The 54,272-nt window shown below is 69.2% G+C and carries 64 protein-coding genes and 1 pseudogene (1 of these 65 running past the window's edge); 55 read left to right on the top strand and 10 right to left on the bottom strand.

The window, feature by feature from the left end; translation table 11 throughout:
* The 16 genes from AMK31_RS12725 to AMK31_RS12655 all read left to right on the top strand — a co-directional run.
* Positions 1-1,038 carry the 3' portion of a sugar transferase gene (locus AMK31_RS12725; RefSeq protein WP_073940556.1) on the top strand. 288 nt of this gene lie to the left of the window's left edge, so 1,038 of the gene's 1,326 nt are visible here — the last part of the coding sequence; the start codon falls outside the window, past its left edge; the stop codon is at positions 1,036-1,038.
* 174 nt (positions 1,039-1,212) lie between these two features.
* Positions 1,213-1,800, top strand: coding sequence for a putative colanic acid biosynthesis acetyltransferase (locus AMK31_RS12720; protein WP_073940555.1), 588 nt, complete (start codon positions 1,213-1,215; stop codon positions 1,798-1,800).
* A complete protein-coding gene (locus tag AMK31_RS12715; protein WP_073940554.1) occupies positions 1,797-2,942 on the top strand; it encodes a glycosyltransferase in 1,146 nt (381 codons plus the stop codon). Before AMK31_RS12720 ends, AMK31_RS12715 begins: the two co-directional genes overlap by 4 nt.
* A 4-nt stretch (positions 2,943-2,946) precedes the next feature.
* Positions 2,947-3,651 (top strand): CDP-alcohol phosphatidyltransferase family protein, encoded by a 705-nt coding sequence (locus tag AMK31_RS12710; protein ID WP_073940553.1) that lies wholly within the window; start codon positions 2,947-2,949, stop codon positions 3,649-3,651.
* A gap of 125 nt (positions 3,652-3,776) precedes the next feature.
* On the top strand, positions 3,777-4,757 hold the full coding sequence (locus AMK31_RS12705; RefSeq protein ID WP_073940552.1) for an NAD-dependent epimerase/dehydratase family protein: 981 nt from the start codon (positions 3,777-3,779) through the stop codon (positions 4,755-4,757).
* Between the two features lie 27 nt (positions 4,758-4,784).
* Positions 4,785-5,993 (top strand): glycosyltransferase family 4 protein, encoded by a 1,209-nt coding sequence (locus AMK31_RS12700; protein WP_073940551.1) that lies wholly within the window; start codon positions 4,785-4,787, stop codon positions 5,991-5,993.
* The gene (locus AMK31_RS12695; RefSeq protein WP_073940550.1) at positions 5,980-7,443 is read left to right on the top strand and encodes a hypothetical protein; all 1,464 of its coding nucleotides are present in this window, start codon (positions 5,980-5,982) and stop codon (positions 7,441-7,443) included. Before AMK31_RS12700 ends, AMK31_RS12695 begins: the two co-directional genes overlap by 14 nt.
* Positions 7,430-9,007, top strand: coding sequence for a hypothetical protein (locus AMK31_RS12690; protein WP_073940549.1), 1,578 nt, complete (start codon positions 7,430-7,432; stop codon positions 9,005-9,007). Before AMK31_RS12695 ends, AMK31_RS12690 begins: the two co-directional genes overlap by 14 nt.
* Positions 9,004-10,542, top strand: a complete 1,539-nt coding sequence (locus AMK31_RS12685; RefSeq protein WP_073940548.1) for an oligosaccharide flippase family protein — start codon at positions 9,004-9,006, stop codon at positions 10,540-10,542. Before AMK31_RS12690 ends, AMK31_RS12685 begins: the two co-directional genes overlap by 4 nt.
* A gap of 80 nt (positions 10,543-10,622) precedes the next feature.
* Positions 10,623-12,161, top strand: coding sequence for a fibronectin type III domain-containing protein (locus tag AMK31_RS12680; RefSeq protein ID WP_241842627.1), 1,539 nt, complete (start codon positions 10,623-10,625; stop codon positions 12,159-12,161).
* Positions 12,161-12,628, top strand: a complete 468-nt coding sequence (locus AMK31_RS12675; protein WP_073940546.1) for an adenylyltransferase/cytidyltransferase family protein — start codon at positions 12,161-12,163, stop codon at positions 12,626-12,628. Before AMK31_RS12680 ends, AMK31_RS12675 begins: the two co-directional genes overlap by 1 nt.
* A 487-nt stretch (positions 12,629-13,115) precedes the next feature.
* The gene (locus AMK31_RS12670) at positions 13,116-14,234 is read left to right on the top strand and encodes a hypothetical protein (protein WP_073940545.1); all 1,119 of its coding nucleotides are present in this window, start codon (positions 13,116-13,118) and stop codon (positions 14,232-14,234) included.
* Positions 14,235-14,353: 119 nt separating this feature from the next.
* A complete protein-coding gene (locus tag AMK31_RS12665; RefSeq protein WP_073940544.1) occupies positions 14,354-14,767 on the top strand; it encodes a hypothetical protein in 414 nt (137 codons plus the stop codon).
* Positions 14,768-14,770: 3 nt separating this feature from the next.
* Positions 14,771-16,843, top strand: a complete 2,073-nt coding sequence (locus AMK31_RS12660) for a hypothetical protein (protein WP_073940543.1) — start codon at positions 14,771-14,773, stop codon at positions 16,841-16,843.
* Positions 16,844-16,869: 26 nt separating this feature from the next.
* Positions 16,870-17,388: a hypothetical protein gene (locus tag AMK31_RS40395; protein WP_143204232.1), complete on the top strand. Its 519-nt coding sequence runs from the start codon at positions 16,870-16,872 to the stop codon at positions 17,386-17,388.
* A gap of 139 nt (positions 17,389-17,527) precedes the next feature.
* Complete coding sequence (locus tag AMK31_RS12655) at positions 17,528-18,190, top strand: hypothetical protein (RefSeq protein ID WP_073940542.1); 663 nt, start codon at positions 17,528-17,530, stop codon at positions 18,188-18,190.
* Here the strand turns inward: AMK31_RS12655 and AMK31_RS12650 are convergent.
* Together AMK31_RS12650 and AMK31_RS12645 are read right to left on the bottom strand one after the other, a co-directional pair.
* Positions 18,179-19,044: pseudogene (locus tag AMK31_RS12650) on the bottom strand (helix-turn-helix domain-containing protein). The gene AMK31_RS12655 and the pseudogene AMK31_RS12650 sit on opposite strands and share 12 nt — an antisense overlap.
* Positions 19,045-19,305: 261 nt before the next feature.
* Complete coding sequence (locus tag AMK31_RS12645) at positions 19,306-19,734, bottom strand: ATP-binding protein (protein ID WP_365506692.1); 429 nt, start codon at positions 19,732-19,734, stop codon at positions 19,306-19,308.
* 155 nt (positions 19,735-19,889) lie between these two features.
* Between AMK31_RS12645 and AMK31_RS12640 the strand changes: the two genes are divergently transcribed.
* The 3 genes from AMK31_RS12640 to AMK31_RS12630 are packed head-to-tail and all read left to right on the top strand — an operon-like array spanning position 19,890 to position 21,171.
* Complete coding sequence (locus AMK31_RS12640) at positions 19,890-20,774, top strand: helix-turn-helix domain-containing protein (protein ID WP_073940540.1); 885 nt, start codon at positions 19,890-19,892, stop codon at positions 20,772-20,774.
* Positions 20,771-20,962 carry a DUF397 domain-containing protein gene (locus AMK31_RS12635; protein WP_073940539.1) on the top strand — a complete coding sequence of 64 codons (192 nt, stop codon included), beginning with the start codon at positions 20,771-20,773 and terminating at the stop codon, positions 20,960-20,962. The genes AMK31_RS12640 and AMK31_RS12635 overlap by 4 nt, the downstream gene beginning before the upstream one ends.
* On the top strand, positions 20,959-21,171 hold the full coding sequence (locus AMK31_RS12630; protein WP_073940538.1) for a DUF397 domain-containing protein: 213 nt from the start codon (positions 20,959-20,961) through the stop codon (positions 21,169-21,171). The genes AMK31_RS12635 and AMK31_RS12630 overlap by 4 nt, the downstream gene beginning before the upstream one ends.
* On the opposite strand, the gene AMK31_RS12625 is transcribed toward AMK31_RS12630, so the two are convergent.
* Positions 21,159-22,361, bottom strand: a complete 1,203-nt coding sequence (locus AMK31_RS12625; protein ID WP_073940537.1) for a hypothetical protein — start codon at positions 22,359-22,361, stop codon at positions 21,159-21,161. The two genes, AMK31_RS12630 and AMK31_RS12625, sit on opposite strands and share 13 nt — an antisense overlap.
* A gap of 416 nt (positions 22,362-22,777) precedes the next feature.
* Between AMK31_RS12625 and rpsJ the strand changes: the two genes are divergently transcribed.
* From rpsJ to rplO, 21 genes are all read left to right on the top strand, one after another.
* On the top strand, positions 22,778-23,086 hold the full coding sequence (rpsJ, locus tag AMK31_RS12620; RefSeq protein ID WP_003948644.1) for a 30S ribosomal protein S10: 309 nt from the start codon (positions 22,778-22,780) through the stop codon (positions 23,084-23,086).
* 17 nt (positions 23,087-23,103) lie between these two features.
* On the top strand, positions 23,104-23,748 hold the full coding sequence (rplC, locus tag AMK31_RS12615; RefSeq protein WP_073940536.1) for a 50S ribosomal protein L3: 645 nt from the start codon (positions 23,104-23,106) through the stop codon (positions 23,746-23,748).
* An 8-nt stretch (positions 23,749-23,756) separates the two neighbouring features.
* Positions 23,757-24,413, top strand: coding sequence for a 50S ribosomal protein L4 (rplD, locus tag AMK31_RS12610; protein ID WP_073940535.1), 657 nt, complete (start codon positions 23,757-23,759; stop codon positions 24,411-24,413).
* Positions 24,413-24,832: a 50S ribosomal protein L23 gene (gene rplW / locus AMK31_RS12605; RefSeq protein WP_073940534.1), complete on the top strand. Its 420-nt coding sequence runs from the start codon at positions 24,413-24,415 to the stop codon at positions 24,830-24,832. The genes rplD and rplW overlap by 1 nt, the downstream gene beginning before the upstream one ends.
* Before the next feature lie 40 nt (positions 24,833-24,872).
* Positions 24,873-25,709, top strand: a complete 837-nt coding sequence (gene rplB, locus AMK31_RS12600) for a 50S ribosomal protein L2 (RefSeq protein WP_073940533.1) — start codon at positions 24,873-24,875, stop codon at positions 25,707-25,709.
* Positions 25,710-25,721: 12 nt separating this feature from the next.
* A complete protein-coding gene (rpsS, locus tag AMK31_RS12595) occupies positions 25,722-26,003 on the top strand; it encodes a 30S ribosomal protein S19 (RefSeq protein ID WP_030233885.1) in 282 nt (93 codons plus the stop codon).
* A 43-nt stretch (positions 26,004-26,046) separates the two neighbouring features.
* Positions 26,047-26,394 (top strand): 50S ribosomal protein L22, encoded by a 348-nt coding sequence (rplV, locus tag AMK31_RS12590; protein ID WP_073940532.1) that lies wholly within the window; start codon positions 26,047-26,049, stop codon positions 26,392-26,394.
* Complete coding sequence (gene rpsC / locus AMK31_RS12585) at positions 26,394-27,218, top strand: 30S ribosomal protein S3 (protein WP_010036723.1); 825 nt, start codon at positions 26,394-26,396, stop codon at positions 27,216-27,218. The genes rplV and rpsC overlap by 1 nt, the downstream gene beginning before the upstream one ends.
* 5 nt (positions 27,219-27,223) lie before the next feature.
* Positions 27,224-27,643, top strand: coding sequence for a 50S ribosomal protein L16 (gene rplP / locus AMK31_RS12580; RefSeq protein WP_009190136.1), 420 nt, complete (start codon positions 27,224-27,226; stop codon positions 27,641-27,643).
* Complete coding sequence (gene rpmC / locus AMK31_RS12575; protein ID WP_007494763.1) at positions 27,643-27,867, top strand: 50S ribosomal protein L29; 225 nt, start codon at positions 27,643-27,645, stop codon at positions 27,865-27,867. The genes rplP and rpmC overlap by 1 nt, the downstream gene beginning before the upstream one ends.
* A complete protein-coding gene (rpsQ, locus tag AMK31_RS12570) occupies positions 27,864-28,175 on the top strand; it encodes a 30S ribosomal protein S17 (RefSeq protein WP_073940531.1) in 312 nt (103 codons plus the stop codon). The genes rpmC and rpsQ overlap by 4 nt, the downstream gene beginning before the upstream one ends.
* A gap of 99 nt (positions 28,176-28,274) precedes the next feature.
* A complete protein-coding gene (rplN, locus tag AMK31_RS12565; RefSeq protein WP_003998823.1) occupies positions 28,275-28,643 on the top strand; it encodes a 50S ribosomal protein L14 in 369 nt (122 codons plus the stop codon).
* A 2-nt stretch (positions 28,644-28,645) separates the two neighbouring features.
* Positions 28,646-28,969 (top strand): 50S ribosomal protein L24, encoded by a 324-nt coding sequence (rplX, locus tag AMK31_RS12560; protein ID WP_073940530.1) that lies wholly within the window; start codon positions 28,646-28,648, stop codon positions 28,967-28,969.
* Positions 28,969-29,526, top strand: a complete 558-nt coding sequence (gene rplE, locus AMK31_RS12555; protein ID WP_019753095.1) for a 50S ribosomal protein L5 — start codon at positions 28,969-28,971, stop codon at positions 29,524-29,526. The genes rplX and rplE overlap by 1 nt, the downstream gene beginning before the upstream one ends.
* A 5-nt stretch (positions 29,527-29,531) precedes the next feature.
* A complete protein-coding gene (locus tag AMK31_RS12550) occupies positions 29,532-29,717 on the top strand; it encodes a type Z 30S ribosomal protein S14 (protein WP_003948630.1) in 186 nt (61 codons plus the stop codon).
* Between the two features lie 217 nt (positions 29,718-29,934).
* On the top strand, positions 29,935-30,333 hold the full coding sequence (rpsH, locus tag AMK31_RS12540; protein ID WP_014674378.1) for a 30S ribosomal protein S8: 399 nt from the start codon (positions 29,935-29,937) through the stop codon (positions 30,331-30,333).
* Positions 30,334-30,357: 24 nt separating this feature from the next.
* The gene (rplF, locus tag AMK31_RS12535; protein ID WP_073940529.1) at positions 30,358-30,897 is read left to right on the top strand and encodes a 50S ribosomal protein L6; all 540 of its coding nucleotides are present in this window, start codon (positions 30,358-30,360) and stop codon (positions 30,895-30,897) included.
* Between the two features lie 3 nt (positions 30,898-30,900).
* The gene (rplR, locus tag AMK31_RS12530; RefSeq protein WP_073940528.1) at positions 30,901-31,281 is read left to right on the top strand and encodes a 50S ribosomal protein L18; all 381 of its coding nucleotides are present in this window, start codon (positions 30,901-30,903) and stop codon (positions 31,279-31,281) included.
* A 43-nt stretch (positions 31,282-31,324) separates the two neighbouring features.
* Entirely contained in the window at positions 31,325-31,930 is a 606-nt protein-coding gene (gene rpsE / locus AMK31_RS12525; protein WP_009190144.1) for a 30S ribosomal protein S5, read from the top strand.
* 2 nt (positions 31,931-31,932) lie between these two features.
* Positions 31,933-32,115 carry a 50S ribosomal protein L30 gene (rpmD, locus tag AMK31_RS12520; protein WP_003998814.1) on the top strand — a complete coding sequence of 61 codons (183 nt, stop codon included), beginning with the start codon at positions 31,933-31,935 and terminating at the stop codon, positions 32,113-32,115.
* Positions 32,116-32,117: 2 nt separating this feature from the next.
* The gene (gene rplO / locus AMK31_RS12515; RefSeq protein WP_014674382.1) at positions 32,118-32,573 is read left to right on the top strand and encodes a 50S ribosomal protein L15; all 456 of its coding nucleotides are present in this window, start codon (positions 32,118-32,120) and stop codon (positions 32,571-32,573) included.
* Between the two features lie 77 nt (positions 32,574-32,650).
* Here the strand turns inward: rplO and AMK31_RS40390 are convergent, their stop codons facing one another.
* Together AMK31_RS40390 and AMK31_RS12510 are read right to left on the bottom strand one after the other, a co-directional pair.
* Positions 32,651-33,571, bottom strand: coding sequence for a hypothetical protein (locus AMK31_RS40390; protein ID WP_143204231.1), 921 nt, complete (start codon positions 33,569-33,571; stop codon positions 32,651-32,653).
* A gap of 119 nt (positions 33,572-33,690) precedes the next feature.
* A complete protein-coding gene (locus AMK31_RS12510) occupies positions 33,691-34,134 on the bottom strand; it encodes a hypothetical protein (protein WP_073940527.1) in 444 nt (147 codons plus the stop codon).
* Between the two features lie 808 nt (positions 34,135-34,942).
* On the opposite strand from AMK31_RS12510, the gene secY reads away from it, so the two are divergent.
* From secY to truA, 10 genes are all read left to right on the top strand, one after another.
* The gene (gene secY / locus AMK31_RS12505) at positions 34,943-36,256 is read left to right on the top strand and encodes a preprotein translocase subunit SecY (RefSeq protein WP_073940526.1); all 1,314 of its coding nucleotides are present in this window, start codon (positions 34,943-34,945) and stop codon (positions 36,254-36,256) included.
* Positions 36,256-36,918: an adenylate kinase gene (locus tag AMK31_RS12500; protein ID WP_073940525.1), complete on the top strand. Its 663-nt coding sequence runs from the start codon at positions 36,256-36,258 to the stop codon at positions 36,916-36,918. Before secY ends, AMK31_RS12500 begins: the two co-directional genes overlap by 1 nt.
* A 100-nt stretch (positions 36,919-37,018) precedes the next feature.
* A complete protein-coding gene (gene map, locus AMK31_RS12495) occupies positions 37,019-37,855 on the top strand; it encodes a type I methionyl aminopeptidase (RefSeq protein ID WP_073940524.1) in 837 nt (278 codons plus the stop codon).
* A gap of 171 nt (positions 37,856-38,026) precedes the next feature.
* The gene (gene infA, locus AMK31_RS12490; RefSeq protein ID WP_003948620.1) at positions 38,027-38,248 is read left to right on the top strand and encodes a translation initiation factor IF-1; all 222 of its coding nucleotides are present in this window, start codon (positions 38,027-38,029) and stop codon (positions 38,246-38,248) included.
* Between the two features lie 71 nt (positions 38,249-38,319).
* Entirely contained in the window at positions 38,320-38,433 is a 114-nt protein-coding gene (gene rpmJ / locus AMK31_RS12485; RefSeq protein WP_004984509.1) for a 50S ribosomal protein L36, read from the top strand.
* A gap of 194 nt (positions 38,434-38,627) precedes the next feature.
* A complete protein-coding gene (rpsM, locus tag AMK31_RS12480) occupies positions 38,628-39,008 on the top strand; it encodes a 30S ribosomal protein S13 (RefSeq protein ID WP_004984507.1) in 381 nt (126 codons plus the stop codon).
* A gap of 64 nt (positions 39,009-39,072) precedes the next feature.
* A complete protein-coding gene (gene rpsK, locus AMK31_RS12475; RefSeq protein WP_003956432.1) occupies positions 39,073-39,477 on the top strand; it encodes a 30S ribosomal protein S11 in 405 nt (134 codons plus the stop codon).
* Between the two features lie 156 nt (positions 39,478-39,633).
* Positions 39,634-40,656 carry a DNA-directed RNA polymerase subunit alpha gene (locus AMK31_RS12470; RefSeq protein WP_003966937.1) on the top strand — a complete coding sequence of 341 codons (1,023 nt, stop codon included), beginning with the start codon at positions 39,634-39,636 and terminating at the stop codon, positions 40,654-40,656.
* A gap of 181 nt (positions 40,657-40,837) precedes the next feature.
* Positions 40,838-41,338: a 50S ribosomal protein L17 gene (gene rplQ / locus AMK31_RS12465; RefSeq protein ID WP_073940523.1), complete on the top strand. Its 501-nt coding sequence runs from the start codon at positions 40,838-40,840 to the stop codon at positions 41,336-41,338.
* An 85-nt stretch (positions 41,339-41,423) separates the two neighbouring features.
* The gene (gene truA / locus AMK31_RS12460) at positions 41,424-42,281 is read left to right on the top strand and encodes a tRNA pseudouridine(38-40) synthase TruA (RefSeq protein ID WP_073940522.1); all 858 of its coding nucleotides are present in this window, start codon (positions 41,424-41,426) and stop codon (positions 42,279-42,281) included.
* A 61-nt stretch (positions 42,282-42,342) separates the two neighbouring features.
* Here the strand turns inward: truA and AMK31_RS12455 are convergent, their stop codons facing one another.
* Positions 42,343-43,227: a hypothetical protein gene (locus AMK31_RS12455; RefSeq protein WP_073940521.1), complete on the bottom strand. Its 885-nt coding sequence runs from the start codon at positions 43,225-43,227 to the stop codon at positions 42,343-42,345.
* A gap of 74 nt (positions 43,228-43,301) precedes the next feature.
* On the opposite strand from AMK31_RS12455, the gene AMK31_RS12450 reads away from it, so the two are divergent.
* The 4 genes from AMK31_RS12450 to glmM all read left to right on the top strand — a co-directional run bounded on the left by AMK31_RS12450 (position 43,302) and on the right by glmM (position 47,346).
* Entirely contained in the window at positions 43,302-44,519 is a 1,218-nt protein-coding gene (locus tag AMK31_RS12450; protein WP_073940520.1) for a glycosyltransferase family 87 protein, read from the top strand.
* Between the two features lie 247 nt (positions 44,520-44,766).
* Positions 44,767-45,210 (top strand): 50S ribosomal protein L13, encoded by a 444-nt coding sequence (gene rplM / locus AMK31_RS12445; protein ID WP_031118775.1) that lies wholly within the window; start codon positions 44,767-44,769, stop codon positions 45,208-45,210.
* A 42-nt stretch (positions 45,211-45,252) separates the two neighbouring features.
* Positions 45,253-45,765: a 30S ribosomal protein S9 gene (gene rpsI / locus AMK31_RS12440; RefSeq protein ID WP_003998795.1), complete on the top strand. Its 513-nt coding sequence runs from the start codon at positions 45,253-45,255 to the stop codon at positions 45,763-45,765.
* A 222-nt stretch (positions 45,766-45,987) separates the two neighbouring features.
* Positions 45,988-47,346: a phosphoglucosamine mutase gene (gene glmM, locus AMK31_RS12435; protein WP_073940519.1), complete on the top strand. Its 1,359-nt coding sequence runs from the start codon at positions 45,988-45,990 to the stop codon at positions 47,344-47,346.
* A 52-nt stretch (positions 47,347-47,398) separates the two neighbouring features.
* Here the strand turns inward: glmM and AMK31_RS12430 are convergent, their stop codons facing one another.
* Complete coding sequence (locus AMK31_RS12430) at positions 47,399-48,370, bottom strand: DUF389 domain-containing protein (protein ID WP_073940518.1); 972 nt, start codon at positions 48,368-48,370, stop codon at positions 47,399-47,401.
* A 32-nt stretch (positions 48,371-48,402) separates the two neighbouring features.
* Positions 48,403-49,371, bottom strand: a complete 969-nt coding sequence (coaA, locus tag AMK31_RS12425) for a type I pantothenate kinase (protein ID WP_073940517.1) — start codon at positions 49,369-49,371, stop codon at positions 48,403-48,405.
* A 175-nt stretch (positions 49,372-49,546) separates the two neighbouring features.
* Here coaA and glmS point away from each other — a divergent pair, with 175 nt between their 5' ends.
* Positions 49,547-51,394: a glutamine--fructose-6-phosphate transaminase (isomerizing) gene (gene glmS, locus AMK31_RS12420; RefSeq protein ID WP_073940516.1), complete on the top strand. Its 1,848-nt coding sequence runs from the start codon at positions 49,547-49,549 to the stop codon at positions 51,392-51,394.
* Positions 51,395-51,414: 20 nt separating this feature from the next.
* On the opposite strand, the gene AMK31_RS12415 is transcribed toward glmS, so the two are convergent.
* Positions 51,415-53,157, bottom strand: a complete 1,743-nt coding sequence (locus tag AMK31_RS12415; RefSeq protein ID WP_073940515.1) for a M16 family metallopeptidase — start codon at positions 53,155-53,157, stop codon at positions 51,415-51,417.
* A 13-nt stretch (positions 53,158-53,170) separates the two neighbouring features.
* Positions 53,171-54,139: a hypothetical protein gene (locus AMK31_RS12410; RefSeq protein WP_073940514.1), complete on the bottom strand. Its 969-nt coding sequence runs from the start codon at positions 54,137-54,139 to the stop codon at positions 53,171-53,173.
* Positions 54,140-54,272: the final 133 nt, after the last annotated feature.

Here is a 54,272-nt window from a genome sequence, read left to right as displayed (position 1 = left end):
GTCCGCCGACGCGCGCAGGCGCTGCGCCGGGTGCTGGTCGTCGGTGAGGCCGCGACCGTCGACGCCGTGGTCGGGCGGCTCGCCGAGCGCACCGACCACGGGTACGTGGCGGTCGGCGCCTGTGTGGTCGGCGAGGGCCCGGTGCTGTCCGGCGTACGCGTGTGTTCCCGGCTGGAGGCGGACGCGTCGGCCGGCCCCGAGGGCGACGCCGCGTCGGTGGGCGAGGCGGTCGAGGTGCTCGGCGCCGACATGGTCTTCGTGGCGGCGAGCGGACACCTGTCCGGGGACCGGCTGCGGCGGCTGTCCTGGTCGTTGCACGACCGGGGCCGCCCGCTGATGGTCCTGCCGGGCATCGTCGAGGTGACCCGGCGCCGGGTCCGGCTCACCTCAGCGGCCGGGCTCACCCTGCTGCACGTGAAACCGCCGACGCGGCGCGGCCTGTCCACGGTCCTGAAGGCCGTGACGGATCAGGTTGGCGCGCTTCTCCTGCTCGTCGCGCTGGCTCCGCTGTTCGCGCTCCTCGCGGTCGCCGTGCGCGTCACCTCGCCCGGCCCCGTCATCTACCGCCAGACGCGAGTGGGGCGGAACAACACCCACTTCTCCATGTGGAAGTTCCGGACCATGGTCGTGGGGGCCGACCGGATGAAGGGTGAGCTGGAGGGGGTGAACGAGCACGACGGCCACATGTTCAAGCTCCGCCAGGACCCGCGTACCACCCCTGTCGGCCGCTTCCTGCGCCGCTATTCGCTGGACGAGCTTCCCCAGCTGGTCAACGTCCTGCTCGGACACATGTCCCTGGTGGGGCCCCGGCCCCCGCTCCCCGAGGAAGTCGCCCGGTACGACCAGGTGGAGATGCGCCGGCTGAGCGTGAAGCCCGGCCTCACGGGACTGTGGCAGGTGAGCGGACGGTCCGACCTGTCCTGGCACGAGACCGTCTCGCTCGACCTGCGCTACGTCGACAACTGGTCGTGGACATGGGACATGTCCGTCATGGCCCGCACGGTCCGCGCCGTGCTGGACGGACGCGGGGCCTACTGAACGCCCGCCATCGGAGCCGCCCCGCCACCGGGAGCCGCCCCGCCGCCGATCGGGCGGCGCTGATCCGTGCGGTCGAGTCTGTCCGCGACACACCGGTATGTGGTGGCTCGGATCACCGGTTCATAGCACCTTGTGCCGATAGGCATACCGTCCAGTCGGGGAAGGGCCATCGCCATGGCAGAGACCGCAGTGCCACCAGAGACCGGAATCCGCCCGGCCGTGCCGGAGCACCGGGCGGTCGCGCGGCGTTCCCTGCGGGGCTTCACCGGAGCCGGCTACGACAAGGGGCGCCCGCTGCTCGTCCAGGCGGCCTGGTTCGCCGTACTCCATCTCGTCTTCGTCAAATGGTGGTTCCCGGCCCGCTGGCGGCCCTCGGTGCTGCGGGCGTTCGGCGCGCAGGTCGGACAGCGGGTGCTCATCCGTCACGGGGTCCGCGTGCACTGGCCGTGGCGGCTGCGTGTCGGTGACGACGTCTGGATCGGCGAGGGCGCCTGGCTGCTGAACCTGGAGCAGATCACGATCGGCAGCGACGTGTGCGTCTCCCAGGAGGCGCTGCTGTGCACGGGCAGCCACCAACGCCACAGTCACACCTTCGAGTTCGACAACGGGCCCATCCGCCTGGAGCCGGGCTCCTGGGTGGCGGCGCGTGCGGTCGTGCTGCGCGGTGTCACCGTCGGCCGCGGTGCGGTGGTGGGCGCCTCGGCGGTCGCCCGCCGCGACGTCGGCCGGGGCGAGGTCATCGGTTCCGGAGCCGCCGTATGAGGATCGTGCACGTGGTGACGCTGGTCAGCGACGACGGGGCGTACGGCGGACCCACCAGCGTGGCCGCCGGGCAGTTGGAGGAGTGCGCGGCGCGCGGCCACGACGTCACCTTGGTGTCCTTGTGGCGGGGCAGGTCCCTGGCGCCGCGCCGCGTCGGCTCCGTGCCGCTGCGGACGCGCCCCGCGCGATCCCTGCTCCCGGGGCGGTTCACCGGGCTCATGCACCCGCTGCTTCTCGGGGACATGTGGCGTGCCATGGGCAGGGCCGACGTGGTGCACATCCACGCGGGGCGTGACCTGGTGTCCCTCGCGGCGCTGGCCGTGGCGGCGTTGCGGCGCCGGGGGTTCGTCGCGCAGACGCACGGAATGGTGCAGCCCCGGCGCGGCGCCGCCGTCCGGCTCTTCGACCGTCTGTACGTACCTCTGCTGCGACGGGCGCGCGGCTGCCTGGTCCTCACGGAGCAGGAGCGCCGGCACGTGGCCGAGGTCATCGGCGCCGGCGGTCCGCCGCTGCTGACCCTGCCCAACGGGGTGCGGCCGGAGCGGGCGGGGGACGGTGCGAGGCGGCCGAGGGAGCGGGAGGTGCTCTTCCTCGCCCGGCTCCACCCGCGCAAGCGCCCGGACGCGTTCGTCGAGATGGCCGCGCTGGTGCACCGGAGGGTGCCCGACGTCCGGTTCACCCTGTACGGGGCGGACGAGGGCGTGCTGCCCGCGGTGCGCCGGCTCATCGTCGCCCACGGGCTGCAGGGCGTCGTCTCCTACGGCGGGGCGCTGGAGCACGCGGAGGCGGTACGGGCCTACGGGAGGGCGGCCGTCTACGTGCTGCCCAGCGTCGACGAGCCGTTCGGGATGACCGTGATCGAGGCGCTCTCCGCGGGCACCCCCGTGGTGTGCACCGACACCTGCGGCATCGCCGACGAGCTGGCTCGCCGGGGGGCGGCGGTGGTCACCGACGGCAGCCCCCGGGATCTGGCCGACGCGGTGTGCGACCTGCTGGCCGACGAGGACAAGCGGGTCGCGCTCGCCGCGGCGGGACGGCGCGCCGTAGCGGAGGCGTTCTCCGTCCACGCGGTGACGGACCGGCTGGAGGACATCTACCGGCGGTCGTGCAGCGCCCGCCCGCCCGCGATGACACGAGGTTGAGAGCATGGACTTCTCCAGTGCCCTGCGGCAGCTCTCAGAGGTGCAGAAACCCGGCCGGGGCGTCCCCGGTTACGCACGGTTCGTCAACCGGCCGGCGGGCAGGCTGCTCGCGGCGGCGGCGCACCGTGTCGGGCTGTCGCCCAACCAGGTGACCGCCGCCAGCGCCCTGGTCACCTTCACGGCCATCGCGGCGATCGCCCTGTGCCGGCCCTCGCACGCGCTCGGCCAGTGGGTCTGCCTCGCCCTGCTGCTCGGCTTCGCGCTCGACTCGGCGGACGGCCAGCTGGCCCGGCTGCACCGGTCGGCCAGCGTGGCCGGTGAATGGGTGGACCACGTGGTCGACTGCGCGAAGCTGCTGGGCGTCCACGCGGCTGTCCTGGTCTCGTTCCACCGCTTCTTCGACCTGCCGGCTCCTGTGTGGCTGCTGGCCCCGCTCGTCTTTCAGTTCGCGGCCGTGGTGTTGTTCTTCGCGGGCATTCTGGTGGAGCAGCTGATGAGGCGGTCCGCCGGGGCACGGGCTGCCGCGGCGGACCGGCCCTCGGTGCTGCGCGGCATGGCACTGCTACCGGTGGACTACGGCCTGCTGTGCCTGCTCTTCCTGTTCGTGGGGAACCAGGAGCTCTTCCTCGCGCTGTACGTCACCCTGCTCGCGGCGCACGTCGTCATGCTGCCGGCGTTTCTCGCCAAGTGGTTCCGGGAGCTGTCGTGACGGGACGGGCACTCGGATGGGGGCATCGTGCGCAACGGGACACGAGGGCGCGCGCCAATTGGCAATAAACCGGACAAACAGTGACTAACCTGCCTGGCAGATCCCGGGTCTCTCAAGGAGCTGCCATGAGCAAGCAGGTGGATGTCGTCGTCGCCGGAGGCGGAGGATTCATCGGTGGCCACCTCGCGGCCGACCTCCTGGCCCGGGGGCTGACCGTCCGCTGCGTCGACATCAAGCCCCGGCATGCGTGGCAGCAGGTGCACGAGGCCGCCGAGAACGTCGTCGCCGACCTGTCGCTGCTCGACGAGGCCCGCGCCGCCGTCCGTGACGCCCGCCAGGTGTACATGCTCGCCGCCGACATGGGCGGCATGGGCTTCATCGAGAACCACAAGGCCGCCTGCATGATGTCGGTGCTGACCAGCACCCACATGCTGAAGGCGGCGCACGAGGCCGGCGTGGAGCGCTACTTCTACTCCTCCTCCGCCTGCGTGTACGCAGCCGGCAAGCAGAACGACCCCGACGTCACCGCGTTGAAGGAGGAGGACGCGTACCCGGCCCAGCCCGAGGACGGCTACGGCTGGGAGAAGCTGTTCTCCGAGCGCATGTGCCGGCACTTCGAGGAGGACTTCGGGTTCACCTGCCGCGTCGCGCGCTACCACAACGTCTACGGCCCCGAGGGCACCTGGACCGGAGGCCGCGAGAAGGCCCCGGCAGCCGTGTGCCGCAAGATCGCCGAGGCCGCTGTCTCCGGTGATCACCGGATCGAGATCTGGGGCGACGGCCGGCAGACCCGCTCCTTCATGTACATCGACGACTGCCTGCGGGGCACGCGGCTGGTCATGGACGGAGACAGCGGCGTCCCGGTCAACGTCGGCTCCTCGGAGCTCGTCACCATCAACCAACTGGTCGACATCGTCGAGGAGATCGCGGGCATCCGCTGCGAGCGCTCGTACCGGCTGGACGCCCCCCAGGGCGTGCGGGGCCGCAACTCCGACAACAGCCTGATCCGGGAACTCTACGGCTGGGAGCCGTCGATCCCGCTGGCCGAAGGGCTGGAGAGGACGTACGCCTGGGTGTACGACCAGGTGAAGCTCGCCCAGCACTGATCGACGGCCAGGCCGGGAGAGCAGCCGATGAGGATCCTCGTCCACGACTACAGCGGACACCCGTTCCAGGCGCAGCTCAGCCGCGAGCTGGCACGCCGCGGCCACGACGTGGTGCATTCCACCTGCGCCGCCTACGTCTCCGGGAAGGGCGACCTCGCCGCAGACGCGGTCGACGGCCTGCGCTTCGTCACCATCGGAGACACCGTCGTGCTGGACAAGGAGGCGTACGTCCGGCGCCTCTTCCAGGAGACCCGGCTCGGCTTCGAACTCGCCCGGCAGGTACGGCGCGAGAGACCGCGGGTGGCGCTGCTCGGCAACCTGCCGATCCCGACGCTGTCCGTGGCCGCGCTGATGCTCGGGGCGCTGCGCATCCCGTGGGTGCTGTGGCACCAGGACGTCACCGCCATCGCGCTCAAGAGCTTCGCCGCCGCCGGAGTCTCCAGGCTGATGGGCGTCGCCGCCAAGGTCTTCGAACGGGCCGAGAAGTGGGCGGCGCGACGGGCGGCGGCGATCGTGGTGATCGCCGGCTCCTTCCTGCGGGTGCACAGGGAGTGGGGCACCGACGGCAAGGTCACCGTCATCCCCAACTGGGCCCCGCTGGACGAGATCCTGCCCGCCCCCCGCGACAACGCGTGGTCGGCGGAGCACGGCCTCACCGGCGTCCGGACCGTGCTGTACTCGGGCACCCTCGGCCTCAAGCACAACCCCGTCCTGCTGGTGGGGCTGGTCGAGCGGCTGCGGGAGCAGGGCGAGCAGGTCCGCCTGGTCGTGGTCAACGACGGCCCGGCCGTCCCCGTGCTGAAGGAGGCGGCCGCCGCCCGGGGCGTCCCCCTGACCCTGCTGCCCTTCCAGCCCTACGAGCGGCTGCCCGAGGTGCTCGGCACGGGTGACGTGCTGGTCGTGCTGCTGGCGGAGGACGCCGGAGAGTTCTCGGTGCCGTCCAAGACGCTGTCCTACTTGTGCGCCGGGCGCCCGGTGCTGGGGCTGATGCCGGCGGGCAACCCGGCGGCCAAACTGCTCCGCCAGGCCAGCTCGGCGGTGTTCCCGCCGGAGGAGTCCGCGCTGGACGGCGCGGCCCGCTGGGTTCGCGAGGTGTTCGACGACCCGGCGCACGCCGAGGCACTGGGGAAGGAAAGCCGGTCGCTGGCCGAGCGGGAGTTCGCTCTGGAGAACTGCGCCTCGCGGTTCGAGGAGATCCTGAGAACGGCGATCGGGGCGTCCGGTGCGGGACGGTAAGGAGCGTTCGGTCGCAGCGGTGTGCTGCTGGACCGTCGTGCTCGTCGGGCTGCTGCCCGGGCTGGTCCTGCTGACCCCTCATGTCCGGTTCGGGGCGGCTGTCGCCGTGCAGTGCGTCGTCGTGGTGCACACGGGTGCGGCGCTGGCCCGGGTGCTCACCGCCACGTCGGTGCGACTCGTCGCCTTCGGGTTCTGGCTCTTCACCTATGTGTGGCTCGGCCTGGCGCCGCTCGCCATGCTCGCGACCGACACCTATCCCCTCGGCTACCGCACCAGCGATTCCACCGCCCTGGCCGCCGTGGTCCTGACCGAACTCGGGCTCGTCGCCTACAGCGCGGGATCCGCGCTCGCCGCCAGGGCCGCGGGTGACGGGGCGACCGCTCTCGGATCCCTGCTGTCCCGCAAGCTGGCTCCCCGGCCCGTGCTCCTCCTCAGCGGTCTGTCGCTCGTTCTCGCGGTCGTGCTGATCCCCCGGCAGGGCGGGCTGGACGCGTTCTTCACCAGCAGGCAGGCCGTACGGGAGGCCGACGTGGCGACGGACTCCGTGCGGGCGCTGCTGGCCTGGGCCCTCGCCGTGCCCGCCTTCTGGTCGCTGCTGGCGCTGCTGCACCTGCCCCGCCCGTCGGGCGGCGACCGCTTGCTGCGGGGCGTCCGCTGGATGCTGCTCCCGCTGCTCATCGCGGTCAACGTCGTGGTCAACAACCCGATCAGCAAGCCGCGGTTCTGGGCCGGGACCGTCCTTCTGGTCCTGCTCTTCTCCTGGCGCCGGTTCCGCCGCCCCAAGGCCTTCCGCGCCGCCGCCGCGGCACTCACGGCCGTGATCCTCTTCGCGTTCCCCTACAGCGACTACTTCCGCTACGACGAACGCGAAGAGCTCAGCGTCATGAGCCTGGCGGAACAGCTGAGCACGACCATGGACTACGACGCGTTCCAGCAGATGCAGACCGGCATCGACTACGTGGAGGACGACGGATTCTCGCCGTCGTCCGCGCTGGGCGTGGCCCTCTTCATGGTGCCCCGCGCCGTGTGGCCCGAGAAGCCGCAGGCCAGCGGTGTAGCGATCGCCCAGTACGCGGGTCACGAATTCCACAATCTGTCGGCCCCGCTGTGGATCGAGAGTTACCTCTGGGCCGGGGTGCCCGCCGTGGTCGTCGTCTTCTGCCTGATGGGCGCGCTGGGCCGTCGTATGGACGACCTCTGGGAGCTGCTGCGGGACCGGCGGGCCGCGTTCGCGGTTCTCCTGGTCCCCGCTTTCGCCTTCTACCAGATGATCCTTCTGCGCGGCAGCCTCATGGGCATCGCGGGACCGATGCTGCTGCTGCTGACCGTTCCGCTGTTCATCACCGTTCCCGCCGCCCGGCGTTCCCGGGCCCCCTCGTCGGCGCTGCCGCCCGCGACCGCCGGCCACGCACCGACCCCCGGAACAGGAGGCATTCGTGTCCAGCCCTAGCTTCGACGACCGGTACGAGGAGACGGACCGGCTTCGCGACCAACTGCGCCAGCTGCTGAGGTACCGCACGACGATCGTCCTCGGCGTGGTGCTCGGGCTGCTCGGCGGATTGCTGCTGGTGCTGTTCCGCGCGGGCAGCTACACGTCCACGAGTGAGGTCCTCGTCCGGGCGACCACCGACCCGTTCAGCACCTTCGGCGTGTCCGTCGAGAACCAGGTGAGCATGGGCACGGAGCGGCAGATCGCGCTCAGCGCCACCGTCGCGTCCCGCGCGGCGGAGGCACTGGGGCAGCCGTCCCGGGCCGGGGCGCTGCAGGAGGATCTGCGCGTCACCAACCCGCCCCACACCCAGATCCTCAGGTTCGAGTACACCGCGGGCGCCCCGCGGCGGGCGGCCCGGGTGGCCAACGCCTTCGCCGACGCCTACCTCGCCGACCGAAAGAGCCGAACCGACGCCACGGTGCAGCGGATGACGAGTGCTCTGCAACAGGAGATCACGGCGCTGACCGAGCAGAACACCGCGAAGGACGACTCCGGCGCGGCCGCGGGCCGGCGGGACCGCGTCAACGCGCTGCAGAAGCGTCTGTCGGACATCAGGTCGTACGACACCAGCGGCGGCGACGTCGTGCGCACCGCCGAGCCTCCGGCGCGGCCCGCGGGACCGGGCCCCGTCTGGCTCATCGGCATCGGCCTGCTGGGCGGCCTCTTCGGAGGTGTCGTGCTCGCCTGGCTGCGTTCCGCCCTCGAACCGCGGGTGCGCTCGGTCGGCGAGGTCCAGGCGGCGCTCGGCGCTCCCGTACTGGGGATCCTTCCGCAGCCCGAGGTGGAGGGCGACCTCCTCGCGGTCGGCCGGGACGGCAGCAGCCGCGCCGAGGCGTATCGGACTCTCGCCTTCCGCCTCAGGCACGGAGAGGGCTGCCCGCCCGGCACCAAGCTCATGATCGTGGCGCCGAAGGAGGACCACGACGCCGAGGCCACCGCGGTGAACCTCGCCGCCGCGTTCGCCGAGTTCGGCGACGAGGTGCTGCTGGTGGACGCCGCCGCGACCGGCCCCGGCGTCTCGGCACGACTGCCGCTCGCGACCGACGCGGCCGGCGTCCTCGAAGGCGGAGCCGTCGTCGAGGCGGGCACGGCCGGACGCTTCACGCTCTACCCCGACCGGCGCGGCGCCACCGTGACCGACGGCGTGCCGGCGTCCGCCATGCTGTCCCGCACCCTGCAGGTCGCCGAGTCCGGCGTCTCCGCGCTCGTCCTCACCCGGCCGCTGCTCCGGAACGCCGACGGCCTCGCGGCCGCCCAGCGAGTGGACGGCGTCCTGGTGGTGGGCGGATACGACACCACGCGCGACGAGCTCAGGCGGGTGCGCGAGCTGATCGGCTGCTCGGGCGGACGCGTCCTGGGCGCGGTGCTCGACGCCGACGCCGACGCGGGGCGGCGCCGGCTCCGGCTCCGGCCGGAGCGGGAGCCCGCCGCCCCGGCACCGGCCGCGCCGGTGGACGGCACGGGGGAACTGCTCGCGCCCGCGCGTGACACCGACGGCGACGCGCTCAGCGCGTCACGATGAACGCCCCGCGAACAGCCGTGTCCGGCACCGGCGGTTCGGCCGCGCGCAGCGATGTCGCCGCCACCGCGCGGGGCGGATGGTGGGGCTTCCTGGGTTCGCTGGTCAGCGCCGTCTGCGCGTACGTCCTCGTCGCCCTGGTCACCCGCGCGCTGGGAGCGCACGGCTCGGGAGTGGTGTACACCGGGGTCGCCGTCCTGACCATCCTCAGCCACTGCTGCAAGCTCGGCGCCGACACCGGGCTGGTCCGCTTCGTGTCCCGCGACGTGGCCACCGGGGGAGGCCGCCGGGTCGGCGCGCTGCTGCGCACCGCCCTCGTCCCCGGAGCGGTGGTGAGCACGGTGGTCGGCGCGCTGCTGTTCGTCACCCCGTCGGTTGCCACGTCACTGCTGCCGAACGTGGCGCCGGGGGACGCCGTCACCCTGATCCGGCTCGTCGCGGTGTTCCTCCCCGCCGCCACCGTGAGCCTGATCCTGCTCGGCGCCAGCCAGGGGTACGGCACCGTGCTCCCCTTCATCGGGGTCGAGCAGATCGGCAAACCGGTCCTGCGGGTACTGATCGCGGTACCGGTCGTGCTGATCGCTCCGGGAGTGCTGAGCCTGGCCGCGGCGTGGGTGATCCCCTCGCTCGCCGGGGCCCTCGCGGCGTGGACGTGGCTGCGCCGGTACCGGGGCGGCGCCAAGGGGGCCGCGGGAGGCGAGACGGCCGTTCCGTGGCGGGGATTCTGGGCCTTCTCCGCGCCACGCGCCATCTCCTCGGTCTTCGACATCAGCGCGCTGTGGATCGGGGTCATCCTGCTGTCCAGCCTCGCCACGAGCGAGGAGGCCGGCATCTACACGGCCATCACCCGGGTCATCGTCGCGGGCATGCTGGTCCAGCAGGCCATCCGGAGAGCCGTGGCTCCGCAGATCAGCCGGCTGCTCGCCCTCGGCGAGATGCAGCAGGCGGGTCACCTGCACCGCATCTCGACGCGCTGGACCGTGCTGTTCTCCTGGCCGTTCTTCGTGCTGCTGGCCGGTTTCCCCGGCACGGTCCTCGCCCTCTTCGGCCCGGAGTTCGTACAGGGGGCGCAGGCCCTGGCCGTCCTCTGCATCGCCTCGGCCGTCAACATCGGGTCCGGAAACGCCCAGACGGTGCTGCTCATGGCCGGCCAGAGCTCACGGCACCTGGCGGCCACCGGGGCCGCCTTCGCCGTACAGCTGTCCGTCGGCCTCTTCGCCGTGCCCCGCCTGGGAATCCTCGGAGCGGCCCTGTCCTGGGGAGCGGCGATCGTCGTGGAGAACCTCCTCGCGGTCGCCCTGGTGCGGCGGGCCGGCTTCACGACCATCGACCGCGGGTACCTCGCCGCGACCGCCGCCGGGCTCTGCCTCACCGTGGCCCTCGCCCTCCCCGCCAGGCTCTGGGCAGGCGACACACCCCTCGGCCTCACCGTCGGAATGGTCTTGGGAATGTGTGTATTCGGTATAAGTTTGTGGCGTTTTCGCACCCCGCTGGGCGTGCGTGAGCTCGTAGGTGTGCTGCGCGAACGAGCCACCTAGGCCGTCCCGGAGCGGGACCGCCGCACCCCTCCCCCTTCTCACCACCCGTAACCCCTCGCACCCCGGGATGTTCCATGCGCATGCGAAAAAGCACGACCAGGGGCGTCACCACCGCCACCGCCGTGGTCCTCCTCGCGACCGCCTCGCTCACGTCGGCTGCCGGCGCGGAGGCACGCGGCGAAAGCACCCTGACCGCCGACCCGCTGGCGACCTGGCAGACGGACGGCATCGTCTGGGCGCTCGAGTACGTCGACGGCGTCGTGTACGTCGGCGGCACCTTCGGCAACGTCCGCCCGCCGGGGGCCGCGGCCGGTGAGAAGGAGGTCGCCCGGAGGAACTTCGCCGCGTTCGACGCCGTCACCGGCGAACTGCTGCCCTGCACCCACTCCTTCACGGGCGCCGGCGACACCGTACGGGCGCTCAAGGCGTCACGCGACGGCCGGGTGCTGTACGTCGGCGGATCGTTCGGCCGGGTCGACGGCACCGCCGTGTCCAGCGCGGCCGCACTCGACACGGCCGGCTGCACACTGCGCAGGGACTTCCGTCCCGCCATGTCGGCGACGGTACGCGCCATCGAGACCACCGACGACGGGGTGTACCTCGGCGGCGACTTCACCGCCGTCAGCGGCAAGACCCGCAGGCACCTCGCCAAGCTGGACCCCAAGGGCGCGCTGCTGCCGTTCAAGGCGGACATCGACAAGCCGGTCCGGGCCGTCGTGGCCGCACCCGAGCACGGAAAGCTCATCGTCGGCGGTGACTTCGACATCGTCAACGGCGCCGAGGAGCGGGCACTGATCGCCCTGCACCCCTCGACCGGCGCGATCGTGGGCTCCTACCCGGAGTGGCTGCCGTTCCGGTCGGTGGTGAAGTCACTGGCACGCGACGAGAACAACTTCTACGTCGGCGCCGAAGGCTTCGGAACAGGCATCTTCGACGGCCGCATCGCCGGCCGCCTGTCCGACGACAAGATGCTCTGGAAGGACACCTGCTGGGGCGCCACCCAGGCGGTGGTCCCCTACAAGGGCGTCCTCTACAGCGGATCCCACGCCCACGACTGCAGCATGACCCCGGGCGGCTTCCCCGAGCACGACAACCGGCAGCACTTCCTGGCCCAGTCGGTCACGGACAAGCACATCCTGCACTGGTTCCCCGACACCAACGGGGGCACGGGCGAGGGGCAGGGGCCCCGCACGCTGGAGATGGCCGGGGAAATCCTCTGGGCCGGCGGCGAGTTCACCAAGGTCAACGACAAGGCGCAGCAGAGCCTGACGCGCTTCACGGCCGGAACCGACACCGGGGCACCGGAAGCGGCACCCCGCCTCAAGGCCGCGCAGGCCGGCTCCGGCCGGGTCACGCTCACCTGGCGGGCCGCATGGGACCGGGACGACGCGGAACTGACGTACCTGATCTACCGGGACGGTGAGCTGGTGGCCTCGCCGAAGCAGCGGTCCGCCCTGTGGGACCGCCCCGAGATGACCTACACGGACACCGTCGCCCCCGGCTCCCGGCACCGCTACACGATCGCCGTCACCGACGGCGACAACACGTCACCGAAGTCGGCACCGCTCGCCGTGACCGCGGGCGCGGTCACGGGCGGGCCGCTCAGGGAAGAGCATTGATGGGCGAACGTGTCGGTTACGCGCCGGGGGTCTTCGACCTCTTCCACGTGGGGCACCTCAACATCCTGCGCCGGGCTCGGGCACACTGTGACCGCCTCGTCGCGGGCGTCTGCTCCGACGACCTGGTCACGCACCTGAAGGGCAGACCGCCCGTGGTGCCGCTCGCCGAGCGACTGGAGATCGTCCGAAGTGTGCGCTACGTCGACGACACCTTCGTGGCCACGGTGGACGACAAGATCGAGATCTGGAACGAGGTCCGCTTCGACGTCATTTTCAAAGGCGACGACTGGCTCGGAACAGAAATCTGGAAGGCCCTCGAAGCCGAATTCGCGAAAGTCGGCGTGGAAGTCGTCTACTTCCCGTACACCGCGCACACGTCGAGCACTCTGCTGCGCCAGGCGCTGGACATCCTGACCGCGCGGAGTTCCCCGAGCCCGTCGAGTTCTCTGGACCTCCTGGGGCGGTAGCCGCCGGGGCGCCTGGGTGGGCAGTCGGCCGACCCAGGCGGGGGCACCCGCCCCCGACGATCAGTGGGCCAGCTCGCCCCACGACTTCAGTCCGGTGAGCTTGCGGAACTCCACGCCGTCGAGCTCCGGCTTCGCCACCCACGCCGGCGGCTTCAGGGCGACCATCGACCACGTGTCCCTGGTCGACGAATCATCCGGCTGACCGCCAGATGGGCACGCAGGAACCGGCGCGGAACCTTGCCGAGGATGTGATAGGTGCCCTGCATCTCGCGCAACCACAGCCCCAGCGCCCCAGTCGCGGTGACCCGCGCCACCGCGCGCTCCATCTCGGCGTCGGCCTGATGTACCCCTGCATACACCCCGGACGCCGGCCGCTCCCATCACGGGGCGGCTTGTGTGATCGATGGCCACGGCTTAGGAATGATTGATCACGCAATCAGGCGCTACCCCGTCCGCCCGCGCCCGGACCTCCCGAGGAAGTGAGCCCGTGAGCACCGTCCCGCCGTCCGAGCAGCCCGACGAGCAACCGTCCATATCCGACGAGCAGTTGGAGGCCTTCCTGCGCGAAGCCGCGGAGGGCGGCGGCGCCGCCGCGCCGAAGGAGCCCTCGGCCCGGGCGCGGATGGTGACCCAGCGGCTGCGGGAGCAGGGCGACACCCCGCCGCCGGGCTGGCGGACGGGCCCGGCATCGTACGAGGTGAACGGCCGCACCCGCCGCAGACGCAGACTGGGTGCCGTGCTCGGCGTACTGCTGGTCGCGGGTCTGGCAGTCGTCGCGATCCGCCCCTCACTCCTGCTGGACCAGTTGCCCGGCGCAAGCGACGACAAGCCGGAGGCCGGCGTTTCCGCTTCCGCGTCACCCGTCACCGGAGGCGGGCCGACCCTGGACTCCCCGTTCCGCGGCTCCCCGGCCCGCTCCTGGGCCGAAGGCGCGGACGCGATCGAACTCCCGGCCGCCAAGGCGGTCGGCGACATGAGCAAGGACCAGGTGGAGCAGGCCCTCCGCCAGACCAAGGACTTCCTCGTCGCGTCCAACCTCGACCCGGCCGTACGACGCGGCGGCCGGCCGACGAAAGCACTCTCGTTCCTCGACCCGAAGCAGCCGGACATGCTGCCGGACGCACGCCGGGCCCTGCGCTCGCCGGACAGCGAGAACGACCCGGTCAACCTCTTCACGCGCTTCGACCCGGACGAGGTGCGCCCGGTGGGGGAGGTCGTCAAGGTACGCGGCCGGATGACCTACGAGGCCGGCGAGCCCGGCCAGGTCCGGGTGCGCGCCGACTACACCTTCGTCTACCCGATGGTGAAGGCCGAGTCCGGCGCCGACCGCATCTCCCGCACCATCGTCCGCCGCGGCCTGACCATGGTCCTGTCCGACCCGGCCCGCTGGGACGTCACGGCGGGGAAGCTCCTGGTGGAGCGCTACGACGCGGCGTACTTCAACGTCGCGTGCGAGAACGACGGCGGCTTCCTGCACCCGTCCTTCCCGACGGTCGCCCCGACCGACAGCCCGCCGGCCGGGGAGGCCCGCGACCCGTACGACCTGGACACGCCTCTCGGTGAGGTGTTCGACGGGGAGGCGTGCGGGACGGTCACGCGGAGTTAGCCCATAAGAGTCCGGACGACCGGCTTATTACTCTTCGCAGTTGCGTCACTACCGTGTTGGATGGTGTTCGCGAGGCCTGAGTGTAGGCCTCGCGGGCGCGAACGGGGAGGCGATGGCGCATGACGGAGATGAGGCTGAACCAGCTCCCGGCAGATCAGGGAGCGACCGGTCCCTCGGGCGGCGGGCCCAAGGACCTGGCCTCCTCGCCCACCGAGAAGAAGCGCGCGGCCAAGGCGATCGAGGACGACATCGAGCCGGGCACCGCGAAAGCCGGACGTCACGCGGACGAGGACACCTCGAGCGCGGTCAAGGCGTTCGAGGCGAAGGACGGGGACGGATGGGACACGTCGAGAGCCCTGAAGAAGGCCCACGGCACCTGGGGTGACCAGGTGAAGAACCTGATGGACCGGCTCGGCTCGGAGAAGGACGCCCTGCGGCAGGCCAACACCACGTTGCAGGGCGCCGACCTCACGGCCGGCGGCGCCGCACGGCAGATCTCGGTGTTCGACACGTACGCGCAGGGGCGGAACTGAGGCATGCCCACGTACCACGAGATCATGACCACCGACCTCTCCGCGCTCACCACCGCCGCGAAGACCTGGGACGGCATGGCGGGGGAGTTCGCCAAGCAGGAGAAGGCCTACAAGCGGGACGTGCACGGCATCTCCATGGGCCCCACCTGGTCGGGCATCAGCGCCGACGCGGCCAACGCCCGCTTCGACATCACGCTCCAGCAGTTCCAGTACGCCCAGACCGAGGCCAAGGCCGTCGCCGGTCTGCTGCGCGACGCCCACACGCAGTTCGTCGAGCTGCGCGGCCGGCTGAAGACCGCGCGGCAGGAGGCCATCGACGCGGGGATGAAAGTCTCCGACCAGGGCTTTGTCAGCCTCGACATCGAGCGGATGTCCGAGGCGGAGCGCAGGGCCGTCCACCACGACCCCGGGTACCGCGAGGCCGTCCAGTCCTGGCAGGACCACATCAACAAGGCGGTCCAGGACGTGACGGACGCGGACGCCGGCGTGCAGATCGCCCTCCAGGCCGTGGTGGTCGACTCGAGCCTCGTCGCCGGGGGCAAGGGCTTCAACGGCGAGGCGAAGGACGACGTCGAGAAGTACGAGGGCCAGGCCGCCGAGAAGGCACTGAACAAGCTCAGCAAGGGCGGCGCCCTCACCGACAAGGAGATCGCCGAGCTCAGGCGGACCTTCCGCGACAACGCCGACGACCCGCACTTCTCCCGCACCATCCTCGACGGCCTGGGCGCGACCGGCATGATCAAACTCACGAACGAGCTGAACGACCTCATTCACGTGCGGGGCGGGGACCGCGCCGGCGACTACTCCGCCATCGAGACGGGCCTGGCCAACGCCCTCGCCTCGGCGACCAAGGACACCAAGTCCCAGTGGTACGAGGACTGGCGCGACGACATGCGCGAGGCCGGCGTCGAACGCCACGGCACCGACGCCCAGGGCGCCCGCCTCGACAAGGCCCTCGGCTACCAGTCCCTCGTCACCCTCATGCAGAAGGGCCACGGCTACTCGCCCGACATGCTCGGGGACCTCACCGACGACATGATCGCGGCGGAGAAGAAGGACCCGGGTATCTGGCAGCTGAAGCACGAGTACGCCGGGAAGGGCGACGGCTGGTTCGCCAACGACCCGGTGGACGGCATGCTCGGCATCATGAGCCACGATCCGGACGCGGCGGCGAGCTATCTCGGCTCCGAGGGCAAGATGAAGTACTTCATGGAGCAGCGTGACTGGGATGTCACCCTCCACGAACACGAGGGCGCGAAGGCCAGCACGTACTCCCCCGGGGAGGACGGTGACACCCGCGCGGGCTTCGGAGCGGCGCTTCAGGCGGCGGCGACGGGGATCGACCCGTCGGACGAGAACGCCCAGTACGTCGAGCACAGCAAGCAGAACGAGGCGGTGTTCAAGTCGGCGATCACCCTCCTCGCGGACAGCGGGGACGACTTCCCGCCGTCCCTGCGGCAGCCGATGGCCAACATCCTCATCAATCACGGAGGCACGGTGCACGCGGCGATGAGCAACGTCGACATCGCCGGTTCCCCACTGGACCAGAGCGACCTCTTCGAAGTCACCAAGCAGGTCTCGATGGACCAGGACGCTTACGACACGCTCAACGGCGGCCTGAACCAGGCCATGGTCGCCAACATCCACGACGCCGGTCAGTCGGAGTCGAAGGAGTCGCTGACCCGAGCGGGTAGAACGGTCGGCTTCCTGGAGGAGGCGCGAGCTCAGGCGCAGGGAGATCCGAAGACGGCGGAGTTTGCGGCCAAACCGCTGTTCGACGAGGCCATCGGCTACATTCCCGTTGTCTCCGGTCCGGTGCAGCAGGGCTTCGACTATGTCACCGCACAATGGCTGGCGGATGAGCAGAAGAGGCTTGACGACGATGCGGCCGAGCAGAACATTGCCCAGTACGAGAAGCGGAATGGGCAACTGATCGCCCTGGCCACGGAGTGGAAGCAGGTACAGGGCGGTAGCGGTTCGGAATACGACCCCTCAGACGAGATCGAGCAGGCTGCGCAGTCCGGAATCTCACACGCACAGGGAGTTTCTGGCACCAAGGCTAAGGCGGCACCGTGAGTCGCGTTATGCGTATCGTTGTTCCCTTGCTTGCCGTCGGACTTCTCACCCTCGGCGGTTTGTGGCTGACCGGCCGGGACGAGAAACAGGCACTTCCCGAGACCCTGTGCGGGACACGGGTCGATCCGGACCTGCTGAAGCCTCTGCTTCCGCCGGACGCGGCCGTCTCGGAAGAGAACAACGTCGATCGAGAAAGCCCGAGACCTTCGTCCTGGTGCCTGGTATCCGCGGATGGTGAAACTGCCATCCGGTTGCGATTCGCCTGGCATTCCGATCGGCTCGACCCGCTGAAGGTCGCCAATTCGACGTCCTCTGTCTCGCAACTAGAAGTTCCTGAGCGGGTGAAAATCTCCGAGGGTCGTGCAGTGGTTGGGAACAGTGGAACGATTGCCACTACCTCATGCAAAACAGAGGGAGGCTCGCATTTCACCCTCTCTGTTTTGCTCGAGGGGGTAAATGCTACGGCGGACACCTACCGTTCGAGTCTCGAAAAGTTCATGCGCGCGTACTTCCCGGCGACGGTAAGGACACTGTCGTGCGACTGAAAGGGCTACGTGCCGTGGGAGCGGCCGACACACCCCGCTCACCATTGCGGCGGTCGTGCTGGTCGGCCTGCTGTGACTGGCTGCGGCCCGAACGTGAAACGGCTCCGGTCCAGAGGGCAAGCCGCAGAACAACGTGAACATGAGGGAAGCCGCCGACCAGGCGGAGGAGATTCTCGACGGCACCCTTGCCGGGATCAAGCCGGGAGTCGAGGCTGCCCGAGGGCCGTCCAGCGAATCGGACTGCACGTCTCCGGAAGCAAGCAGCATGACGTTCTTCGGACGGTCTCGCGTCGCGAGTGCGCTGGTGCTGGCCATGGGCATGGCCATTACGGCCTGCGGCGCGGAAGCCGATCAGATTCCCGGGACGGTGTGTGGAACCCGCGTCTCGCCTGAGCTCACGCGCTCGGTTCTCACGTCCACCGAGGAACTGGTCGAGTCCAGCCGTGTGGACCGGCAGGAGGAGATCTCCGCCCCGTGCACGTGGTACTCCCAAGGCCGCCCTGTCCTGGAGCTGCACTTTTATTGGTCCATGGACGCCCCGAAGCTGGCCGAACGGTCTCCCTACGACTCGATCTTCGCGGACGTCGCGGAGTGGCGGACGATGGAACTGGGAGAAGAGGCGATCGTCGGGACCAACGGATCGATTGTGTCGGCGCCCTGCGAGAGTGGCCGCAGCAAGCAGTTCACGCTGGAGCTGCACCTGCCGGAGGCGAAGATCACGGATGAAGGGCGCCGCAAGGACATCGAGAAGTTCATGCGCGCGTACTTCCCCGCCACGGTCAAGACGCTGTCATGCGGCTGAAGTGGTGAGGCCCGCGTTGCGGCAGTCGCGGCAGAAGGTGCCTGGGTGTGGGGTGCGGATCGCGCGTTCGCAGCCCTCGCAGTTGTGGAAGGGGGGAGGGGTGGCCGGCCTGTCGGTGGGGGGTGGTGCCGTGGGGGCCGGGGGTGGCAGTAGGTCGGTGAGGCGGTGGGCCAGTAGGGCCGGCGGGTTGCGTAGGGGCTCGCTCGGGAGGTTTGCCGTCAGGGTGTGGCGTACGGCCTCCGGGCGGGCGCCGCGTTCCAGCCAGGCGGCGACCGCCGGGCGAGGTGGCGGATCGCGCGCTCGGAGAGGAGCAGACGCGGGTCCTGGTGGTGGAGGGTCGCCAGGAGGGCGGAGGTTGCGCGGTGACGGTCCAGGTCTGCTGACTCGGGTTCCGGGAGTGGGGGCCTCTCAGGGGGTGTGGGTGCGGCCTCGGCTTCCGGTTCCTGTTCGGGCTCCGGTTCCGGTTCGGGTTCCCGACGTTGCGGTGGGGGAGTGGGCTGCGCGGGCTGCGGCTGGTTGTACGACACCGTGTGCGTGACGATGCGGCCGCTGGGGAGGCGTTCGCGGACGCGGGCCAGGTAGCCGTGGGCCTCCAGCTCCCGCAGGGCCGCGGCGATGCGGGTCTCGCCCTCCGGGAAGCGGGCCGCCAGCGTCTTGATGTCCACCCTGGCGCCGGGCGGCAGCGACTGGATGTGGGCGGCCAGGCCGATCGCGGTCAGCGAGAGACTGCGGTGCTGGGTCAGGTGGTTGCCCACGACCGTGAAGCGGTTCGTGTGCGGGGTGTTGATGTGGGTGATGCCGCGCGGATTCAGCGGCTGTGCGCACGCGGGCGCGCTAGGGTGCTGCGTATCCATCGGGAAGTCCTCCAACTTCCTCGGTGGTCAGGCCCTCGATCGGGATGCCAGTCCCGGCCGGGGGCCGTCGCATGTCTGCTGTTGTGGTCGCCGCGGCGAGCATATGCCAGCCAATCAGGCGCAGATCCAGCCGAGTTGGGCAGCGCCACTCTTCCGGGTGACAGGGGCACCTGGGGAGGTCGGGTGGGGTGGGGTTTGGTTGGTTCTTCTCCCCAGGCGTTCATGGAAAAGCTTTGATCACGCGCCGGGCCGGGCTGCGGCTCACCGGGGCGGGACGAGCCGCGATCCGGTCTCTCCGGTCGTCACTTCCGCCCATACGGTCTTGCGCGGAGGCGGACCCTGCGTGACTCCCCAGCGGTCGGCCAGTGCGTCCACGATCAGCAGGCCTCGGCCCGATTCGGCGTCGAGCGCGGCTGGGGCGGTGCGCGGCAGGCGGTCGGCACGCGTGTCGGTCACCTCGATACGGAGGGTGTCGTCGACGACGTACAGCAGCAGCCGGAAGTCCCGGCCGGGGGCGCGGCCATGCGTCGCGGCATTGGCCGCCAGCTCCGCCACGATGTGCTCCGCCGGGTGCAACGGCAGTCCCCAGGCGCGCAATTGCTCTGTCGCGAGCAGGCGGGCGAGGCGGGCGCCTCGCGGTGTCGGGGACAGCTGCAGGCTGAAGTTGCGGACGGCGATTTCCTGATTCACGTCACTCAGCGTCGCGGGATTTGCCTACCGTGTTGAGTGACAGGGGCGATACGTAGAGTCACTGTCCAGGGCTTGTCCGGCCGTGTCCAAGCTGTCGGCTCGGGCGGCGCGGGTAGTGCGGCGTTGAAGTAGCACGGGCGACGGAGGGGCGCGGCATGGTGGCGGTCGACAGTGACGCGGGGCGGGTCAACGGCATCAGCGAGGCGGACGAGCCTGGCTGGGAGGTGGATCCGGACGACGAGTGGGGGCTCGCGGTCATCGCCACCGTCGGGCGGCAGCTCAAGCTGCGACGCGAGGCGGTGGGCATGCGGGTCGCCGAGTTCGCGGTGGCCGTCGGGTACGGAGAGGACCTGGTCTACAAGATCGAGGCCGGGAAGCGGATTCCCCGCCCTGAGTTCCTGGACAGGGCTGACGAGTTGCTGAGGGCGGGTGGCTTGCTCGCCGCGATGAAGGAGGACGTGGCCAAGGTCCGGTATCCGAAGAAGGTGCGTGAGCTCGCCAAGATGGAGGCCCAGGCGGTCGAGATCGGCGTGTACGAGTGCAACATCATCGCCGGGTTGTTGCAGACGCCGGACCACGCGCGAGCGGTGATCGGCGCGGCTCAGCCGCCGTATTCGCCGGAGGACGTGGAGCGCATGGTGGCGGCGAGGCTTTCCCGGCAGTCGGTGTTCGAGCGCGACCCGGCGCCATCGCTCCATTTCGTCCTGGAAGAGGCGCCGCTCCGGCGGCAGGTCGGGGGCACAATGGTGTGGCGAAAGCAGCTCGAACGCCTGCTGGAGGCAGGGCGATTGCGTAACGTCACGCTTCAGGTCATGCCGACGAACTCCGAGCCGCACCCGGGGTTGGACGGCAGGATCGAGCTGCTGAAGTTCCCGGACGGTACGGCGGTGGGTCGTTCCGACGGCGCGTTCAACGGCCGACCGACTCACGATCTCAAGCACTTGCGCATCCTCGAGCTGCGGTATGGAACGATCCGGGCTCAGGCGCTCTCACCTCGGGAGTCGCTGGCGTTCATCGAGCAACTGCTGGGAGAGACATGACCGAGCTGGCCTGGTTCAAGAGCAGCTACAGCGGCGGCACCGATGGCGAGTCCTGCGTCGAGATCGCCATAGCCCCCCGCGCCATCCACGTCCGTGACTCCAAGAACGTCGACGGCCCCCAGCTCGCGCTCCCCCCAGCAGCGTGGACCGACTTCCTCACCTACGCGTCGCGGGACGCTGAAGCATGATCGGCGAGCCCACTGCCGGGGACACCCCCGAACTGGCATGGTTCAAGAGCAGCTACAGCGACGGTCCCGAGGGCGACTCCTGCGTCGAGATCGCCATAACCCCCCGCGCCATCCACGTCCGTGACTCCAAGAGCCTCGGCGGCCCCCAGCTCGCGCTCCCCCCGGCCGCCTGGGCGGGCTTCCTCTCATACGCCCGTCAGTCCCAGTAGTCCTTCCCCCCGGGCAGCTTCACCTCCGTGCAGCCACGCCGCTCCGTGACGTCGGCGACGTACGCCTCGAACAGCGCCTCGCGGCGGTCCGCGATGACGCCGTCGTAGGTGTAGCTGATCGTCAGCGTGTGCAGTGCGGGCTCGCCGTCGCAGGTGGAGGACGCCCACAGGATGCCGCTCTCGTGGCCGCCGGCGGTGCCGGGGCGGAGGAGGAGCAGGTCACCGCCGTAGTCCTCGTAGCCGACCGACCGCGCGTCCGCGCCGAAGTACGAGGCCGTCCGCATCCACCAGGGCGAGTGGGTGAGCGCGCTGTCGCCGTAGTCGGCCGCGTCCTCGGGGCCGCTCCACCGGACGGCTCGGGCGCGGTCGGGGCTCATGGCCAGCAGGCAGGTCTCCTCGGCGGCCCGGGGCGCGGTGGGCAGGCCCAGGGCGCGGTCGGGGAGCCGGCTCCGCCCTGCGCGGTCGAGGTACGGGCCGTACCAGGCGCAGGAGCCCTTCGCGGTGTCCGCCGCGCGAAGGGTCCGGGACGGCGGGTCCAGCCGGTCCGGGAGGGCAGGGAGGTCGGTCTCGCAGTCCAGCGCCGTGGCGGCCCGCTCCGCGGCCCCGTGAGCGAGGGACGCCAGCCGGGAGAGGTCCCCGCCGGAGACGTCGTCGTAGTCGGCGCGCGCGGTGACGGTCAGCAGGGCGGGAGTGTCGCCCGAGCCGGGGGTGGCGCAGTCCGCTCGTACGGTGACGGACCGGTCCGTGTACGAACCGAGCGTCCCCTCGCCCAGGGGCCGGCTCTCGGGTCGGTCGGCACGCCGTGTCACGTCCTGCTCGCCGGAGTCGTAGAAGAAGGGCTCCGAGGCTCCATCGTCCCCCACCGTGTGCAGCGGCGCCCCGTCGGACGACGTGCGGACGCTCAGCGTCAGCAGGCCGTCGGACCGGTCAGGTCCCGGCACGCCGTAGACCCGGCACCAGCCGGGCGCGGGCGCCTCCAGGTCGATGGTCCGGTCGGTCGTGGCCCGCACCGTCCCGCCGTGGAGGTCCATCACGTCCTCGCCGGACACCAGCCCCGCGCACGCCTGCGCGATCTCCCGCTCGCTCGCCGCGCGGTCACGGCTGTCGTCGTACGTCAGCCAGAAGGCCCAGAGGGAGGCTCCGATGCCCAGAACCGCCGTGCCGCACCACAGCCGGGTAAGCATGCTCATGACCGTCAGACTGCCAGGTGTTTGACCTGCGTCACGCTCGGGGTATTCTTCCCGGCTCGATTGGCGTCTGCCGTGCCTGCTATGGCAGACTGTCCGAGTTGCTCGGTCGAGTGTTGATGCTGCGCGCCTCCCGCCGGGAGGACCGGAAGCGAGTCCCACAGTACTCGTCGCCCCTGATCAGGGGCGGACGTACGGGAATCTTCCGGGAAGTGTCGGTGCGGCACCGGCCAGGCACCCGGTGGGCTTCTCGTCCCCGGCTTGCGGTTCCGGTAGGGCCGTGTGCATTCCCCGCAGGGATGTTCGAACAAGGGACATCTGTGTCAGCGGGAGCGCGACACGCCCGACCGCGTGGGTCGGAGAAGAGCAACGGAACACCGGGTTCCAGAGCGTTAGAGAGACAGGACTACTGAGTAGCCATGGCGGGACAGAAGATCCGCATCCGGCTCAAGGCCTACGACCACGAGGTCATCGACTCCTCGGCGAAGAAGATCGTCGAGACGGTGACCCGCACTGGTGCGTCGGTCGCGGGCCCGGTGCCGCTGCCCACTGAGAAGAACGTGTACTGCGTCATCAAGTCGCCGCACAAGTACAAGGACTCGCGCGAGCACTTCGAGATGCGCACGCACAAGCGCCTGATCGACATCCTCGACCCCACCCCCAAGACCGTTGACTCTCTGATGCGACTCGACCTCCCGGCCGGTGTCGACATCGAGATCAAGCTCTGAGGCCGGTGATCTGAGAGATGGCTAAGCAGATCAAGGGCATCCTGGGCGAGAAGCTCGGCATGACGCAGGTGTGGGACGAGAACAACCGTGTTGTTCCGGTCACCGTCGTCAAGGCCGGCCCCAACGTCGTCACCCAGGTCCGCACGAACGACGTCGACGGCTACGAGTCCGTCCAGATCGCCTTCGGCGACATCGACCCGCGCAAGGTGAACAAGCCCCTCAAGGGTCACTTCGCCAAGGCGGACGTCACCCCGCGTCGTCACCTCGTGGAGATCCGCACGACGGACGCTTCCGAGTACACCCTCGGCCAGGAGATCACCGCTGAGGTGTTCGAGGCCGGTGTGAAGGTCGACGTCACCGGCAAGAGCAAGGGCAAGGGCTTCGCCGGTGTCATGAAGCGCCACAACTTCCGTGGTCTCGGCGCCGGTCACGGCACCCAGCGCAAGCACCGCTCCCCCGGTTCCATCGGTGGCTGCGCCACCCCGGGCCGTGTGTTCAAGGGCCTCCGCATGGCGGGTCGCATGGGCAACGAGCGGGTCACCACCCAGAACCTGACCGTCCACGCCGTTGACGCGGAGAAGGGTCTGCTGCTCATCAAGGGCGCGGTTCCCGGTCCGAACGGCGGCCTCGTCCTGGTCCGCACCGCGGCCAAGGGGGCCTGAGGTAACCGATGAGCACTGTTGACATCCTTTCGCCGGCGGGCGACAAGGCCGGTTCCGTCGAGCTCCCCGCGGAGATCTTCGGCGTTGAGAAGGTCAGCGTTCCGCTGATCCACCAGGTCGTCGTCGCGCAGCTGGCCGCTGCCCGTCAGGGCACGCACAAGACCAAGACCCGTGGCGAGGTCCGTGGTGGCGGCAAGAAGCCGTACCGCCAGAAGGGCACCGGTCGCGCCCGTCAGGGTTCGACCCGCGCGCCGCAGTTCGCCGGTGGTGGCGTCGTGCACGGTCCCGTGCCGCGCGACTACTCGCAGCGCACCCCGAAGAAGATGAAGGCTGCCGCTCTGCGTCACGCCCTCACCGACCGGGCGCGTCACAACCGCATCCACGTCGTCACCGGCGTGGTCGAGGGCGAGACCCCCTCCACGAAGGCCGCGAAGAGCCTGTTCGGCAAGATCAGCGAGCGCAAGAACCTGCTCCTGGTCGTCGACCGCGCCGACGAGGCCGCGTGGCTGTCCGCCCGCAACCTGCCCCAGGTCCACATCCTGGAGCCGGGCCAGCTGAACACGTACGACGTTCTCGTCTCCGACGACGTGGTCTTCACCAAGGCCGCTTTCGAGTCCTTCGTGTCCGGCCCGAAGGCTGCTGACACCGAAGGGAGCGAGGCCTGATGGCTATCCGTCACCCCGCCATTGCCTCCAAGGCCGCCAAGGCCGCCAAGGCCGCCCGCGTCGCCAAGGCGCGTCGCCACGCCGCCGAGGGCAAGAACACCGTCGTCACTCCGGCGAGCAAGGCGTACACGGACCCCCGTGACGTCCTGATCAAGCCGGTCGTGTCCGAGAAGAGCTACGCGCTGCTCGACGAGAACAAGTACACGTTCATCGTCGCGCCGGGCTCCAACAAGACCCAGATCAAGGAGGCCGTCCAGGCGGTCTTCTCGGTCAAGGTCACCGGGGTCAACACGATCAACCGCCAGGGCAAGCGCAAGCGGACCCGTACCGGCTTCGGCCAGCGTGCGGCGACCAAGCGCGCGATCGTGACCCTCGCCGAGGGCGACCGTATCGACATCTTCGGCGGTCCGACCGCCTAAGGGCGGTCCGGATCGTCCGATATCGGACGAGGACTGAGAAATGGGAATCCGCAAGTACAAGCCGACTACGCCGGGCCGCCGTGGCTCCAGCGTCGCCGACTTCGTCGAGGTCACGCGGTCCACGCCGGAGAAGTCGCTGGTCCGTCCCCTGCACAGCAAGGGCGGCCGTAACAATTCCGGTCGTGTGACCGTTCGCCACCAGGGTGGCGGGCACAAGCGCGCCTACCGCGTGATCGACTTCCGTCGTCACGACAAGGACGGCGTGCCGGCGAAGGTCGCGCACATCGAGTACGACCCCAACCGCACCGCGCGCATCGCGCTGCTGCACTACGCCGACGGCGAGAAGCGCTACATCCTCGCCCCGCGCAACCTGCAGCAGGGTGACCGCGTCGAGAACGGTCCCGGGGCCGACATCAAGCCGGGCAACAACCTGGCCCTCCGCAACATCCCGGTCGGTACCACGATCCACGCGATCGAGCTCCGTCCCGGTGGCGGTGCCAAGTTCGCCCGCTCCGCCGGTGCCTCCGTGCAGCTGCTCGCGAAGGAGGGCGCCTACGCCCACCTCCGCATGCCGTCCGGAGAGATCCGCCTGGTCGACGTGCGCTGCCGCGCCACCGTCGGCGAGGTCGGCAACGCCGAGCAGAGCAACATCAACTGGGGTAAGGCCGGCCGTAAGCGCTGGCTGGGCGTTCGCCCGACCGTCCGTGGTGTGGTCATGAACCCGGTCGACCACCCGCACGGTGGTGGTGAGGGTCGTACCTCCGGTGGCCGCCACCCGGTCTCCCCGTGGGGCAAGAAGGAAGGCCGTACTCGTTCGCCCAAGAAGGCGTCGAACAAGTACATCGTCCGCCGCCGCAAGACGAACAAGAAGCGCTAAGGACGGGTTGAGATGCCTCGTAGCTTGAAGAAGGGGCCCTTCGTCGACGACCACCTGATGAAGAAGGTGGACGCCCAGAACGAAGCGGGCACCAAGAACGTCATCAAGACCTGGTCCCGTCGCTCGATGATCGTGCCGGCCATGCTCGGCCACACGCTCGCGGTGCACAACGGCAAGACCCACATCCCGGTGTTCGTCACCGAGTCGATGGTCGGCCACAAGCTCGGCGAGTTCTCGCCGACGCGCACCTTCCGGGGCCACGTCAAGGAAGACCGGAAGTCGAAGCGCCGCTAGTAGCGGATCGCATTCAGACACGTAAGTAACTGAAGGGACAACCATGGAAGCCAGGGCCCAGGCGCGGTACATCCGCGTCACGCCCATGAAGGCCCGCCGCGTGGTGGACCTCATCCGTGGCATGAACGCCACGGAGGCCCAGGCTGTTCTGCGATTCGCTCCGCAGGCAGCCTCCGTGCCGGTCGGCAAGGTGCTCGACAGCGCCATCGCCAACGCCGCGCACAACTACGACCACACCGACGCTGACAGCCTCTACATCGCCGAGGCCTACGTCGACGAGGGCCCGACCCTGAAGCGGTTCCGTCCGCGTGCCCAGGGCCGTGCCTACCGGATCCGCAAGCGGACCAGCCACATCACCGTGGTCGTCGCCAGCAAGGAAGGAACCCGGTAATGGGCCAGAAGGTAAACCCGCATGGGTTCCGGCTCGGTGTCACCACGGACTTCAAGTCCCGGTGGTACGCCGACAAGCTGTACAAGGACTACGTCAAGGAAGACGTCGCCATCCGTCGGATGATGACGTCCGGTATGGAGCGCGCCGGCATCTCGAAGGTTGAGATCGAGCGCACCCGTGACCGCGTCCGCGTCGACATCCACACCGCGCGTCCCGGCATCGTCATCGGCCGCCGCGGCGCCGAGGCCGACCGCATCCGCGGTGACCTGGAGAAGCTGACCGGCAAGCAGGTCCAGCTGAACATCCTCGAGGTCAAGAACCCGGAGACGGACGCTCAGCTGGTGGCCCAGGCCGTCGCCGAGCAGCTGTCCTCCCGTGTCTCCTTCCGCCGTGCCATGCGCAAGAGCATGCAGTCGGCGATGAAGGCGGGCGCCAAGGGCATCAAGATCCAGTGCGGTGGCCGCCTCGGCGGCGCCGAGATGTCCCGCTCGGAGTTCTACCGCGAGGGCCGTGTGCCCCTGCACACGCTCCGCGCGAACGTGGACTACGGCTTCTTCGAGGCCAAGACGACCTTCGGCCGCATCGGTGTGAAGGTCTGGATCTACAAGGGCGACGTCAAGAACATCGCCGAGGTCCGCGCCGAGAACGCTGCGGCCCGTGCGGGTAACCGCCCGGCCCGTGGCGGTGCCGACCGCCCGGCCCGTGGTGGCCGTGGTGGCGAGCGGCGCGGTCGCAAGCCGCAGCAGGCTGCCGGCGCCGAGGCCCCCAAGGCCGAGGCTCCCGCTGCCGCCGCTCCGGCTGAGAGCACCGGAACGGAGGCCTGACCGAAATGCTGATCCCCCGTAGGGTCAAGCACCGCAAGCAGCACCACCCGAAGCGCAACGGTATGTCCAAGGGTGGGACGCAGGTTGCGTTCGGCGAGTACGGCATCCAGGCGCTGACCCCGGCGTACGTCACGAACCGCCAGATCGAAGCGGCTCGTATCGCCATGACCCGTCACATCAAGCGTGGCGGCAAGGTCTGGATCAACATCTACCCGGACCGTCCCCTCACCAAGAAGCCTGCCGAGACCCGCATGGGTTCCGGTAAGGGTTCGCCGGAGTGGTGGATCGCCAACGTCAAGCCCGGACGCGTCATGTTCGAGCTGTCGTACCCCAACGAGAAGATCGCCCGTGAGGCGCTGACTCGTGCCGCGCACAAGCTGCCGATGAAGTGCCGGATCGTCAAGCGCGAGGCAGGTGAAGCGTGATGTCGGCCGGTACCAAGGCGTCCGAGCTGCGCGAGCTGGGCAACGAGGAGCTTCTGGCGAAGCTCCGCGAGGCCAAGGAAGAGCTGTTCAACCTCCGCTTCCAGGCGGCGACGGGCCAGCTCGAGAACCACGGTCGGCTCAAGGCCGTCCGTAAGGACATCGCGCGGATCTACACCCTGATGCGCGAGCGCGAGCTGGGCATCGAAACGGTGGAGAACGCATGAGCGAGAACAACGTGACTGAGCAGACTGCAGGCACCAGCGGCTCCGCCGCGGGCGAGGCGCGCGGCTTCCGCAAGACCCGTGAGGGCCTTGTCGTCAGCGACAAGATGGACAAGACCGTCGTCGTCGCCGTCGAGGACCGCGTGAAGCACGCTCTGTACGGCAAGGTCATCCGCCGTACGAACAAGCTCAAGGCGCACGACGAGCAGAACGCCGCGGGTGTCGGCGACCGCGTCCTCCTCATGGAGACCCGGCCGCTGTCCGCGACGAAGCGCTGGCGCGTCGTCGAGATCCTCGAGAAGGCCAAGTAATTCTCCTGCGGGGCATCCCTCGCAGGACAGTTCCGCCAGGCTCCGGGGGCCGCTCGCAAGGCGGCCCCCGGGGAACCGGCAGACAAACAGGAGATAGACGTGATCCAGCAGGAGTCGCGACTGCGTGTCGCCGACAACACTGGTGCGAAGGAGATCCTTTGCATCCGTGTGCTCGGTGGCTCCGGTCGCCGCTACGCGGGCATCGGTGACGTCATCGTCGCCACCGTCAAGGACGCGATCCCCGGTGGCAACGTGAAGAAGGGTGACGTCGTCAAGGCGGTCATCGTTCGCACCGTCAAGGAGCGCCGCCGTCCGGACGGCTCGTACATCCGCTTCGACGAGAACGCCGCCGTCATTCTGAAGAACGACGGCGACCCTCGCGGCACCCGTATCTTCGGCCCGGTGGGCCGTGAGCTGCGCGAGAAGAAGTTCATGAAGATCATCTCGCTCGCGCCGGAGGTGCTGTAAGCATGAAGATCAAGAAGGGCGACCTGGTCCAGGTCATCACCGGTAAGGACAAGGGCAAGCAGGGCAAGGTCATCGCGGCCTACCCCCGCGAGGACCGCGTCCTGGTCGAGGGTGTCAACCGGGTCAAGAAGCACACCAAGGCCGGTCCGACCGCTCGCGGTTCCCAGGCCGGCGGCATCGTGACCACCGAGGCGCCGATCCACGTCTCCAACGTCCAGCTGGTCGTTGAGAAGGACGGCAAGAAGGTCGTCACGCGTGTCGGCTACCGCTTCGACGATGAGGGCAACAAGATCCGCGTTGCCAAGCGGACGGGTGAGGACATCTGATGGCTACCACCACCACTCCGCGTCTGAAGCAGAAGTACCGCGAGGAGATCGCGGGCAAGCTGCGTGACGAGTTCAAGTACGAGAACGTCATGCAGGTTCCCGGCCTCGTCAAGATCGTGGTCAACATGGGTGTCGGCGACGCCGCCCGTGACTCGAAGCTGATCGAGGGCGCGATCCGCGACCTGACCACCATCACCGGTCAGAAGCCGGCCGTCACCAAGGCCCGCAAGTCCATCGCGCAGTTCAAGCTGCGTGAGGGCCAGCCGATCGGTGCCCACGTCACGCTCCGTGGCGACCGCATGTGGGAGTTCCTGGACCGCACCCTGTCGCTCGCGCTGCCGCGCATCCGCGACTTCCGCGGCCTGTCCCCCAAGCAGTTCGACGGCCGTGGCAACTACACCTTCGGTCTCACGGAGCAGGTCATGTTCCACGAGATCGACCAGGACAAGATCGACCGTGTCCGGGGTATGGACATCACCGTGGTCACCACGGCGACCAACGACGCTGAGGGCCGCGCGCTCCTTCGTCACCTCGGCTTCCCGTTCAAGGAGGCGTGAGCGAGATGGCGAAGAAGGCTCTGATCGCTAAGGCTGCTCGCAAGCCCAAGTTCGGTGTGCGTGGCTACACCCGCTGCCAGCGCTGCGGCCGTCCGCACTCCGTGTACCGCAAGTTCGGCCTCTGCCGCGTGTGCCTTCGTGAGATGGCTCACCGTGGCGAGCTGCCGGGCGTGACCAAGAGCTCCTGGTAATCCCCACTTTTAGGGATTCCTGGACCTCTCGGTAAGCAACTGGGTCGGCGGAGGCCCGCACCTTCCATGCCTTAGGCTAGGAGGGTTGGGCCTCTGCCGCCCTGGATCGACTTACTACGCCGTAGGTCCCCGCGCCGCACCCGTCCCGTCTGAAGAAGTACGGGGAGAGGGATGGCGCATATAGGAAACCCCGGCGAGAAAGGCCACAGGCCAATTCATGACCATGACTGATCCGATCGCAGACATGCTGACGCGTCTGCGGAATGCGAACTCGGCGTACCACGACTCGGTGTCGATGCCGCACTCCAAGATCAAGTCCCACATCGCGGAGATCCTCCAGCAGGAGGGCTTCATCACGGGCTGGAAGGTCGAGGACGCCGAGGTCGGCAAGAACCTCGTCCTCGAGCTGAAGTTCGGCCCGAACCGTGAGCGCTCCATCGCGGGCATCAAGCGGATCTCCAAGCCCGGTCTCCGGGTGTACGCGAAGTCCACCAACCTGCCGAAGGTGCTCGGCGGCCTGGGCGTGGCGATCATCTCCACGTCGCACGGGCTCCTCACCGACAAGCAGGCCGGCAAGAAGGGCGTGGGTGGGGAAGTCCTCGCCTACGTCTGGTAGCAGAAGGGAACGGAGGAAACAGCTATGTCGCGCATCGGCAAGCTCCCCATCGCGGTTCCCGCCGGCGTGGACGTCACCATCGACGGCCGCACGGTCAAGGTCAAGGGCCCCAAGGGCGAGCTGACCCACACCGTTGCTGCTCCGATCGACATCGCCAAGGGCGAGGACGGCACCCTGCAGGTGACCCGCCCCAACGACGAGCGTCAGAGCAAGGCCCTGCACGGCCTGTCCCGCACGCTGGTGGCGAACATGATCACCGGCGTGACCCAGGGTTACGTGAAGAAGCTCGAGATCAGTGGTGTCGGTTACCGCGTGACCGCCAAGGGCGCCAACCTCGAGTTCGCGCTCGGTTACAGCCACCCGATCGTGGTCGAGGCCCCCGAGGGCATCACCTTCAAGGTGGAGACCCCGACTCGTTTCCAGGTCGAGGGCATCGACAAGCAGAAGGTCGGCGAGGTTGCGGCCAACATCCGCAAGCTGCGCAAGCCCGACCCGTACAAGGCCAAGGGCGTCAAGTACGAGGGCGAAGTCATCCGCCGCAAGGTCGGAAAGGCGGGTAAGTAAGCCATGGCATACGGGCAGAAGATCCTGAAGGGCGACGCCTACAAGCGCGCCGCGATCAAGCGCCGTCACATCCGGATCCGCAAGCGGATCTCCGGTACGGCGGAGCGTCCCCGTCTGGTCGTGACCCGCTCCAACCGCCACATCGTGGCGCAGGTGATCGACGACCTGAAGGGCCACACCCTGGCGTCGGCGTCCACCCTGGACGCTTCGATCCGCGGTGCCGAGGACAAGTCCTCGCAGGCCAAGAAGGTCGGCGCCCTGGTCGCCGAGCGTGCCAAGGCCGCCGGTGTCGAGGCTGTCGTGTTCGACCGTGGTGGTAACCAGTACGCCGGGCGCATCGCCGCCCTGGCGGACGCCGCCCGCGAGGCCGGACTCAAGTTCTGAGTCCTGGTTCCGTAGCTAGCGGAGACAGAGAGAGGTAATTCCAATGGCTGGACCCCAGCGCCGCGGTGGCGGTGCCGGTGGCGGCGAGCGGCGGGACCGGAAGGGCCGTGACGGCGGCGCAGCTGCCGCCGAGAAGACCGCGTACGTTGAGCGCGTTGTCGCGATCAACCGCGTCGCCAAGGTTGTGAAGGGTGGTCGTCGCTTCAGCTTCACCGCGCTGGTCGTGGTGGGCGACGGTGACGGCACCGTGGGTGTCGGATACGGCAAGGCCAAGGAGGTGCCGGCCGCCATCGCCAAGGGCGTTGAGGAGGCCAAGAAGCACTTCTTCAAGGTCCCCCGGATCCAGGGCACCATCCCGCACCCGATCCAGGGTGAGAAGGCTGCCGGCGTCGTGCTGCTCAAGCCCGCGTCCCCGGGTACCGGTGTTATCGCCGGTGGTCCGGTGCGTGCCGTGCTCGAGTGCGCCGGTATCCACGACGTGCTGTCGAAGTCGCTCGGCTCCGACAACGCGATCAACATCGTGCACGCCACCGTGGAGGCCCTGAAGGGCCTGCAGCGTCCCGAGGAGATCGCGGCCCGCCGTGGTCTGCCGCTCGAGGACGTCGCTCCCGCGGCCCTGCTGCGTGCGCGTGCCGGGGCGGGTGCGTAATCATGGCGCAGCTCAAGATCACGCAGGTCAAGTCCTACATCGGCAGCAAGCAGAACCACCGTGACACCCTGCGGTCGCTTGGTCTCAAGGGGATCAACACCGTGGTCGTCAAGGAGGACCGCCCCGAGTTCCGCGGCATGGTGCACACCGTCCGCCACCTCGTGACGGTCGAGGAGGTCGACTGATCATGGCGGAGCAGAACCCGCTGAAGATCCACAACCTCCGTCCGGCCCCCGGCGCCAAGACCGCCAAGACCCGTGTCGGTCGTGGTGAGGCGTCGAAGGGTAAGACGGCCGGTCGTGGTACCAAGGGCACGAAGGCCCGCTACCAGGTTCCGGAGCGCTTCGAGGGTGGCCAGATGCCGCTCCACATGCGCCTCCCGAAGCTGAAGGGCTTCAAGAACCCGTTCAAGACCGAGTACCAGGTCGTGAACCTCGACAAGCTGGCCGCGCTGTACCCGGAGGGTGGCGAGGTCACCGTCGAGGGTCTGGTCGCCAAGGGTGCCGTTCGCAAGAACAGCCTCGTCAAGGTGCTCGGCCAGGGCGAGATCTCCGTGGCGCTGCAGGTGACGGTCGACGCCGTCTCCGGCTCCGCCAAGGAGAAGATCACCGCCGCCGGCGGCACGGTCACCGAGCTCGTCTGAGCTACTCGCTAGTCACCAAAAGGGTCGCCCCCCGCATCACTGCGGGGGGCGACCTCTTTTGTCAGCCGGAGAAGCGCTTATGCTCCGAGCGCCTCTTTGCTGTTGGACAGCCATACCTTCAGGTCACGCTGGAGCGATTTTATGTTCGCTGACTGGTCTGCGATGATCTTCCGCTCATACTCGGACTGAACTTCCACCACGGTGTCCAGGTAGTAAGTCTCTTTCTTGCACTTCATGTCTGTTACGGCAGTGGAGATTTCTAGCTTTGTCGGCTCATTGCTTTTAGGCCATCGGCTGTCGTTCACCGCTGCACGCGGAGAGGCGTACTGAAAGCCCGCACTCTGCATGCAGGAAGACCAGTCTTCGGTGACGCTCGTCACCCTCTTGTCGCTGCTCGACTCTTGGGCCGCGGAGTACCGCATGGCGCTCATCACGGAGTCGAAGATCCCGTCCGGTGTTGCGGTTGCGTCATAGGTGACCGATGCACCGCCGATGTTGAACGTTCGGCGCGATTCAGTCCCTTTCCTAAGGGCTTGGTTTGCGAGTGCCGAGCAGCCGCCATTAGGGACAGCGTGCCCCTTGTACTCTCTCAGAGTTCCGGTCACCAGTCCGCGTTGCGTTCGTGTGGACAGGCGACTCCACTTTGTTTCTGAAGTCGAGGCTTTGCGTGCGCCAGCTCTGTAACCGGTCTCCTTGGCCTCAGCCATAGGAATGACGAGAAACTCTGAAAGGTTCGCCTCGTCGGGCTCCAGTTGAGGTATCGGCATAGGATTACTCTCATAATCCAGGTCACGCATGCACCGATTTATCAGAGTGACTTCCGCTTTCCTGATGAGAAGGACATCCTGGGGTGAGAGGAAGTATCTGTCGAGCGGTCGATCGATGTGCCCTGTTCGCACGTCGACGTTCGCGCGTGGGGGCCGACTGCTACCTCCCTCCCGTTCCTCTCCTCTCTCCCCTGTCGAGCAAGCGGTCAGCACTGCGGCCAGTGCGAGCACTCCAATACGGTGGTGAGTACTGTCTCTCATTCTTATGCCAACTGCCTCGTGGGACGCCAGAGTGCCGACCCGCAGAGGGCCGGCACTCATTTCATCGGTTTGGCTCTTGACCTCTGGGGCTAGCAGCGCCACCGGCCGAGTGAGGATGCCTCGTTGTGCATCTGGCCGTAGCCCCCCGTGAAGTTGAACTCCACCCCCTTGGGGATGTGGAAGTAGTAGCCGTTGTAGTTCACGTCCTGGAATATGGTCCAGCCTTCGCAATCAGCGTTCGATCCGCCCTTGACGGAGCTGATGTCATCGCCGATGTACCCGTTGTCCCCGCGGAACCAGTATTTTCCGTGGAAGTTCTTGTGTCCCGCCCTGAGGTCGTAGTAGCCGTCACTCGTCTTTTGGTCGAAGGCGTCATAAACGCAGACTTCTGTGCTTTCACACCGCCCATCACCTGTAGCGGCGGTGGCAGGTGACGTGAACGTCATGGCCATGGCAAGCCCAGTTGCCAAGGCGGCCGCAGTGCCGGCGGCAAGACGAGCCTTTGACATTGATTCCCCCTTCTTGAATTGCATACGCGGCATTGCCGCGCACGAATCAGATCAGTTTGCATGCACTGATCGGTTTGGTCATTCAGGACGTTAGGATCCATTGCTTGCGCCTGGCAAGGTGATATTTCGCCAACGCGTGGCGATGAATGGCCTAATGTTGAGGGTGTGTGCGTTCTCATATTGCCTCAGCAGTCAAGCGGTGCTTGTACCGATCGTCGGGGGGAAATTTGTATATGGCGGCTGGTGGCGACGGATTTGTCGGTCGGCGGGCTCGCTGTTCCTGCCTTGCGTTCCAAGGTCCCAACTCTCGGCTGGTTGAGGCCGGCGCTCGAGCGTGCGGTTGAACTGCTTAGACACAGGCTGCTCGGTTCTGTGACGTCACATCGCTGCCCGTGATCTAGAGCCGTGAGGAAGTTGGCGACCGCAGGTCCTGATGTCACAGCCGTGATCGTGGCGGCGAGTCGACGAGACGGATCCATGGGCGTCAGCCAGTGCGTTCGGTGGGCTCCCGATTCGGACCGGCTCGACGAGCAGGCTGAGGCCCTATACTCCGGCGTCGTGTATGCGGGGTCGACGTAGTCAGCAACCTCGCCGCCGAGTTCGCACGAGTGAGGTCTGGTGGCCTCGCAGCGTCCTGCGGGCAGGGCATCCCCGGCTAGTCGTTCCTAGCGGGGCGTGGTGCCCGGTAAGGTGACCTGCACTGCCTACTTCTACTGAGTGCTTCGCGTGGGGCACTCTGTGCGGCAGTTGACCGTTAGCTAAGTCGTTCCGATTAGTCGAACCTCAAGACCGTCACCCTTGACGCAGACGCGCGGGGGTCGCAGGAGGCACCGTGCTCACCGCGTTCGCCCGGGCGTTCAAGACGCCCGACCTGCGCAAGAAGCTGTTCTTCACGCTCGGCATCATCGTGCTCTACCGGATCGGCACACACATCCCGATCCCTGGCATCGATTACAAGAGCGTTCAGACCTGCATCGACCAGGCGGATGCCAGCCAGGGCATCTTCGGTCTGGTCAACATGTTCAGCGGTGGCGCGCTCCTGCAGGTCACGATCTTCGCGCTCGGCATCATGCCGTACATCACGGCGAGCATCATTCTGCAGCTGCTGACCGTGGTGATCCCGCGCCTGGAAGCCCTCAAGAAGGAGGGTCAGTCCGGTACGGCCAAGATCACCCAGTACACCCGCTACCTGACGGTCGCGCTGGCGATCCTCCAGGGCACCGGTCTGGTGGCCACCGCCCGCAGCGGCTCGCTCTTCCCGACCTGCTCGGTCGCCGGTCAGATCGTGCCGGACCGCTCGATCTTCACGACCGTCGTCATGGTCATCACCATGACCGCGGGCACCGCCGTCGTCATGTGGCTGGGTGAGCTGATCACCGACCGCGGCATCGGCAACGGCATGTCGATCCTGATGTTCATCTCGATCGCCGCGACCTTCCCGTCCGCGCTGTGGGCGATCAAGCAGCAGGGCACCCTGGCCGACGGCTGGATCGAGTTCGGCACCGTGATCCTCGTCGGCCTGTTCATGGTCGGCCTGGTGGTCTTCGTCGAGCAGGCCCAGCGCCGCATCCCGGTCCAGTACGCGAAGCGCATGATCGGCCGCCGGTCCTACGGCGGTACCTCGACGTACATCCCGCTGAAGGTGAACCAGGCCGGTGTGATTCCGGTCATCTTCGCGTCGTCGCTGCTCTACATCCCCGCGCTGATCGTCCAGTTCTCCAACTCCACTGCTGGCTGGGCCGGCTGGATCCAGGCGAACCTGGCGGACACCGGGGCGCCGGTTCACATCACGATCTACTTCTTCCTGATTGTCTTCTTCGCGTTCTTCTACGTGGCCATCTCGTTCAACCCCGAGGAAGTCGCGGACAACATGAAGAAGTATGGTGGCTTCATCCCGGGCATCCGGGCTGGCCGACCGACCGCTGAGTACCTGTCGTACGTGCTCAACCGGATCACCTGGCCGGGTTCGCTGTATCTGGGTCTGATCGCTCTCGTGCCGACAATGGCGTTGGCTGGTTTCGGGGCAAACCAGAACTTCCCGTTCGGCGGGACCAGCATCCTGATCATCGTGGGTGTCGGTCTCGAGACCGTGAAGCAGATCGAGAGCCAGCTCCAGCAGCGCAATTACGAAGGGTTCCTCCGCTGATGCGAATCGTCCTCGTCGGGCCGCCGGGTGCCGGTAAGGGAACGCAAGCCACGCGCCTTGCCGAGAAGCTGTCGATCCCGCACATCTCCACGGGCGACCTGTTCCGCGCCAACATCAGCCAGCAGACGGAGCTCGGCAAGCTCGCGAAGTCCTACATGGACGCCGGCAACCTCGTGCCGGACGAGGTCACGATCGCCATGGCGAAGGACCGCATGGAGCAGCCGGACGCCGAGAACGGCTTCCTCCTGGACGGCTTCCCGCGCAACGTCTCGCAGGCGGAGGCGCTGGACGAGCTGCTGACCACCGAGGGCATCCAGCTGGACGCGGTGCTCGACCTGGAGGCTCCGGAGGACGAGGTCGTCAAGCGGATCGCCGGCCGCCGGGTCTGCCGCAAGGACTCCAGCCACGTCTTCCACGTGACGTACAGCAAGCCGAAGACCGACGGTGTCTGCGACGTCTGCGGCGGCGAGCTCTACCAGCGTGACGACGACTCCGAGGACACCGTGCGCAAGCGGCTCGAGGTCTACCACACGCAGACCGAGCCGATCATCGACTACTACAAGGCCCAGGGGCTGGTCGTCACCATCTCCGCGATGGGCGCGGTGGACGAGGTCACGGCGCGCGCCCTGGAGGCGCTGAAGCGTGAGGACGACGGCCAGTAGCCGTCGGAGCGGTAGCGGCCGTGGCACCCCGAGGGGCGTCACGGCCGTACTGTTGTGTACGTAACCGGTTGACGTGAGTGACGGAGAGCGCAGGGCCCCCATGGTGCAGATCAAGACCCCCGAGCAGATCGCCAAGATGCGTGCGGCGGGGCTGGTCGTCGCAGCCATCCACGCGGCCACCCGGGAGGCCGCGGTGCCCGGCGCCTCCACGAGGGATCTCGACCAGGTCGCCCGCAAGGTGCTCGCCGAGCACGGGGCGAAGTCGAACTTCCTCGGCTACGGCGGGTTCCCCGCGACCATCTGCACCTCCGTGAACGACGTCGTCGTCCACGGCATCCCCTCCGAGGACGTCGTCCTCAAGGACGGGGACATCATCTCCATCGACTGCGGCGCGATCGTCGACGGCTGGCACGGTGACGCCGCCTACACGGCGTTCGTGGGCTCCGGTCACGCCCCGGAGCTGGTCGAGCTCTCCCGGGTCACCGAGGAGTCGATGTGGGCCGGCATCGCGGCCATGAAGCAGGGCAACCGGCTCGTCGACATCTCCCGGGCCATCGAGACCTACATCCGCCGCCAGCCGAAGCCGGGCGGCGGCCGTTACGGGATCATCGAGGACTACGGCGGCCACGGCATCGGCACCGAGATGCACATGGACCCGCACCTGCTGAACTACGTCGACCGCCGCCGCGGCAAGGGCCCCAAGCTGGTCCCCGGCTTCTGCCTCGCCATCGAGCCGATGGTCTCCCTGGGCACCCCGAAGACGGAGGTCCTGGAGGACGACTGGACGGTCATCACGACCGACGGCACCTGGTCCTCCCACTGGGAGCACTCCGTGGCCCTCACCGAACAGGGCCCCCTGGTCCTGACCGCCCCGGACGGCGGCAAGGCGAAGCTGGCGGAGTACGGCGTGACGGCGGCGCCGGACCCGCTCGCCTGACGACAGCTCCGGACGGGCCCGCTCGCATGATGATCTCCGGCGTGGGACAGACTGCCTCGATTCGTGTTTCCGGGTGCGCTGACGTAGACTGACTCGTCGGCTCTTGTGTACCCGCATGTCTGCATGCGCTCGCAGTGAGTCGATCAAGGTAGTCGATTCGAAGGGCGAAGCGTGGCCAAGAAGCAAGGTGCCATCGAGATCGAGGGCACTGTCGTCGAGTCTCTGCCGAACGCCATGTTCAAGGTCGAGCTCCAGAACGGCCACCAGGTCCTGGCACACATCAGCGGCAAGATGCGTATGCACTACATCCGCATCCTCCCTGACGACCGGGTCGTGGTGGAGCTGTCTCCGTACGACCTGACGCGTGGCCGGATCGTCTACCGGTACAAGTAGATCTTGCCCAAGCCCCGTGCTCTCCCTGTGCACGGGGCCGCCGGCAACTGACCCGGAGAACCTCACATCCCATGAAGGTCAAGCCGAGCGTCAAGAAGATCTGCGACAAGTGCAGGGTGATCCGCCGTCACGGCCGGGTCATGATCATCTGCGAGAACCCGCGCCACAAGCAGCGCCAGGGCTGATCGCAACCTGATCACACCCTCTGCATCGAGATCGCAGAGACTTCGCGCGACGCGAGCTGAATATGTTCATACGCAGGACCCAAGCCCTCGGCTTGACACCCCCGGTTCGGAGGCCGGGGACCCAGTTCGTACCTGGTACGGCGGCTGGGATCCGGTCCTGTGGAAGACCTCCGAAGATCAACTGGAGCCATTGAATGGCACGCGTTTCCGGTGTTGACATCCCGCGCGAAAAGCGCGTGGAGATCGCCCTCACCTACGTGTTCGGCATCGGCCGGACCCTCTCCCAGCAGACGCTGGCCGCCACCGGCGTGGACCCGAACACCCGTGTTCGTGACCTCTCCGAGGAGCAGCTGGTCGCGATCCGCGAGTACGTCGACAACAACATCAAGACCGAGGGTGACCTCCGTCGCGAGATCCAGGCCGACATCCGCCGCAAGGTCGAGATCGGTACCTACCAGGGTCTGCGTCACCGTCGCGGTCTGCCCGTCCGCGGTCAGCGCACCAGCACCAACGCCCGTACCCGCAAGGGTCCGCGTCGCGCCATCGCCGGTAAGAAGAAGCCGGGCAAGAAGTAGTCCACAGCGGACGCCTGTCCACGGTCTTCGCTGTAGGACCGACCACCTCCCGTAGGAGTTATAGATGCCCCCCAAGGGTCGTCAGGGCGCTGCCAAGAAGGTGCGCCGCAAGGAAAAGAAGAACGTCGCTCACGGCCACGCGCACATCAAGAGCACGTTCAACAACACGATCGTCTCGATCACGGACCCGTCCGGCAACGTGATCTCCTGGGCCTCCGCCGGCCACGTCGGCTTCAAGGGCTCCCGGAAGTCCACGCCGTTCGCCGCGCAGATGGCCGCCGAGTCGGCTGCCCGCCGCGCCCAGGAGCACGGCATGCGCAAGGTCGACGTGTTCGTGAAGGGCCCGGGTTCCGGTCGTGAGACCGCGATCCGCTCCCTGCAGGCCACGGGCCTCGAGGTCGGCTCCATCCAGGACGTCACCCCGACCCCGCACAACGGCTGCCGTCCGCCGAAGCGCCGCCGCGTCTGACGCGAGGCTGCTTCGCGCAGACCGAGGTTCCGGGCGGTACGGCTCCGAAAGGGCTGTATCGCCCGTACCCTTGCAGTACCCGCCTCTTCTTGTCGGGGGCGGTTCAAGTCGGGCGTCAAATAGCGGGCGCCCACGACTGAAGGATCTGATCCACACATGCTGATCGCTCAGCGTCCCTCGTTGACCGAAGAGGTCGTCGACGAGTTCCGCTCCCGGTTCGTGATCGAGCCGCTGGAGCCGGGCTTCGGCTACACCCTCGGCAACTCCCTCCGCCGTACCCTCCTCTCCTCGATCCCGGGTGCCGCCGTCACCTCGATCCGGATCGACGGTGTCCTGCACGAGTTCACCACCGTGCCGGGCGTCAAGGAGGACGTCACCGACCTGATCCTCAACATCAAGCAGCTGGTCGTCTCCTCGGAGCACGACGAGCCGGTCGTGATGTACCTGCGCAAGCAGGGCCCGGGTCTGGTCACCGCCGCCGACATCGCGCCCCCGGCCGGTGTCGAGGTGCACAACCCCGACCTGGTCCTCGCCACGCTCAACGGCAAGGGCAAGCTGGAGATGGAGCTGACGGTCGAGCGCGGCCGCGGTTACGTCTCGGCCGTGCAGAACAAGCAGGTCGGCCAGGAGATCGGCCGTATCCCGGTCGACTCCATCTACTCGCCGGTGCTCAAGGTCACGTACAAGGTCGAGGCCACGCGTGTCGAGCAGCGCACCGACTTCGACAAGCTGATCGTCGACGTCGAGACCAAGCAGGCGATGCGTCCGCGTGACGCCATGGCCTCCGCCGGTAAGACGCTGGTCGAGCTGTTCGGTCTCGCCCGCGAGCTGAACATCGACGCCGAGGGCATCGACATGGGTCCGTCCCCGACGGACGCCGCGCTCGCCGCCGACCTGGCGCTGCCGATCGAGGAGCTGGAGCTCACCGTTCGGTCGTACAACTGCCTCAAGCGCGAGGGCATCCACTCCGTGGGTGAGCTCGTCGCGCGTTCCGAGGCGGACCTGCTCGACATCCGCAACTTCGGTGCGAAGTCGATCGACGAGGTCAAGGCGAAGCTGGCCGGCATGGGCCTGGCCCTCAAGGACAGCCCGCCCGGATTCGACCCGACCGCTGCGGCCGACGCGTTCGGTGCGGACGATGACGCGGATGCCGGGTTCGTCGAGACCGAGCAGTACTGAGAGCTCGGGCCAGACGGTCCGTTTGCGGGTGCGGGTGCGCTGCGCTTGATCGCGCAGTTCCCCTCGCCCCTTCCGGAGGCGCCCCTTCAGGGCCGCCTCCGGATCTCCGACAGGCGACCGCCTGCTCGGATACTGACCCCGGTACCTGATACGGCCGGGGCAGACACACAGGAGAAGAACCATGCCGAAGCCCACCAAGGGTGCCCGTCTGGGCGGCAGTGCCGCGCACGAGAAGCTGCTGCTCGCGAACCTCGCGAAGAGCCTCTTCGAGCACGGCAAGATCACCACGACCGAGGCGAAGGCCCGCCGCCTGCGCCCGTACGCCGAGCGTCTGATCACCAAGGCGAAGAAGGGCGACCTTCACAACCGCCGTCAGGTGCTCCAGGTCATCACGGACAAGAGCATCGTCCACACGCTCTTCACCGAGATCGGCCCGCGTTACGAGAACCGTCCGGGTGGCTACACCCGCATCACCAAGATCGGTAACCGCCGTGGCGACAACGCGCCCATGGCTGTCATCGAGCTGGTCGAGGCGCTGACGGTGCAGCAGAAGGCCGTGGGTGAGGCCGAGGCCGCCACCAAGCGTGCGGTCAAGGAGGCCGACGAGGCCAAGGCCGAGGAGACCAAGGTCGACGAGACCGAGGTCGCGGAGGCTCCCGCCGAGGAGTCGAAGGACGCGTAAGCGTTCCTCGCGCGCCCGCAGGGCGTTGGCGGGCCCGTTCCTTTCGAGGAGCGGGCCCGCTTCTGTGTTTTGAGAGGATCAGTACGTGAGTGAAGAAGCAGCGCCCGGCCGTGTCCGTGTCCGCCTCGACGTGTCCTACGACGGCACGGACTTCCACGGCTGGGCCAAGCAGGCCGGCGGGAAGCGAACCGTGCAGGGGGAGATCGAGGACGCCCTGCGGACGGTCACCCGCTCCCGGGAGACGTACGAGCTGACGGTCGCCGGACGCACCGACGCCGGGGTGCACGCGCGCGGGCAGGTGGCGCACGTGGACCTGCCCCGGGAGGTCTGGGCCGAGCACAAGCAGAAGCTGCTCAAGCGGCTGGCGGGGCGGCTGCCGAAGGATGTGCGGGTGTGGGCGCTGCGGGAGGCGCCCAGCGGCTTCGACGCGCGGTTCGCGGCGATCTGGCGGCGCTACGTCTACCGGGTCACCGACAATCCGGGCGGCGTGGATCCGCTGCTGCGGGGGCACGTGCTGTGGCACGACTGGCCGCTGGACGTCGCCGTGATGGACGCCGCGGCCAAGTCCCTGATCGGTGAGCACGACTTCGCGGCGTACGCGAAGAAGCGCGAGGGCGCCACGACGATCCGCGAGATCCTCGACTTCGGGGTGAGCCGGGGCGCGGACGGCGTCGTCGCGATCGAGGTCCGCGCCGACGCCTTCTGTCACAACCAGGTGCGCGCCATGGTCGGCGCGCTGCTGTTCGTGGGCGACGGGCACCGCGGCGTGGAGTGGCCGCGGAAGGTGCTCGACGCGCGGGTCCGGGACAGCGCCGTGCATGTCGTCCGGCCGCACGGGCTGACCCTGGAGGAGGTCGGCTATCCGGCGGACGAGCTGCTCGCGGAGCGGCAGCGGCTGGCTCGCCGGCGGCGGGACGAGACGACCGCCGGGAAGGCGATGTGACGAGGGCCCCGCGGCGACATCGCCGCGGGGCCCTGTCCGGGCGCGTGGAGCCGCGGAGGGGCTATCCCTCGGCCGCGGCGGCGGACGCCTGGGCCTCGCCGCGGCGGCGGATCTGGCGGAAGGTGAACTCCGCCAGGTCGTCGCCGGTCTGGAAGACCTCGGTGTCCTTGGTGGTGACGTCCTTGCCGTCGGTGAAGCCGGCGATGGTGAAGTAGGCGTACCGGCCGTAGGAGTTGGTCGTGGTGCGGCAGACGGCGGACTCGCAGAAGGCCTTCACACCGCCCCCGTTCAGGGACTTCACGATGCTCTTGTCGTCGGCCTGGGTCTTGGCCTTGGCGGCCTGCGCCTCGGTGTCGAAGACGGCCACGCCGACGGTGACCGCCATGCCGTCCTTGGTGTAGGTGACCCGGAGCATACGGGTGCAGTCGTTGGCGTCGAGGACCTTCGGCAGGGTCTGCCGGGCGGCCGACGCGCAGCTCTTGGTGTCGGCGGTCGGGCCCTTCTTGTAGACCGTGTCGCCCATGGTCAGCTGGGTCCCCGGGAAAAGGATCTCCGGGCTGAGCGGGGCGGTGTCCTTCTTCGCGCTGGAGACGAAGTCCTTCGGGTCCAGGGGCGGCGGGGCGCTGGTGGGGGCGAAGGAGGGCGCCGGGCCGGTGGACTCGCTGGGTATGTCCGCGGTCGCGGGCAGCTGGGAGGTCTGGTTGCCCGCCTGCCCGCCGTCGCCGTTCGCCGAGACCACGGCCATCGCCACGGCCGTGCCGATCGCGACGGTGGCCAGCGCGCCGCCGCCGATGAAGAACAGGCGGCGCCGCTTGTGACGGGCCTCGGAGGCCTCGGCGAGCGCGGCCCAGTCCGGGGTCTGGTCGGCCCCGCTGTTCCAGGGCTGCTGCGATTGCGGTGTCCAGGGATCCCACTGAGACTGGGGTCCCCCCTGCCCAAAGCTCATGGGGCGCATCTTAGACGGGCCGGGCGGCGTGCTGGTCCGCCTCGGGCGGCCCCGGAGCCCCTAGCGTGCCCTGCATGAAATCCGGCAAAAACGGCAGTAAGTACGACATCTCCGGGTGGCTGGCGCGGCGGGCGACCTGGCATCTGTGGGCGGTGCCGGCGATCGTGCTGGGCGCCCAGGCGGTGCGGGTGGCACGGCTGACCTCGGACGGCGGCATGGACAACGCCATCGTCGTCCGCGCGGCCCGGACCTGGCTGGCCGGCGGCTCCCCGTACGACGACCCGCACTTCCTCTATCTGCCGAGCGCGGTGCTCGCGGCCGCCCCGCAGGCCCTGCTGCCCCAGGTGTGGCTGCGGGTGCTGGTGCCGCTGACGGTGATCGCCCTGCTGACCGGTGCCTGGGCCTGCGCGCTGCGGCTGCACCGCCTCCCGCTGGGCAGCCGGTTCGCGGCGCTGGGGCTGGCCGGGCTCGCGGCCGGGTTCGCGCCGTTCGCGCATCTGGTGTCGCTGGCGAACTGGACGGTCACCGCCGCACTGGCCCTGCCGCTGGCGCTGCTGCTCGCGGCGCGCGGGCGGTGGACGGCGGCGGGCGTGGTGATCGGCGCGGCGGTGGCGCTGAAGCCGCTGCTCGCGCCGATGGCCCTGCTGTTCCTGTTCGCCCGCCGCTGGCCGGCGCTGGCGGCGACCCTCCTGGTCCCCGCGGCGGCCTCGGCCGGGGCCGGACTGCTGATGCCGGACCCGGCGGGCTTCCTCACCCGCACCCTGCCCTTCCTGCTGCGCGGCGACGACGCATTCGTACGGCTCTACGAGGCGTCCCCGGCCGCCGTGCTGCCGCGCCTCGGGGTGCCGCCGACGCTCGCCGGGCTGCTCGCCGCGGCGGCGGCGGGGGTGGGCGTGCTGTGCGCGTACCGCCGGTGGCGCCGGGCCGACCCCGGCCCGCTGCGGCTGACGGACACCGCGGCGGGCCTGATGCTCTCCGCTTTCCTGGTGTCCAGGCCGTCGTACGACCACTACCTCGTGGTCGTGCTGCCCCTGCTGCTCGCCGGGCTGCCGTACCCGGGGTCGGTCGCGCGGCGTCCCTGGTTCTGGCTCGCCCTGGCCCCGCAGCTGCCGTCGCTGACCCTGCCCTACCTGGAACCGCCCCGCCGCCGCGCCTTCAAGGACGCGCTCACGCTCTGCGTCCTCGCCGCCACCGTCGCCGCGCACGGTGTCCGCAACGGACCGGACGGCGCGCCCGGCCGTCTCGTCACTCCGCGACGGGAGCGGTCCGGTGGCGCGGCTCGCGTACCCTGAGGGGTGCAGGCGCCGGGCTCGACGCCCGGTGATCGCGCGTTTTGACCCGTCCGGGCCGACGCGGGTATCCTGCATGTTCGTTGTGTATTGGCTTGCTCATTCTCACGGGACGGGCCCTTACACCGGTCCACCGGGCCGATGACCAGCGACCAGCACGCGGTTTGCGTCACCGCAGTGCGGTCAGGGCTGTCGTGATCGTTTCGGTGACCTGTTCAGGACCATTCACTCGAAGCGAAGGCTACGAACCGTGCGTACGTACAGCCCCAAGCCCGGCGATGTGACGCGCCAGTGGCACGTCATTGACGCTCAGGACGTCGTCCTGGGCCGTCTCGCCTCCACTGCCGCGACCCTCCTCCGGGGCAAGCACAAGCCGATCTACGCGCCGCACGTCGACGCTGGTGACTTCGTCATCATCATCAACGCCGACAAGGTGCACCTGTCCGGCAACAAGCGGACCCAGAAGATGGCGTACCGCCACTCCGGCTACCCGGGTGGTCTGCGCTCCGTCCGTTACGACGAGCTGCTCGACAAGAACCCCGAGAAGGCCATCGAGAAGGCCGTCAAGGGCATGCTCCCCAAGAACTCCCTGGGCCGTCAGATGCTCTCGAAGCTGAAGGTCTACAAGGGTGACCAGCACCCGCACGGCGCGCAGCAGCCGCAGCCGTACGAGATCACCCAGGTCGCGCAGTAAGTCCGGCCACCCCCTAAGACTGAAGAGAATCTGAGGAGAATCGTGGCCGAGACCACTGCCGAGCAGCCGCTCGAAGAGCTTGACATCGACAGCTACACCACCGAGTCCGAGGTCCCCGTCGAGGGCGAGTACACCTCGGAGTCCCTGGCCTCCCGCTTCGGCGAGCCGCAGCCGGCCGCCGGCCTGGGCCGCCGCAAGAACGCCATCGCCCGCGTCCGGATCGTCCCGGGCACCGGCAAGTGGAAGATCAACGGTCGCACCCTCGAGGACTACTTCCCGAACAAGGTGCACCAGCAGGAAGTCAACGAGCCCTTCAAGGTGCTGGAGCTCGAGGGCCGTTACGACGTCATCGCCCGCATCGCCGGTGGCGGTGTCTCCGGTCAGGCCGGTGCGCTCCGTCTCGGTGTCGCCCGTGCGCTGAACGAGGCCGACGTCGACAACAACCGCGGCCCGCTGAAGAAGGCCGGCTTCCTCCGCCGCGACGACCGCGCGGTCGAGCGGAAGAAGGCCGGTCTGAAGAAGGCCCGCAAGGCTCCGCAGTACAGCAAGCGCTAATCACAGCTGCCTGCTCGTACTCCGAACGCCCCGGCGGCACGCCACTGTGCCGCCGGGGCGTTCGTTTATCACAACCACAGGCGTATAACGGCACAAGACGCTCAAAGGCTTGTGTGATCGGATGGCCGGGCAGGGTGTCGCTTCGCCCGGGATCACGGGAGCCGCCTGCCCGGGCCGCACCGGCGGGGGCTTTCCGGAACTGATGCTTCCTCAGGAGGACAAGTGGGACGACTCTTCGGCACGGACGGTGTGCGCGGTGTCGCCAACGCGGATCTGACCGCCGAGATGGCGCTCGGACTGTCCGTCGCGGCGGCCCACGTACTGGCCGAGGCGGGCACCTTCGAGGGTCACCGGCCCAAGGCGGTGGTCGGACGGGACCCGCGCGCGTCCGGGGAGTTCCTGGAAGCCGCCGTCGTCGCCGGCCTCGCCAGCGCCGGCGTGGACGTACTGCGCGTCGGCGTGCTGCCGACCCCCGCCGTGGCCCACCTCACCGGCGCCCTCGGCGCCGACCTGGGCGTCATGCTCTCCGCCAGCCACAACGCCATGCCCGACAACGGCATCAAGTTCTTCGCCCGGGGCGGCCACAAACTGCCGGACGACATCGAGGACCGCATCGAGTCCGTCTACGAGGAGCACCGCACCGGCGCGCCCTGGGACCGGCCCACCGGGGCCGGCGTCGGCCGGGTGCGGGACTACGAGGAAGGCGCCGAGCAGTACGTCGAGCACCTGCTCGCAGTGCTGCCCAACCGGCTCGACGGGCTGAAGATCGTCCTCGACGAGGCGCACGGCGCGGCCGCGCGGGTGTCGCCGGAGGCGTTCACCCGGGCCGGCGCCGAGGTGATCACCATCGGTGCCGAGCCGGACGGGCTCAACATCAACGACGGCTGCGGGTCGACGCACCTCGGGCCGCTCAAGGCCGCGGTCGTCGAGCACGGCGCGGACTTCGGCATCGCCCACGACGGGGACGCCGACCGGTGCCTCGCCGTCGACCACACCGGTGCGGAGGTCGACGGGGACCAGATCCTGTCCGTGCTGGCCCTCGCCCTGCGGGAGCGCTCCGAGCTGCGGGCCGACACCGTGGTCGCCACCGTCATGTCCAACCTGGGCTTCAAGCTCGCCATGGAGCAGGCGGGCATCCGGCTCGTCCAGACCGCGGTCGGCGACCGGTACGTCCTGGAGGAGATGAAGCAGCACGGCTTCGCGCTCGGCGGCGAGCAGTCCGGGCATGTGATCATCCTCGACCACGCCACCACCGGCGACGGCACGCTGACCGGGCTCCTGCTGGCCGCCCGGGTCGCGGAGACCAAGCGGTCGCTGCGGGAGCTGGCGGGCGTGATGGAGCGGCTGCCGCAGGTGCTGATCAATGTGCCGGACGTGGACAGGTCCCGGGTCGGGACCTCGGCCGAGCTGGGTGTGGCCGTCGCCGAGGCCGAGCGGGAGCTGGGAGCGACGGGGCGGGTGCTGCTGCGTCCCTCCGGGACCGAGCCGCTGGTCCGGGTGATGGTCGAGGCGGCGGACATCGAGCAGGCGCAGTCCGTCGCGGGGCGGCTGGCCGATGCGGTGAAGTCCGCGCTGGGGTAGTCCCTCGTCGCCGGGTTCGGGGCGGGGGTTCCGTGCGTTGCGGGCCGCGGGTTCACCGTGGCTCGTCGCGCAGTTCCCCGCGCCCCTGAGCGGCGTTCTTCCTGCCGGTCGTCTTCGACCACAGAGCCTTCTGGGTCAGGAGGGTCAGTGTGCCGGCGAGCATGATGCCGACCAGGTTCAGCAGGAGCTGTTCGGCCGAGCCCCAGGCCTGGCGGTACTCGCTGTAGCTGAAGGCGACCGCCGCGTTGGCCGCGGCCGGGACCGTGGTGACCGAGATGGCGACGCCGACCAGGGCGCCGGACTTCGCCGAGGTCAGGGAGAGGGTCCCGGCGCAGCCCGCCAGGACCGCCACGACGAAGGAGAACCAGTCGGGGCGGTAGATGAAGTTGGTGTTGGGGCGCTCGGCGTCCAGGGCCTCGGCGGTGAACAGGTCGACGGCGTCCATGAAGTGGCTGAAGCCGACCGTCACCAGCATCGCCACGGCGAAGCCGGCCAGCAGGGCGACCAGGGAGCGCAGCGCCAGGCGGGGGCGGCGCTGCACGAGAGCGGTGCAGACGCCGGCCAGCGGTCCGAACTCCGGGCCCACCGCCATCGCGCCCACGATCAGGATCGCGTTGTCGAGGACCACACCGCAGGCCGCGATCATCGTCGCCAGGGTGATGAACGCGAGGTAGGTGACGGAAAGCGTCGATTCCTCGTGCGTCTCCTCCACGAGGTGCTCCCACAGGACGGCGTCCGCGGCCTCGCCGGGGGCGTCCTTCTCGGCCTTCTCGGCGCGCTGGGAGAGGGACAGGTCGATGTTCTCGACCGCGATCGAGCCGGACTCGTCGAGCCCCAGCCGGCTCAGTGCCGTGATGAGTTCGTCGGCGGCCTCGCGGGCGACATCGCACAGCACGACGTCGCCGACCGGGTCGCGGGCGGCGCCCGGCAGCACGACCAGGTGCGTGGTTCCGACCGTGTCCTCGATCAGGCGGGCCACGGCGTCCGTCCGGTCGGACGGCGTGATCAGGCGCAGATGCAGCATGCCGCCCTTTCTAACAGCCCTCGGTGACGGGCTTACAGCTTTCGCAGGCTCAGGCGCTGCACCTTGTGGTCCGGTCCCTTGCGCAGGACGAGGGTGGCGCGGCCGCGGGTGGGGGCGATGTTCTCCACCAGGTTGGGCTTGTTGATGGTGCGCCACATCGTGCGGGCGTAGTCCAGGGCCTCCTCCTCCGACACCTGCGTGTACTTGCGGAAGTAGGAGGAGGGGTTCTGGAAGGCGGTCGCGCGCAGCTTGCGGAACCGGTCGAGGTACCAGTGCTCGATGTCCTCGGTGCGCGCGTCGACGTACACACTGAAGTCGAAGTAGTCGGCGAGGCCGACCCGGGTGCGGCCGTCCTTGCCGGGCAGGGCGGGCTGGAGGACGTTCAGGCCCTCGACGATCAGGATGTCGGGGCGGCGCACGACCAGGCGCTCGCCGGGCACGATGTCGTAGATGAGGTGGGAGTAGACGGGGGCGCCGACCTCGCCCTTCCCGGCCTTGATGTCGGCGACGAAACGGGTCAGGGCGCGCCGGTCGTAGGACTCGGGGAAACCTTTCCGCGACATCAGGCCGCGGGCCTGGAGCTCCTTGGTCGGCAGCAGGAAGCCGTCCGTGGTGACCAGCTCCACGCGCGGGTGCTCCGGCCAGCGGGACAGCAGGGCCTGGAGCAGGCGGGCGACCGTGGACTTGCCCACGGCGACCGAGCCGGCGACCCCTATCACGAAGGGGGTGCCGGACTGGGAGCCCTGTTCGCCGAGGAACGTGTTCAGCGCGCCGCGCAGGCCGTCGGTGGCGCCGACGTAGAGGTTGAGGAGCCGGGACAGCGGCAGGTAGATGTCCCGCACCTCGTCGAGGTCGATGACGTCGCCGAGGCCGCGCAGCTTCTCGACCTCCTCGGCGGTCAGCGGCAGCGGCGTCTTGTCACGCAGCGCGCTCCACTCGGCGCGGGTGAGGTCGACGTAGGGAGTCGCCTCCGGGCGGGGCCGGTGGGCGCTCCGGGGCATCGAGGAGACCGGAGAGATCACAGTCCATTGTTACGGGAGTACGAACGGAAGGTGGGGTGGCATCCGTCACGCGGGGCTCCGGAGCGCTCCGACGGCCTCGTACCCCCGTGGGAATTTCCGAATTCGGGCACGCTACGGCAGGTTCGGAGCGTGAAACGACCGTAGGCTGCCGCTCATGTGCGGAATCGTGGGATACGTGGGAGCGCAGTCGGCGCTCGATGTCGTGATGGCCGGACTGAAGCGGCTGGAGTACCGGGGCTACGACTCGGCCGGTGTCGCCGTGCTCGCCGACGGCGGGCTGGCCGCGGCCAAGCGGGCCGGGAAGCTGGTCAACCTGGAGAAGGAGCTGTCGGAGCGACCGCTGCCGACCGGCTCCACCGGCATCGGACACACCCGGTGGGCCACCCACGGCGGACCGACCGACGCCAACGCCCACCCGCACCTCGACAACGCGGGCCGGGTCGCCGTCGTCCACAACGGCATCATCGAGAACTTCGCCGCCCTGCGGGCCGAGCTGGCCGAACGCGGACACGAACTGGCCTCCGAGACGGACACCGAGGTCGTGGCGCATCTGCTCGCCGAGGAGTTCTCCTCCTGCGCCGACCTCGCCGAGTCGATGCGGCTGGTGTGCCGGCGGCTCGAAGGCGCGTTCACGCTGGTCGCGGTGCACGCCGACGAGCCCGACCTGGTCGTCGGCGCGCGCCGCAACTCGCCGCTCGTCGTCGGCGTCGGCGAGGACGAGGCGTTCCTCGCCTCGGACGTCGCCGCGTTCATCGCCCACACCCGCTCCGCGATCGAGCTGGGCCAGGACCAGGTGGTGGAGCTGCGCCGGGACGGGGTGACCGTGACCGGCTTCGACGGCAGCCCCGCCGACGTCCGCTCGTACCACGTCGACTGGGACGCGTCCGCCGCCGAGAAGGCCGGCTACGACTACTTCATGCTCAAGGAGATCGCCGAACAGCCCAAGGCGGTCGCCGACACCCTGCTCGGACGCATCGACGCGGCGGGCTCGCTGACGCTGGACGAGGTCCGCATCCCGCCGGGGGTGCTGCGGGAGGTCGACAAGGTCGTCATCATCGCCTGCGGCACGGCCTTCCACGCCGGGATGATCGCCAAGTACGCCATCGAGCACTGGACGCGGATCCCCTGCGAGGTCGAGCTGGCCAGCGAGTTCCGCTACCGCGACCCGATCCTCGACCCGCAGACGCTGGTCGTCGCGATCTCCCAGTCCGGGGAGACCATGGACACCCTGATGGCGCTGCGGCACGCCCGCGAGCAGGGCGCCAAGGTGCTGGCGATCTGCAACACCAACGGGTCGACGATCCCGCGGGAGTCCGACGCGGTGCTCTACACGCACGCCGGGCCCGAGGTCGCCGTCGCCTCGACGAAGGCGTTCCTGACCCAGCTGGTCGCCTGCTACCTGGTCGCCCTGTACCTGGGCCAGGTGCGCGGCACCAAGTGGGCCGACGAGGTCCGGGACGTCATCCGGGAACTGTCGAAGATCGCCGCCGGGGTCGAGCGGGTCCTGGAGACCATGGAGCCGGTGCGGACGCTGGCCCGCAGCCTCGCCCACAAGAACACCGTGCTCTTCCTGGGCCGGCACGTCGGCTACCCGGTGGCCCTGGAAGGCGCCCTCAAGCTGAAGGAACTCGCCTACATGCACGCCGAGGGCTTCGCGGCGGGCGAGCTGAAGCACGGGCCGATCGCGCTGATCGAGGAGGACCTGCCGGTCGTGGTGGTGGTGCCGTCACCGCGCGGCCGGTCCGTCCTCCACGACAAGATCGTCTCCAACATCCAGGAGATCCGCGCGCGCGGCGCCCGCACCATCGTCATCGCGGAGGAGGGCGACGAGGCGGTCGTGCCGTACGCCGACCACCTGATCCGCGTCCCCGCCACCCCGACGCTGCTCCAGCCCCTGGTGGCCACGGTGCCGCTCCAGGTCTTCGCCTGCGAGCTGGCCACGGCCCGCGGCAACGAGGTGGACCAGCCGCGGAACCTGGCGAAGTCGGTGACCGTGGAGTAGCGGCCGGGCGGGCCGCGCCGTCAGCGGGCCCTGCGGCGCGGCTCGCGCAGCAGCTTCCACGTCACGAACAGCAGCGGCAGCTCCAGCGCCCAGATGCCGATCACCGCGTCCCACTCGGGACGGGCGGCACCCGCCTCGTCGAGCGTGACCAGGGCGCACAGCAGACCCCACACGAGGGTCAGCGCCGAGCTGATCCAGAACCCGGTCTGCCAGGCCCAGGCGGCCTTGCTCCGGCCGCCGGGCGCGCGGCCGGAGCCCTTCGGGCGCTCGCTCGGCCGGGGGATGTCCTCCGGGTCCCTGGCGGGGAGGCGGACCACCACGCCCGGCGGGACCGCCGCGTCCAGGGCCGCGATCCGGTCCGGGGTGACACCCCGGTAGAGGGTGGGCTCCACGGTCACGGAGAAGCCGTCGTGCCCGGTGAGGCCGCGCGCCCCGTCGGGCCGGACGGACATCGCCGCGCAGGCGTCGTACCGCACGGTCACCGGGCCGCCCGGCGTCAGCAGGCTGACGCCCTCCGCGCCGATGACCAGGGTGACCCGCTCGTCCTCCAGCGAGGCGTGCCGGGTGCCGGTGACCGCGTCCGGGGAGTACTGCGGGGCCAGCGTGAGGCCCGCCCAGTCTGCGCCCCGGCCCGGCACCTGGAGCAGCCCCGCGTCCCAGGCCTCCCGGGCCACCTCGCGCAGATCGTCCACCGTCACCGCCTCCAGCTCGGCCCGGTGCTGGTCCGGGGAGAGGATGCGGTGGCCGAGCAGCAGGCTCAGCGCGTACGACGGCAGCGCGGCGGCGCCCAGGTCCGGCACGTCGTACATCTTCAGGATCTTGGCGCGTACGGCGTCCAGCTCCGCCTGCTCGATCCGGCCGGCGCGCAGGCGCGCGAGCGTGTCGACGAACCCGCCGACGACCGCGTCCTGCTTCTGCGGCAACGCGTCCGCGTACGCGGTGAGCGTGGCGAAACCGGCGTCACGCGGGCTGTAGTCGGCCTCCGCCGTGTACGAGTAGCCGCCCTCCTGGCGCAGGTCCTGGAACAGGGCGCGGCCGAGGACGTCGGCGAAGACGGAGGCGGCGGTGGTGCGGCGCAGCACCGAGGTGAACACGACATGGCCGTCGTCGCCGTGGATGTACGCCGGGGTGACCGGCAGGGCGCTCGTCGCCGCCGGGGCCGGGATGCGGGTGCCGGCCGGGAGCGTGAGGTCCAGGCCCGCCGGGACGTGTTCGCTGGTGATCCACAGCACCGCGTTGTCCCGGGTGAACCGGGTCTGCGCCCAGTGCCGGACCTGGTCGGCGGTCAGGTTCCAGGTGCCGAGCTCGCGGTAGCTGGACAGGCCGTAGCCCTGGGCGCCGTAGCGCCACAGCGGCATCTGCGAGTTGGGTCCCTGGCCGCGGCCGGCGGCCTCCGTCCGCAGGATCTCCTTCTCCGTCTCCAGCCGGTCCAGCGGCAGGTCGCGCAGCGCCGCGCAGACGGCGTTCAGATGGGCGACGACCTCCTCCTCGCTGCCGGTGACGTGGAAGAGGGTGTACGCGTTCGCCGTTGCGCCGTTGTAGTGCAGGTCGGACAGGCCGAGGCGGTGCAGCGCCAGATGCTCGACCAGGTGGGTGATGCCGCTGGTGGCGAGGGTCTCGTCGGCGCGGCCCACGCGGAAGAAGAGCCCGGCGGTGATCTCGCTGCCCTGGGCGGGGGCGTGGAGGGTGGGGATGCCGTGGGTCGTGGTGTGGGAGATCAGGCCGGAGAGGGCGTCGAGGCCGCCCGCGATGTCGGTGGTCATGTGTGCCGCCCCCTCAGAACGTCGCCAGCGCGGACTTGCGGTACTTGATGAACGCGGCCTTCGGATCCGACAGGTACGACCAGGGGAACTCGCTCGCCCGGTCGCCGAGGACCGCGAAGTGCCGGTGGGCGTCCTCGAAGTGGCCGCCGAGGGAGAAGGCCATCGCGAACGCGCTGTGCGCGCCGATCCAGTGCCAGCCCGGCCGGTAGTCCGCGTGCAGCACGGAGACCTGCGCCGCGAACCGCAGGTCGTCGCGGACCGGGACGCCCCGCATGTACGCGGTGCCCTCCGCGCCGTCCAGGTCCAGCCAGCGCTCCAGGTGGGCGAGCGCGACCAGGGCGCCGGTGTGCGAACCGTCCGGGGCCGCGGTGGTGGCCTCGCGGGCGAAGCCGTGCGCGGCGTCCCAGGAACCGCTCCACTTCGGGCACAGCTGCTGGAGCAGCTGCGTCTGCGCCGGGTAGTGGTGCGGGTGGTGCGCGCTGAGCCGGTCGTAGCGGCGGCGGGCCTCGGCCTGGCCGAGCTGCAGCCCGCGCGCGGTGATCAGCCGTACGGTCCAGGCGGGGGCGTACCAGGGATGCTGGGCGCACACCTCGATGAGGATCTGCTCCGCCTTGCGCAGCCAGTCGTGGAACTGCGCGAACTGGTCCCGGGAGACGTGCTGGGCGCGCAGATCGCTGCGGATCGCCCAGCCGATGCGGACATAGCGGTCGGCGAGCAGGGTGCGCGGCAGCGGATCCGCCGGATGCTCGGCGGCGACCCGCTCCAGCATCGCCTCCACGCCGTCCTCCTCGGCGAGCAGACCGACGGCGTACGTCACCTTCTCCGGAGAGTCGAGCGAGGCGAAGTACGCCCGTACGGCGGCCCAGTCGCCGACGCGGGCGGCGGTGCGCAGCGGGAGGAGTTCGGGGAGGGTGTCGTACGGGTCGAAGTACGGCCCCGTCCCGGGCACCGCGCCCGGTATGCCGCTGGTGGTCCTGCTCATGCCTCCGCCCCCTGGCGTGCCGTGACAACGCCGGGCGCGCGAACTGGCCCCCCAGGGCGCGCCGGCGTGTGAAGTGTGAAGTCGCCGCAGGCTAGCAGCCCGGAGCGGGGGCGTCCGACCGTAGGGTGCTCGG

The sequence above is a fragment of the Streptomyces sp. TSRI0107 genome (genome assembly GCF_001905845.1).
Classification (GTDB): Bacteria; Actinomycetota; Actinomycetes; order Streptomycetales; family Streptomycetaceae; genus Streptomyces.
This window is presented reverse-complemented; position numbering and strand designations above follow the sequence as displayed.

Coding starts and splice junctions, on each gene's coding strand:
- AMK31_RS12720 (WP_073940555.1), top strand. CDS start 1,213: ATGGCAGAGACCGCAGTGCCACCAGAGACCGGAATCCGCCCGGCCGTG.
- AMK31_RS12715 (WP_073940554.1), top strand. CDS start 1,797: ATGAGGATCGTGCACGTGGTGACGCTGGTCAGCGACGACGGGGCGTAC.
- AMK31_RS12710 (WP_073940553.1), top strand. CDS start 2,947: ATGGACTTCTCCAGTGCCCTGCGGCAGCTCTCAGAGGTGCAGAAACCC.
- AMK31_RS12705 (WP_073940552.1), top strand. CDS start 3,777: ATGAGCAAGCAGGTGGATGTCGTCGTCGCCGGAGGCGGAGGATTCATC.
- AMK31_RS12700 (WP_073940551.1), top strand. CDS start 4,785: ATGAGGATCCTCGTCCACGACTACAGCGGACACCCGTTCCAGGCGCAG.
- AMK31_RS12685 (WP_073940548.1), top strand. CDS start 9,004: ATGAACGCCCCGCGAACAGCCGTGTCCGGCACCGGCGGTTCGGCCGCG.
- AMK31_RS12680 (WP_241842627.1), top strand. CDS start 10,623: ATGCGAAAAAGCACGACCAGGGGCGTCACCACCGCCACCGCCGTGGTC.
- AMK31_RS12675 (WP_073940546.1), top strand. CDS start 12,161: ATGGGCGAACGTGTCGGTTACGCGCCGGGGGTCTTCGACCTCTTCCAC.
- AMK31_RS12665 (WP_073940544.1), top strand. CDS start 14,354: ATGACGGAGATGAGGCTGAACCAGCTCCCGGCAGATCAGGGAGCGACC.
- AMK31_RS12660 (WP_073940543.1), top strand. CDS start 14,771: ATGCCCACGTACCACGAGATCATGACCACCGACCTCTCCGCGCTCACC.
- AMK31_RS12655 (WP_073940542.1), top strand. CDS start 17,528: ATGAGGGAAGCCGCCGACCAGGCGGAGGAGATTCTCGACGGCACCCTT.
- AMK31_RS12640 (WP_073940540.1), top strand. CDS start 19,890: ATGGTGGCGGTCGACAGTGACGCGGGGCGGGTCAACGGCATCAGCGAG.
- AMK31_RS12635 (WP_073940539.1), top strand. CDS start 20,771: ATGACCGAGCTGGCCTGGTTCAAGAGCAGCTACAGCGGCGGCACCGAT.
- AMK31_RS12630 (WP_073940538.1), top strand. CDS start 20,959: ATGATCGGCGAGCCCACTGCCGGGGACACCCCCGAACTGGCATGGTTC.
- AMK31_RS12625 (WP_073940537.1), bottom strand. CDS start 22,361: ATGAGCATGCTTACCCGGCTGTGGTGCGGCACGGCGGTTCTGGGCATC.
- rpsJ (WP_003948644.1), top strand. CDS start 22,778: ATGGCGGGACAGAAGATCCGCATCCGGCTCAAGGCCTACGACCACGAG.
- rplC (WP_073940536.1), top strand. CDS start 23,104: ATGGCTAAGCAGATCAAGGGCATCCTGGGCGAGAAGCTCGGCATGACG.
- rplD (WP_073940535.1), top strand. CDS start 23,757: ATGAGCACTGTTGACATCCTTTCGCCGGCGGGCGACAAGGCCGGTTCC.
- rplW (WP_073940534.1), top strand. CDS start 24,413: ATGGCTATCCGTCACCCCGCCATTGCCTCCAAGGCCGCCAAGGCCGCC.
- rplB (WP_073940533.1), top strand. CDS start 24,873: ATGGGAATCCGCAAGTACAAGCCGACTACGCCGGGCCGCCGTGGCTCC.
- rpsS (WP_030233885.1), top strand. CDS start 25,722: ATGCCTCGTAGCTTGAAGAAGGGGCCCTTCGTCGACGACCACCTGATG.
- rplV (WP_073940532.1), top strand. CDS start 26,047: ATGGAAGCCAGGGCCCAGGCGCGGTACATCCGCGTCACGCCCATGAAG.
- rpsC (WP_010036723.1), top strand. CDS start 26,394: ATGGGCCAGAAGGTAAACCCGCATGGGTTCCGGCTCGGTGTCACCACG.
- rplP (WP_009190136.1), top strand. CDS start 27,224: ATGCTGATCCCCCGTAGGGTCAAGCACCGCAAGCAGCACCACCCGAAG.
- rpmC (WP_007494763.1), top strand. CDS start 27,643: ATGTCGGCCGGTACCAAGGCGTCCGAGCTGCGCGAGCTGGGCAACGAG.
- rpsQ (WP_073940531.1), top strand. CDS start 27,864: ATGAGCGAGAACAACGTGACTGAGCAGACTGCAGGCACCAGCGGCTCC.
- rplX (WP_073940530.1), top strand. CDS start 28,646: ATGAAGATCAAGAAGGGCGACCTGGTCCAGGTCATCACCGGTAAGGAC.
- rplE (WP_019753095.1), top strand. CDS start 28,969: ATGGCTACCACCACCACTCCGCGTCTGAAGCAGAAGTACCGCGAGGAG.
- AMK31_RS12550 (WP_003948630.1), top strand. CDS start 29,532: ATGGCGAAGAAGGCTCTGATCGCTAAGGCTGCTCGCAAGCCCAAGTTC.
- rpsH (WP_014674378.1), top strand. CDS start 29,935: ATGACCATGACTGATCCGATCGCAGACATGCTGACGCGTCTGCGGAAT.
- rplF (WP_073940529.1), top strand. CDS start 30,358: ATGTCGCGCATCGGCAAGCTCCCCATCGCGGTTCCCGCCGGCGTGGAC.
- rplR (WP_073940528.1), top strand. CDS start 30,901: ATGGCATACGGGCAGAAGATCCTGAAGGGCGACGCCTACAAGCGCGCC.
- rpsE (WP_009190144.1), top strand. CDS start 31,325: ATGGCTGGACCCCAGCGCCGCGGTGGCGGTGCCGGTGGCGGCGAGCGG.
- rpmD (WP_003998814.1), top strand. CDS start 31,933: ATGGCGCAGCTCAAGATCACGCAGGTCAAGTCCTACATCGGCAGCAAG.
- rplO (WP_014674382.1), top strand. CDS start 32,118: ATGGCGGAGCAGAACCCGCTGAAGATCCACAACCTCCGTCCGGCCCCC.
- AMK31_RS12510 (WP_073940527.1), bottom strand. CDS start 34,134: ATGCAATTCAAGAAGGGGGAATCAATGTCAAAGGCTCGTCTTGCCGCC.
- AMK31_RS12500 (WP_073940525.1), top strand. CDS start 36,256: ATGCGAATCGTCCTCGTCGGGCCGCCGGGTGCCGGTAAGGGAACGCAA.
- map (WP_073940524.1), top strand. CDS start 37,019: ATGGTGCAGATCAAGACCCCCGAGCAGATCGCCAAGATGCGTGCGGCG.
- rpmJ (WP_004984509.1), top strand. CDS start 38,320: ATGAAGGTCAAGCCGAGCGTCAAGAAGATCTGCGACAAGTGCAGGGTG.
- rpsM (WP_004984507.1), top strand. CDS start 38,628: ATGGCACGCGTTTCCGGTGTTGACATCCCGCGCGAAAAGCGCGTGGAG.
- rpsK (WP_003956432.1), top strand. CDS start 39,073: ATGCCCCCCAAGGGTCGTCAGGGCGCTGCCAAGAAGGTGCGCCGCAAG.
- AMK31_RS12470 (WP_003966937.1), top strand. CDS start 39,634: ATGCTGATCGCTCAGCGTCCCTCGTTGACCGAAGAGGTCGTCGACGAG.
- rplQ (WP_073940523.1), top strand. CDS start 40,838: ATGCCGAAGCCCACCAAGGGTGCCCGTCTGGGCGGCAGTGCCGCGCAC.
- AMK31_RS12455 (WP_073940521.1), bottom strand. CDS start 43,227: ATGAGCTTTGGGCAGGGGGGACCCCAGTCTCAGTGGGATCCCTGGACA.
- AMK31_RS12450 (WP_073940520.1), top strand. CDS start 43,302: ATGAAATCCGGCAAAAACGGCAGTAAGTACGACATCTCCGGGTGGCTG.
- AMK31_RS12430 (WP_073940518.1), bottom strand. CDS start 48,370: ATGCTGCATCTGCGCCTGATCACGCCGTCCGACCGGACGGACGCCGTG.
- coaA (WP_073940517.1), bottom strand. CDS start 49,371: ATGCCCCGGAGCGCCCACCGGCCCCGCCCGGAGGCGACTCCCTACGTC.
- glmS (WP_073940516.1), top strand. CDS start 49,547: ATGTGCGGAATCGTGGGATACGTGGGAGCGCAGTCGGCGCTCGATGTC.
- AMK31_RS12415 (WP_073940515.1), bottom strand. CDS start 53,157: ATGACCACCGACATCGCGGGCGGCCTCGACGCCCTCTCCGGCCTGATC.
- AMK31_RS12410 (WP_073940514.1), bottom strand. CDS start 54,139: ATGAGCAGGACCACCAGCGGCATACCGGGCGCGGTGCCCGGGACGGGG.